Origin of the sequence: Coralloluteibacterium thermophilum (assembly GCF_042654365.1) — a bacterium.
In the GTDB taxonomy this organism is placed as follows: domain Bacteria; phylum Pseudomonadota; class Gammaproteobacteria; order Xanthomonadales; family Xanthomonadaceae; genus Coralloluteibacterium; species Coralloluteibacterium thermophilum.
Map to the genome: position 1 here is coordinate 55,908 of NZ_JBHSGG010000014.1, position 52,219 is coordinate 108,126.

Below are 52,219 nucleotides of genomic sequence, written 5' to 3' on the forward strand. Positions count from 1 at the left end.
CGTGCTGGCCCTCATCGCCGCCAACGTCTACGTGATCTTCTTCAACTTCTCGTGGGGTCCGGTGATGTGGGTGATGCTCGGCGAGATGTTCCCCAACCAGATCCGCGGCTCGGGCCTCGCCGTCGCGGGCCTGTTCCAGTGGGGCGCGAACTTCATGATCACCTGGACCTTCCCGATGCTCCTCGCGGGCGTGGGCCTGGCCGGTGCGTACGGCCTGTACACGCTGGCGGCCGCGATCTCGATCGTGTTCGTCCTGCGCTACGTGCACGAGACCCGCGGGCGCGAGCTCGAGGAGATGCAGGGCTGAAGACAGCCCCGGCTCGCGCCGCTGCGTCGCGGCGGCGCGACCTGTCCTTCCCTTCGACGGCGGGACGAACAGGAACGGCGGCCATCGGCCGCCGTTTCCGTTTCATGCACGCGGCGGCCGAAGGCCGCCCCTGAGACCGGTCAGCGCAGCCAGCCGGAGAGTTCCTCGCGCGTCAGACGACCGTCGCGGTTGCGGTCGACGACGTGGAACTCGCTCTGCAGCGGGTGTCCCGACGGTACGTCGTTGCGGGTGATGTAGCCGCGCCCGGTGCGGTCGAGCGCATCGAAGTCGATGCGGTAATCGGCCGCGTTCGGAATGCCGGGCTGGCCGCTGCGGATGGTGATCTGCTGGCCGGCCGGGCCCGTGCGCTGCACGACGCGCTCGCCGTACTGCGGACCGGGGCCGGAGACGCCGACGCCCGGGCGCTCCTGCGCGGGCGCGGTCACGGCCGGGCCGGGCTGCGGACCCTGGGGCTGGGCAGGGGGACGCGGTGCGGCCGGCGGCGCCGGTGGCGGCGGCGGTTGCTGCCCCGGCTGGCCCGGTGGCGGCGGCAGGGGGGGCGGCGGGGGCAGGGCGACCTCGGGCTGGCGTGGCGGGACGCCCTGGCCGAAGGCCGGCGCGGCCAGCGCACCGGCGACCAGGATCGCGATCAGGTTCGAACGCATCATCGGACCTCCTCTTCTCGTCGTGATTGCAGTGCAGTGTGGCTCAGCGCGGCCCGACGTGGCCATGGTCGCCCAGGGCCTTCGGACCTTCGCCCGCCAGGGCGCGCGCGAAACCGATCGCGCGGCCGACGAACGTGCTTGGCGAATCCCAGTACTCCGCGCTCTCGACGCGGACGCGCAGCACCGCGAGATCCGGGTCGTCGCGTCCCTCCGGGAAGAAGGCCTTGGCGGCAGGCGTCCACAGCGCGTCGATGCGTGCGCGGTCGCGCTCGATGCTGGCGCGACCGCGTACCGAGACGTAGCGCTGCCTGGACGGATCGGCGTAGGCGACGTTCACCTCCGGGTGCGCCAGCAGTTCTTCGACCTTGCCGCTGTCCGCGGCGGTGAAGAAGTACAGGTCGCCCTGGGCGTCCATCTCCAGCGTCTGCAGAGGGCGGCTCACCAGGCCGCCGTCGCGTGCACGTGTGGTGAGCATCGCGACCTCGATGCCCTCGATCAGTTCGCTCAGCGTGCCGAACTCGCGGGTGTCCTCGGCCTCGTTCTTCATCCGCTCGTCCTCATGGCATGCGGTCGGAAACCTTCCCACCGAGGCTATCAATCCATCGTGAAACGGCCTGCGTGGCAGAATCCGGCGGATGTCAGCACTCCACGAACAGCCGCTCGCCGCGGCCGACGGCCACCGCTGGCGCCAGCGACTGCATCGCCCGGAGGCGCCCCGCGCCGCGCTGCTGTGGCTGCCCGCGATGGGCGTCGCCGCGCGCAACTACGACCCGCTCGCGCAGGCGCTCGCCGCCGGCGGCATCGCCGTCGCCCTGCACGAGTGGCGCGGCATCGGCAGCAGCAGCCTGCGCGCGCACCGCGGTTGCGACTGGGGCTATCGCGCGCTGCTCGAGGACGACCTGCCCCCGGCGATGGCGGCGCTTCGCCGCGCGTTCGCCGGCCTGCCGGTGCTGATCGGCGGGCACAGCCTCGGCGGGCAGTTCTCGATGCTGTACGCCGCCCGGCGTCCCGGTGCCGTGGACGGGATCGCCCTAGTCGGCAGCGGCACGCCGGAACCGAGCGGCTTCGCCGGTGCCGCCGGCCTGGGCATGCCGTTCGCCCTGCGCCTGATTCCGTTGATCGCCGCGGTGCGCGGGCACTTTCCCGGTCGCAGGTTCCGCTTCGCCGGCAACGAGGCGCGCGGGATCATGCGGGACTGGGCGCGCAGCGGGCGAGAGCGCCGCTATCGCGCGCAGGGGCTGGACTTCGACTTCGACGCGGCCATGGGCGGGCTCGAACTGCCGGTCCTCGGGCTGCTGCTGGCCGAGGATGCGTTCGCGCCGCGTGCCTCGCTGGACAACCTGCTCGGCCGGGCGCCGCGGGCGGCGACGCAGGTCGAGACGCTCGATGCGGCCGCGCTCGGCACGCGGGCCGACCATTTCGCATGGATGCGGCAGCCGGAGGCCGTTGCGGCGCGGATGCTGGCGTGGCAGCGGGCGCTCCGGTCGGGCCCGGCAGCGGATACGAAAACGGCCGGCATGCGCCGGCCGTGATCGCCCACCGCGCGCTGGCTCAGCGCAGGACCGTGATGCGGTTGCCGGCGACGCGGACGTAGGCGCCCTCGCGCAGGCCGTTCGGCAGGCCGTTCTGGTTGATCACGATGCGGCGACCGTCGTCCATCCGGACGTAGATGTCGTAGGTCTGCTCGTTCATCTTGTTCTCGATCGCGTTGCCCGCGACAGCGCCACCCACGGCGCCGGCGACGGTCGCGGTGTTGCGGCGGCCGGAGCTGTCGGTGGTGTTCTTGGCGATCTGGTTGCCGGCCACGGCGCCGATCACGCCGCCGAGCACCGCGCCGGTGCGGCTGTTGTCGCGCGCGCCGTAGACCACTTCGATGCGCTCGACCTGGCCGCAGTCGTAGCAGGCCTGCTGCGGCGCGCCGTAGCCGCCCTGGTAGCCACCGCCGTAGCTGCCGCCCCCGGTCGCGCAGGCGGCCAGACCGAGGGAGAGGGCGGAGGCGGTCAACAGCATTCGGATCTTCATGGTGGGCTCCTGGATATGGGGGTCTCCCCGGTGATGCCGAAAGCTAGTTCCACATTCATGAACGGCGCGCGAGCAGGATGAAGCCGCGTTCCCGACCGTTCACTCACCGGAAGATCTGGTGACAACTGCGGCATTGCGCATTGACGTCGCCGACCACGGGACGCACGGCGCTGCAGTCGTCGGAGCCGATGCCCCGGGCCGCGGCAAGCACGTCGCGGAAGGCGCGGCTCTCGCGTTCGAAGGAGGCGTCGTCGCCGGTGGGCAGGAACATGGGTTCGAGGTGCGCGGCGACCGCCTGCATGGCTTCGATGTGCGGCAGGACCGTGGCCGCGGCGCAGCGGCCCGCCTCGAGATCCGCGCGCAGCGCCGCCGAATGGTGCGCGAGCACGGCCATCGCGCCGCGCTGCACGTTGGGGCCGGCGCCCGACTGCCATGCGCTGATCGCCATCACCGTGCCGAAGATGCCGATGAACAGGCCGAGCAGGATGAGGAACAGATGACGCATGACGGAGCTCCGTGAAAGGCGGCGGGGCGGAACCCTAGCACGGCTACAATGTCCGGATGGATGCAGCACAGCTTCGCGCCGAGCGCTTCGCCGGCATCGACCGCCTGTACGGCCGCGGCAGCGTCGAACGTCTGGCCGGGGCCTCGGTCTGCATCGTCGGCCTGGGCGGCGTGGGATCGTGGGCGGTGGAGGCGCTGGCGCGCAGCGGCGTCGGCGCGCTCACCCTGATCGACGCCGACGACGTGTGCCTGTCCAACACCAACCGGCAGCTGCATGCCCTGGACGGACAGTACGGGCGCGGCAAGGCCGAGGTGCTGGCCGAGCGCTGCCGCGCGATCAACCCGGCCATCCGGGTCGAGGCGGTGCAGCGCTTCCTGACCGTCGAGAGCCTCGACGCCCTGCTGGGGCCGGGGTTCGGCGTGGTCATCGACGCCTGCGACAGCCTGCGGGTCAAGGTCGCGACCGTCGCGTGGTGCCGCCGCCGCAAGCAGCCGCTGGTGGTGGTCGGTTCCGCCGGCGGACGCACCGACCCGACCCTGGTGCGCGCCCGCGATCTCAGCCGGACCGAACACGACGCCATGCTGGCGCTGGTGCGCAAGCGCCTGCGGGCGGCGCACGGCTTCCCGCGCAACCCCGACCGCTTCTTCGGCGCGACCGCCATCTATTCGCTCGAGAACGTGCGCTACCCGCAGCCGGACGGCAGCGTCTGCGGCGTGCGGCCGACGAACGCGCCCGACAGCGCGCTCGGCCTCGACTGCGGCGGCGGACTGGGCGCGGCGACCCACGTCACCGGCGCCTTTGCCTTCGCGGCCGTCGCGCGCACCCTCGCCCTGCTGCTCAGGCCGGCGCCGGCGGAAGCGCGAACAGCCTGACTGCGTTCGCCGTCGTGGCCGCCGCGACCGCCTCGGGGGCTTCCCGGCGGAGCGCGGCGACGCAGTGCAGGACGGTCTCCAGTCGCGCCGGCACGTTGCGACGGCCACGCCAGTCCGCGTCCGGCTGATCGGGCGCGTCGGTCTCCAGCAGCAGGAAGTCCAGCGGCATGTCCGCCACCAGCCTGCGCAGGCGTTGCGCGCGGGGATAGGTGACGGGGCCGCCGATGCCGATCAGGAAGCCCAGGTCGAACAGCTGTCGGGCCTGCTCGGGGCTTCCTGCATAGCTGTGGACCACGCCGCGCAGGCCGCCGATGCGTCGGATGCGCTGGATGACGCTTTCCACCGCGCGGCGCGCGTGGACGACGACGGGCAGGTCGTTCGCCCGCGCCAGTTCGAGCTGCGCGTCGAAGCAGCGCAGTTGCGCGTCGCGGTCGAGCGTCTCGACGTAATGGTCGAGCCCGCATTCGCCGAGGGCGACGGGGCGCTCGCGCGCCAGCCGGTCGGCCAGCGCGTCCAGGTGCTCCGGCCGGTGGTGCTCGAGGTACATGGGGTGCAGGCCGTAGGCCGGATACAGCCCGGGATGCCGGTCGCAGACCGCGCGCAGGCGCGGCCACGCGGCGGCGTGGGTGGCGCAGACCACGTGGCGGCGGACCCCGGCGGCCCGGGCGGCGGCGAGGACCGCGTCGCGATCGGCGTCGAAGGCGTCCACGTCGAGGTGGCTGTGGGTGTCGATCAGGTCGGGAGGCATGGCGGAGGCTCGCGGGCCGGTCGCGGGAACGCGCTGCGGGAGCGGCGGACGGCCGTCGTCGCGCGCGCCGTGGATGATCCCATCCCGGCGGGTGCCCGTGCGGACGGCGCCGCGGCAGTGCCGTCCGGTGGGCGTTCTGCCGGACGGGTTCCTGGTCTCACGCGGGCTTCACGTTCATCATCCGCTCACCCCCGGACAGCCCGGGCGGGTGCCTGTTCAGTTTCGCGGTGCTCGAATCCGGGCCGTGACCACCCACACACGAGGAGCAGGACCATGGACAACAAGATTCTGATCGGAGGCGTCGCGGCACTGCTGCTCGGCGGCGCCGCCGTGGCCGCCTACCAGTTCGGCGACCGCGGCCCGCAGTTCGCCGAGGTGGTACGGGTCGAGCCCGTGCACGAGACCGAGGTCATCGAGACCCCGCGCGAGGTCTGCGAGGACCGTGTGGTCTCGCAGCGCCAGCCGGTGCGCGACCCGAACCGCGTGGGCGGCACGGTCGCCGGAGCGGTGGTCGGCGGCCTCGTCGGCAACCAGATCGGCGGCGGCAGCGGGCGCAAGATCGCCACGGCCGCCGGCGCGGTGGGCGGCGCCTTCGCGGGCCGCAAGGTCCAGGAGAACATGCAGCAGAACAACGTCACCCAGACGGTGCAGACCTCCTGCCGCACGGTGACCGACACCTCGACCCGCGAGCAGCTGGTGGGCTACGACGTCACCTACCGCTGGGACGGCGACCTGCGCACCGTGCGCATGGACCGCGATCCCGGCGCCGCGCTGCCGGTGGTCGACGGCGTCGTCGTCACCCACGCGGAGGGCGCGTCGACCGTCAGTCGGCAGTAAGCCGCCGCCGGATGCGCGCAGGAAGGCCGGTCGATCGACCGGCCTTCCTTTTTTTGTGCATGCCGCCGTGCCAGCCGCTGCGGCGCGCCACTAGAATCCGGCGACCCCGCCGCCGCACGGAGCCTGCATGGCCCTCGATCCCGCCGACCTCTACGACATCCGTTCCGAGCTGAGCGAGGAGGAGCGGGCGGTCCAGGAGAGCGTCGCCCGTTTCACCGACGAGCGCGTGCTGCCGATCATCGGCGACTGCTTCGACCAGGCGCGCTTCCCGCACGAGCTCGTCCCCGAGATCGCAGGGCTGGGCCTGCTGGGGGCGACGCTTCCCGAGGAGTACGGCGGCGCCGGGCTCAACAGCGTCGCCTACGGGCTGATCTGCCAGGAGCTGGAGCGGGGCGATTCCGGCCTGCGCAGCTTCGTCTCGGTCCAGAGTTCGCTCTGCATGTATCCGATCTTCGCCTACGGCAGCGAAGAGCAGCGTCGCGCGTGGTTGCCGCGCATGGCGAAGGGCGAGGTCATCGGCTGTTTCGGCCTCACGGAGGCGCACGGCGGCTCCGATCCGGCCAGCATGAAGACCCGCGCGCGCCGCGACGGCGGCGACTGGGTGATCGACGGCGCCAAGATGTGGATCACCAACGGCAACCTCGCGCACGTCGCCATCGTCTGGGCGCAGACCGAGGAAGGCGTGCAGGGCTTCGTCGTGCCCACCGACACGCCCGGCTTCGGCGCGCAGGAGATCCACCGCAAGATGAGCCTGCGCGCCTCGGTCACCTCCGCCCTGTTCCTCGATGGCGTGCGCGTGCCCGAGGCCGCGCGGCTGCCCGGCGCGCAGGGCCTCAAGGGGCCGCTCGGCTGCCTGACGCAGGCCCGCTACGGCATCACCTGGGGCCCGATCGGCGCCGCCATCGCCTGCTACCGCGAAGCGCTGGCCTATGCCGGCGAACGCATGCTGTTCGGGCGGCCGCTGGCTGCGACCCAGGCCGCGCAGATCCGCCTGGCGGAGATGGCGCGCCGCATCACCCTGGCGCAGCTGCTGTCGCTGCGGCTCGGACGGCTCAAGGACGCGGGGGCCATGCAGCCTGCCCAGGTCTCGCTGGCGAAGTGGAACAACTGCCGCATGGCCATCGACATCGCGCGCGACTGCCGCGACCTCCTCGGCGGCGCCGGGATCACCACCGAGCACGCCGCCATCCGCCACGGCCTCAACCTCGAATCCGTCATCACCTACGAAGGCACCGAGACGGTGCACCAGCTGGTGATCGGGCGCGAGGTCACCGGCATCAACGCGTTCTAGCCCGCCATGCGCATCGCTCCCGGTCCCACGCTCGAAACCCCGCGCCTGATCCTGCGCCCCACCGCGCTCGAGGACTTCGAGTCCTGGGCGGCCTTCATGGCCGATCCGGAGCGCATGACCCACCTCGGCGGCGCCAAGTCGCGGCCGGAAGCCTGGCGCGCCCTCATCGCCATGGCTGGTGCGTGGCAGTTGCAGGGCTTCGCCATGTTCTCGGTGATCGAGAAGGCAACCGGGACGTGGGTCGGCCGCGTCGGCCCCTAGTGCCCGGAAGGCTGGCCGGGGACGGAAGTGGGCTGGAGCATCGTCGGCGCCGCAGGCGGCAAGGGCTACGCCACGGAGGCGGCCACCGCCGCCATCGACTGGTGCTTCGACGTCCTCGGCTGGACCGAGGTCATCCACACCATCGCGCCCGACAACCACCCGTCCAAGGGCGTGGCGCGGAGGCTGGGCTCCGCGTGGCTGCGCAACGGGCGGCTGCCTCCGCCGCACGAGATCGACTGCGAGATCTGGGGGCAGTCGCGCGAGGCCTGGAAGGCGCGGCGCTGACCGGCAGCGCGTCGACGCCGCGGATGCGGGAACGGCGCCGTTGGGCGCCGTTCCTGTTCCGGGCTGCTGGCGACCGGGCCTACTCGACCGCGACGATGTTGATCTCGACGCGGCGGTTGGGCGCCAGGCAGTCCACCAGGGGCGCACCGCGCAGGTCGGGGCAGTCGGCGATCGGGTCGGCCTTGCCGCGGCCCTCGGCCCGGATCACGTTCGGGGGAACGCCGCGCTCGACCAGGAAGGCGCGCACGGCCTCGGCGCGCTGGCGCGACAGTTCCTGGTTGTAGCTGTCCGAGCCGATGCGGTCGGTGTAGCCGATCACCTGGACCGACTCGATGCGCTGCGCGCCGCTGAGGCGCTCCGCGAGCTGCCCGAGCGAGCCCTCGCCGTGGCCCGCATTGGAGATGTCGGCGCGTCCGAACGGAAACAGCGCGTCGGCGGAGAGGCGGACGCTGCTGACCTGTGCCTGCGGGGGCGGCGGGGCGGGTTCGGGTGGAAGTTCCCTGCGCTGCGTCGCGCAGCCGGCGAGCAGCAGCAGGCCGAGTGCGCTCAACATGCCGAGTGACTTATCCATGCGGACTCCGTTGATGTGGATTCTGGCGCCACGAGAGACGAGGGCGACGCCGCGTCCTCCGGGCGCGCGGCGGGCGCGTCTTCCCGTGGCAGCGGAGAGTAGCAGCCGGAACCGGAGGCGACATCGGCAGGCGTCGCAGTCCTGCGTCAGCGGGCCGCCCCGGCCGACCGCGGCGGCGCGGCGGCGGGTGGCGGCCGGTAGCCGAACACGCCCGAAAGCAGTGCCGCTGCCCCGCTGTAGTCGGCCGCGGCGGCGGGATCGAACCCGACGATGCCCAGCTCCGCCAGCGCGGCGTGGTCGGCGGCGTCGTCCTGCAGGACCAGCAGGGCGTCCGACACCGCGACCCGCACCGATTCCGGAACCCCGGGCGCGGCGGAGAAGGCCGCGCCCGGATGGTCGCGGCTGCGATGGATCACGACGAGGTTGGGATACTCCTGCGCGACCCGGGTGGGGACCATGGCCGCCTCCGCCTCGCCGGCGAACACCATTTCGATCCCCTCGCGCCACGTGGTCGCCAGCGACTGGATGTCCGGCTGCGCGACCGGGTTGCGGTAGAGGCCGCTCAGCAGCACGTAGCCCAGGCTGGGCGAGGGCATGCCGACCACGCGCGCGCCGTGCAGGCCCTGCAGACCGCCGCTGCGTCCCGGCGCGGCCACCAGCGAATAGCCGCCGGGGCCGGCCGCACGGACCAGGGGGACGAAGCCGTGGTGCTGGATGCGGTAGTCGGCCAGGTGCGCCTCCTCGAAGGCGAAATCGGCCGCGTCGCCCGCGCGCAGGTCGCGCCAGTAGACGTGGTAGTTGGGCCAGGTCCGGAGGCTGAAGCGATGGCCGGTGGTGCGATCGAGGTAGTCGAGGAGAGGCCGGTAGACCTCGGCGGCCTGTTCCTCGGGATAGCTGGGCTCGACGGCGATCGTGTAGGTCTCCGCCCGGGCGCCGGCGGATGCCAGCAGGCCCAGCAGCAGGAGCGAGGCGAAGCGGTGCGCGTACGGCGATTCCATGGCGGCTCCCCGAAGCGCCCTCGACGGGCGTCCGGGATGGTAGCGCCGCCTCCCGGCCGGTGTCAGCGCGCCAGGCCGGGCAGGAAGGGCAGGGCGGCGCAGGGGCGGCCACCGCACCGCAGGGCCGCCGCGGCGTGGTCCAGCGCGACCACCGCCAGCGCCTCGTCGCCGGCCACGCTCACGAGCTGGCCCACGGCCGCGTCCTCCGCCAGCACCTCGGCTCCGGGCACGCCGTCCTCGACCTGCAGCCGCACGGGGCCACGCTTGGCCTGGCCCAGGTAGTGCGTGCGCGACACGATCTCCTGGCCGGGATAGCAGCCCTTCCTGAGGCTCACCGCCTGCAGGCGGTCCAGGCCGAGCATCTGCGGCGTCCAGCTCTCGGACTGGTCCGGCCCCAGGCGCGGCAGCCCGTGGGCGATGTCCGCACGCTGCCAGGCCGCGACGAAGGCCGGGTCCGCTCCGGTGCGGGCGCCGGCCCCGATGCGCAGCCCGCGCGCGAATCCGTCGCCGCCGAGGTCGAGCCAGTCGCCGTCGTCCGCCGCGGCGATCGCGCTGCGCCCGTCGGCGGTCGGGAAATCGCCGCCGACGCGGCCCTCGACGACAAGGTCGGTGCCGACCTCGAGCCGGACCTTGCTGCGGAACACGAAGCGCTGCAGGCGCTCGCGCAGCGCCCCGGCCGGATGGTCGGGGAGCAGCAGGCGGATCGTCGTGGCGTCGATGCGCAGCAGCGCGAACAGAGCGATCACGCGGCCCTTGGGCGTGAGCCAGGCGCTCCAGTGCCAGTGGCCGTCGCGCAGCGCCGCGACGTCGCTGGTGAACTGCGCCTGCGCGAAGGGGACCGCGTCGGCGCCGGCGATCGTCAGGACGTCGAAGGGCAGGGCGCCAGCGGCCGGGACGGCCTCATTCGGGTTGAAAGGCATGACCAGCGCGAACTAACATTCAAAGGTTCTGTTCATCTTGTTGCGAATGATAAGCGAAACGCCAAACCCCGCAGGCGACGCGCCGGAGAACCAGGGCGACGACGTCGGCGGAACCGAGCGCGAGAAGGCGGCGCCGGTCGAGATCGGCGGTCGGGGCGGCCCGGATCCCACGCGCTACGGCGACTGGGAGAAGAACGGCCGCTGCGTCGACTTCTGACCGACACGGCCCCGTCGCTTGTTCCGCAGCACCATCGCTTCCGCCTCTCCCTTTCTCCGAGCCATAGCCAGACCGCCCATGGCGAATATCCAGCGTCCACTTTCCCCGCATCTGCAGATCTACCGCTGGCAGATCACGATGGTCATGTCCATCCTCAACCGCGCCACGGGCATCGCCCTCGTCGTCGGCGCGGCCTGGGTGGTGTGGTGGCTGCTCGCCGCCGCCGGCTTCGTCCCGTACGCGCCGCTGGCCGCCTTCTCCGGCTCCATCGTCGGGCTCGTGGCGCTGTTCGGCTTCACGCTCTGCCTGACCTACCACCTCTTCAACGGCCTGCGCCACCTCGCGTGGGACGCCGGCATCTGGATGGACATCCCGCAGGTCTACGCGACCGGCTGGATCACCTGGGCGCTGACGGTGGCGACCACCGCCGGCATCTGGATCGCGGTGTGGATGACGGGAGGCCTGGCATGAACATCAATCCCGAAGCGCGCACCCTGCGCGATCCGCTCGGCCGCGCGCGCGGCCTGGGTTCGGCGAAGGAGGGCGTGGGCCACTGGTGGATCCAGCGCGTGACCTCCGTGGCGCTGACCCTGCTGACCCCGTGGTTCGTCTGGCTGCTGGTGAGCCTCGCCGGCGCCGACGAGGCCACCGCCCGGGCGACCCTGGGCCAGCCGCTGCACGGCACCCTGATGCTGGCCTTCGTGGTCGCGCTGTTCTGGCACACCAAGCTCGGTCTCCAGGTGGTCGTCGAGGACTACGTGCACACGCGCTGGCTGGAGCTCGTCGCCCAGTTGCTGATCAACTTCCTGTGCGTCCTGGCCACGCTCGCCTGCGTGCTGGCGATCGGCCGGATGGTGTTCACCGCATGATTCCCGGGGCGCGCCTCGCGCCCGCCGCGGATTCCGTTTCCACCCGCGCCCGCGCGACCGCCGGGCGCCGCGCCCGCCCCGCGGGCCCCAAGGCCTCACCATGACCAAGACCGCTTATCCCATCACCGAACACAAGTACGACATGCTGGTGGTCGGTGCCGGCGGCGCAGGACTGCGCGCCACGTTCGGCCTGGCCCAGAAGGGCCTGAAGACCGCGTGCATCACCAAGGTGTTCCCGACCCGCTCGCACACGGTGGCGGCGCAGGGCGGCATCTCGGCCGCGCTCGGCAACATGGGCGAGGACGACTGGCGCTTCCATTTCTACGACACCATCAAGGGCTCGGACTGGCTGGGCGACCAGGACGCCATCGAGTACATGTGCCGCGAGGCGATCCCGGCGATCATCGAGCTCGAGCACCAGGGCGTGCCCTTCTCGCGCACCGAGGACGGCAAGATCTACCAGCGTCCGTTCGGCGGCATGACCACGCACTACGGCAAGGGCACCGCGCAGCGCACCTGCGCCGCGGCCGACCGCACCGGCCACGCGATCCTGCACACGCTCTACCAGCAGTCCCTCGCGCACGACGCCAAGTTCTTCGTCGAGTACTTCGCGCTCGACCTGATCATGGACGACGAGGGCGCCTGCCGCGGCGTGCTCGCGCTCGACATGACCCAGGGCACGCTGCACCTGTTCCGCGCCCACGGCACCGTGCTTGCGACCGGCGGCTACGGTCGCGCCTACTTCTCGGCGACCTCGGCCCACACCTGCACCGGCGACGGCGGCGGCATGGCGCTGCGCGCGGGCCTGGCGATGCAGGACATGGAGTTCGTGCAGTTCCACCCGACCGGCATCTACGGCGCGGGCTGCCTCATCACCGAGGGCGTGCGGGGCGAGGGCGGCATCCTGCGCAACAGCAAGGGCGAGCGCTTCATGGAGCGCTACGCGCCCAACGCCAAGGACCTCGCCTCGCGCGACGTCGTCTCGCGCTCCATGACCATCGAGATCCGCGAGGGCCGCGGCGTCGGCGAGCACGGCGACCACATCCACCTCGACCTGACCCACCTCGATCCGAAGGACATCCACGAGAAGCTGCCGGGCATCGCGGAATCCGCCCGCATCTTCGCCGGCGTCGACGTGGAGAAGGAGCCGATCCCGGTCATCCCGACCGTGCACTACAACATGGGCGGCATTCCGACCAACTACCACGGCGAGGTGGTGCAGCTGCGCAACGGCGACCCCGACGCGGTGGTGCCGGGGCTCTATGCCATCGGCGAGGCCGCGTGCGTCTCGGTCCACGGCGCCAACCGCCTCGGCTCGAACTCCCTGCTGGACCTCGTGGTGTTCGGCCGTGCGGTCGCCAACCGCTGCGCCGAGACGATCAAGAGCGGCCAGCCGCACAGGAGCCTGCCCGCCGACGCCTGCGACGCGGCCCTGGCGAACCTCGACCGCCTGCGCTACGCCAAGGGGTCGCTGCCGACGGCGCAGATCCGCGCCAACATGCAGAAGATCATGCAGGAGGACGCCGCGGTGTTCCGCACCCAGGAGACCCTGGAGCAGGGCGTCAAGCGCATCCGCGAGGCGCACGCCTCGTTCGAGGACGTCGGCGTCACCGACCGCTCGCTGGTCTTCAACACGGACCTGATCGAGACCCTGGAGCTGCAGAACCTGCTGTCCCAGGCGGTGGTCACCATGGTCTCGGCGGAGAACCGCAAGGAGTCGCGCGGCGCGCACGCGCGCGAGGACTTCAAGGACCGCGACGACGTCAACTGGCACAAGCACACCATCTGCGCGATCGACGCCAAGGGCAACACCCGCATCGACTACCGTCCGGTGCACATGACCACGCTCACCGGCGAGGTCGATCCGGTGCCGCCGAAGGCCCGCGTCTACTGATCCGGATGCAGGCCCGCACCCTCCTCACGACCCTGCGCGCGACGCGCGCCTCGACCGCCCAGCGGTCGGCCTGAGCCAACGAGAACAGCCATGGCAGAGTTCAGCCTTCCCAAGAATTCCCGCATCGGCAAGGGCAAGCACTTCGCCTCGCCGGGCGCGAAGAAGCCGCGCGTCTTCAAGGTCTACCGGTGGAATCCGGAGGACGGCCAGAACCCGCGCGTGGACACCTACGAGGTCGACACCGCGGCCTGCGGGCCGATGGTTCTGGACGCGCTGCTCAAGATCAAGAACGAGATCGACCCGACGCTCGCGTTCCGCAGGTCCTGCCGCGAGGGCATCTGCGGCTCCTGCGCGATGAACATCGACGGCGTGAACACGCTGGCCTGCACCCGTGCGATCGAGGACTGCAGCAAGTCCGAAGTGCCGATCTACCCGCTTCCGCACATGGAAGTGATCAAGGACCTGGTGCCGGACCTGACCCACTTCTTCGCGCAGTACGCCTCGATCAAGCCCTGGCTGCGCACACAGAGCGCGACGCCAGCCAGCGGCGAGCGCCTGCAGTCGAAGGAGGACCGCGCCAAGCTGGACGGCCTGTACGAGTGCATCCTGTGCGCCTGCTGCAGCACGTCCTGCCCGAGCTACTGGTGGAACGGCGAGCGCTACCTCGGCCCGGCGATCCTGCTGCAGGCCTATCGCTGGATCGCCGACTCGCGCGACGAGGACACCGGCCAGCGCCTGGACGAGCTGGAGGATCCCTTCAAGCTCTACCGCTGCCACACCATCATGAACTGCGCGCGGACCTGCCCGAAGGGCCTGAATCCGGCCAAGGCGATCTCCGAGATCAAGAAGCTCATGCTGCAGCGCCGGGTCTGACCCGGCCGCGATGTCCGAGGGCATCGCGGCCCTGGCCGCTCCCGTCTTCGTGATGGCCGGCCTGACCTTCCTGGTCTGGCTGCGCCTCTACGCCGTGCGGCTGTCGGCCATGCGCCGCCTGCGGATTCCGCCGCAGGCGGTGGCCTCGTCCGCCGGGGCGGCGGCCCACCTCGCCGACACCCGCGCCTCCGACAACTTCCGCAACCTGCTCGAGCTGCCGGTGCTGTTCTACGCGGCGCTCGGGCTGGCTGCGCTGGCGGGGCAGGGCGACCGCACGGTGCTCGTCCTCGCCTGGCTGTTCGTCGCCACCCGCGTGCTGCACAGCGCGATCCACTGCACCGTCAACCGCGTCGTCCCGCGCTTCCTCGCCTACCAGGCCGGAGCATGGACGCTGTGGGCCTTGTGGGCCGTTCTCGCGCTACGCTTCTACCGATGACCGAGACTTCCGACCTCACGCTCAAGCGGCTGCGCTGGCGGTGCCGGCGCGGCATGCGCGAGCTCGACCGCCTGCTCGAACGCTGGCTGGACCAGGCCTGGGCGGGCGCCGACGCGGCGCGCCGCGCGGACTTCGAGCGCCTGCTCGAGACCGAGGACGACCGGCTGTGGCGCTGGTTCATGGGCAAGGAGCGCCCCGATGACGATGCACTCGCGCGCCTCGTCGCCGACATCGCCGCCCGCACGGATTGAGTGGCGGCCCTCGCGGCTGCTGGCCGGGCTGCTCGTCGCGCTCGGCACGGCTGCCGCGGCGGCGCCCTGGTTCGCGCAGGTGCCGACGGCCGCCGCTGCGGCGCTGTCCGTCGCGGTCGCGGCGGGCGTCTGCCTGCAGGTCCGCCGTGAGGCGCGGCGGCCGCGCCGCCTGCTGGTCTGGGCGGCGGGCGAAGGACATGCGCTGCTGCTGGAGCGGGGCGTCGAGGTGCGCTGCGAGGTGGTCGAGGTGCGTTTCCGCGGGCGCCTGGCGGTGGTCGCGCTGCGACGCGACGCGCGCATCGAGCGCCTGGTGTGGTGGCCCGACACCCTCGACGCCGCGCAGCGGCGTGCGCTGCGCATCGCGGCGGCGGCGCGTCCTCCGGAGCCGTCGGTGCTGCCGCTGATCGGCGGCTGATCGGGCGTGCGCGCGGCTGCGCCTGCCGTGGAAGCGAGCGGGTAGACTTGCCGGCCACCGCCGCGCGGGCATGCTGCGCGGCCGCTTCCGAGGCCCATCCCCCGCATGTTCCGACCGCTCTCGCTCAACATCGGGCTGCGCTACACGCGCGCCAAGCGCCGCACAGGGTTCATCTCCTTCATTTCCGCGGTCTCGGTGCTGGGCATCGCGGTCGGGGTGATCGCGCTGATCACCACCATCTCGGTGATGAGCGGCTTCACCCAGGAGTTCCGCGACCGCCTGCTGAGCATGGTCGCGCACGCCACCATCAGCGGCGGCGGGAACGCCATGCAGGACTGGGGGCGCGCCATCGAGATCGCGCACCGCGACCCGCGCGTCCAGGGCGCCGCGCCCTATGTCGACCTGACCGGCCTGATCAGCGGCCGCCGCGCGGAGGGCGCGATGATCCGCGGCATCGACCCTGCGCGCGAGCCCGAGGTGTCGGTGGTGGGGGAGAAGATGCGCGCCGGCTCGCTCGCGGATCTCGACGGTGCCCCGTTCCGCATCGTCCTCGGCCGTGAGCTGGCCCTGTGGCTCAACGTCGACGTGGGCGACAGCGTGCGGGTGATGATCCCGCAGGGCAGCGCCACGCCGGTCGGCTTCGTCGAGCGCTCGCGCGCCTTCGAGGTGGTCGGGATCTTCGAGATCGGCATGCAGGAGTACGACCGCAGCATGGCGCTGATCAGCCTCGACAGCGCGCAGCGCCTGGCGCGGATGGGCAACGACGTCACCGGCGTGCGCCTGAAGCTGGACGACATCTTCGGCGCCTGGCGGGTGGCGCGCGACCTGGCCGACCAGTTGCCGGGCATCTATTCGGTCAGCGACTGGACGCGCGACCACGCCAACATGTTCCGCGCGTTCCGGCTCGAGAAGACGGTGATGTTCATCATCCTCTCGCTGATCGTCGGCGTGGCCGCGTTCAACCTGGTCTCGTCGCTGGTGATGCTGGTCACCGACAAGCAGCCGGACATCGCGATCATGCGCACCCTGGGCATGACGCCCGGCACGGTGCTGCGCATCTTCATGGTGCAGGGCATGCTGATCGGCGTGTTCGGCGTGGCCCTGGGCATCGTGGGCGGCGTCCTGCTCACCAGCAACCTGAGCCGCATCGTGCATCTCGTCGAGACCAGCTTCGGCATCGAGGTCATGCCCGCCGACGTGTACTACATCACCGGGGTGCCCACGGTGCTGGACTGGGGCGAGGTGGCCACCATCGGCGGCATCGCCTTCGTCATGTGCCTGCTGGCCACCATCTATCCCGCCTGGCGCGCCTCGCGCACCGATCCGGCCAGCGCGCTGCGCTACGAGTGAGGCCCGAGCCCATGTCCGCCATCGAAACAGAAACCGCCCCGGACGCGCTGCGCGCGGAGGGCCTCGGCAAGATCTACGTCGAGGGCCGGATGCGCACGCCGGTGTTCGACCGCCTGGACCTGCAGGTGCGCCCCGGCGAGACGGTCGCCATCGTGGGCGCCTCCGGTGCCGGCAAGAGCACGCTGCTGCACCTGCTGGGCGGGCTCGACACCCCGTCCGCGGGCGAGGTCTACGTCGCCGGGCAGCGCATGTCGGCGCTCTCGGACGCCGCGCGCGGTGCGCTGCGCAACCGCGCGCTGGGCTTCGTCTACCAGTTCCACCATCTGCTGCCCGAGTTCACCGCGCTGGAGAACGTGATGCTTCCGCGCCTGATCGCCGGCGCCTCGGTGGACGAGGCGGCAGGCGCGGCGCGCGCCCTGCTGGAGGAGGTGGGCCTCGGCGCGCGCCTCGACCACAAGCCGGGCGAACTCTCCGGCGGCGAACGCCAACGTGCGGCGGTCGCGCGCGCCCTGGTCAACCGCCCGGCCTGCGTGCTCGGCGACGAGCCCACCGGCAACCTGGACGAGCGCACCGCGGCGACGGTGTTCGACCTCATGCTCCAGCTCAACCGCGAGCACGGGACGGCGCTGGTGCTCGTGACCCACGACCGCAGGCTGGCGCGCCGCCTCGACCGCGTCCTGGAACTCACCCGCGGCGCCCTGCACGAGCTCGCGCCCGAGGCGGTATAGCGCGTACGCGCAGGGAAGCGGCCGCTTCGCGCCGACCCCGCGTCGCGCGCATTTCCCCGGCGCGGCGCGGGTCGTTTCGCACGCGCGCGGGCGTGACATGGCGCAGGCTGCGGACGCCGCCCGGAGCGGCAAGGAACAGCCGCAGACGGGGAAGGACGCCCCATGACCACTGCACGCGCCGGTGTCTTCGCGCCGGCCACCGCGCTCGCATTGCTCGCCGGGACGGCGGTCGCGATGCGTGCGACCGTACTGCCGCCGGGCTGGGCGCTCGGCATCGTGGCCGCGGCCGGGCTCCTGCTGTGGTGGCGCGGGCGGCGGCGCTGGCCAGGCGCCTTCCTGTTCGGATTCGGCTGGGCGCTCCTGCACGGGCAGTGGGCGCTCGATGCGCGCCTGCCGCACGGCCTCGAAGGGCAGGACCTGCGCGTACAGGTCCGGGTCGTCGGCTTCGCCGACCGGACCCCCAACGGCGCGCGCTTCGATGCCCGCATCGAGGCGGTCCTGGCCGATGGCGGCATCGCCGAGGATGCCGGGAAGGAACTGGTGGGGCGGCGGGTGCGCCTCGGCTGGTACGGGCAGCCGCCCGCGTTCGAGCCCGGTGCGCGCTGGCGCCTGACCGTACGCCTGAAGCGGCCGCGGGGCGGGCTCAATCCCGGCGGTTTCGACTTCGAACGCCGCGCGCTGGAGCGGCGTCTGGCCGCGACCGGCTACGTCCGCGACACCGCGAGCGCGGAGCCGGCCACGGGCGGAGGCGGCATCGACCTGCTGCGGCTGCGGCTCTCCGAGCGGATCCAGCAGGCGGTACCGCGCGCGGGCGCACGTTTCGTGCGTGCGCTGGCGCTGGCCGACACCCGGGGGCTGAGCCAGCAGGACTGGGAGGTGCTGCGGGCCACCGGGCTCACCCATCTGATCGCCATCTCGGGTTTCCACGTCGGCGTGGTCGCGGGCTTCGGGGTGCTGCTGGTGCGCGTCCTGTACTGGCTGGCGCCGACGCTGGGGCGGCGCCTGCCGCGGCCGCAGGCGGCCGCCCTGGGCGCGCTCGCCGTCGCCTGCGGCTATGCGGCGCTGGCCGGCTTCGGCCTGCCGACGGTGCGCACGGTGCTGATGATCGCGGCCGCCCTGGCCGCGGTGCTCCTGCGGCGCGCGAGCGGGCCCGCGCGCTCGATCACCCTGGCCCTGCTGGTCGTGCTGCTCGCCGATCCGCTGGCCGTGCTCGCGCCCGGTTTCTGGCTGAGTTTCACGGGCGTCGCATGGCTCATGTGGTGTCTGCCGCGCGAGCGCGGCACGCACGGCTGGGCACGGGATCTGCTGCGCGCCCAGGGGGTGGCGACGCTGGCCCTGCTGCCGCTGACGGTGTGGTTCTTCAACCAGGCCTCGGTGGCGGGCCCGCTGGTGAATCTGGTGGGCATCCCCCTCGTGAGCCTGGTGGTGGTCCCGCTTTCGCTGGCGGGTGCCGCGCTCGTCGCGGCCTGGCCCTGGGCGGGCGCGCCCCTGCTGGTTCTGGCCGCGGGGGCGATGGACCTGTTCTGGTCCTGGCTCGAAGGCGTGGCCGCCACGCCGGGCGCGCTGCTGTGGTTTCCGGAGCCGGCCGTGGCCGCGTTGCTGCTGGCGGTCGCCGGCACGTTCTGGCTGCTGTTGCCGCGGGGGATTCCCGGCAAGTGGCTGGCGCCGCTGCTCATGCTGCCCCTGCTGTGGCCGGCACAGCCCCGGCTGGCCGACGGCGAGGTGGAGGTGGCCCTGATCGACGTCGGCCAGGGCCTCGCGGTGCTGGTGCGAACCCGCACGCATGCGCTCCTGGTGGACGCGGGGCCGGCGTGGCCGGGCGGGCTGGACATGGGCGAGGCGGCGGTGCTGCCGACGCTGCGCGCGCTCGGTGTGCGGCGCCTGGACGCGCTGGTGGTGAGCCATGCCGACAGCGACCACGCCGGCGGCCTCGGCGCGGTGCGGCGCGCGTTTCCGCCCGGGACGCTGCTGGCGCCGGAGGGGGCGGGCATCGAGGGCGCCGACGTCTGCGCCGGGGCGCGCTGGCAGCGGGACGGCGTGGACTTCCGGATGCTGCATCCGCCGCCGCATTTCCCCTACCTCGGCAACGAGAGCAGTTGCGTCCTGCGCGTGGAGGGGAAGGGCGGGGTCGTACTGCTGCCGGGCGACATCGGGCGGCCGGTCGAGGGCCGCCTGGTCCGCGAGCAGGCGGACGCACTGGCGGCGCGCGTGCTGGTGGTCCCGCACCACGGAAGCCGGCACTCCTCGACCCAGGGCTTCGTCGATGCGGTGGCGCCCGAGCTTGCCCTGGTCGGGGCGGGGCATCGCAACGCCTTCGGGATGCCGCGGCCGGAGGTCGTCGCACGCTATCTCGACGGCGGCGCGACCCTGCTCAGCACGGCCGAGCACGGCATGCTGCGGGTCCGCATGCCGGCGTCCGGCGACCTGGAGGTGGAGCGCCGTCGCGGCAGCCATCGCCGGTTCTGGCACGAGCCGGGCGGGTAGGCGCGCGCGCCCGACCGCGACGGCCGCGGCTGGGGGAGGCGAGGCCTCCGGGCTATGCTATCGGCCATCGTTCCCAAACGTTCCGCGAGGCGCGCGTGCTCGAACTCCTGATGGCCGGTGGCTGGCCGATGATCCCGCTGGTCCTGCTCTCGGTGGCGGCGCTCGCCATCGTCCTCGAGCGCTTCTGGAGCCTGCGCCGCGGCGCCGTGCTGCCGCCCGGGCTCGGCGAGGAGGTGCGCGCCTGGGCGGCGCGCAAGCAGCTCGACCCGGCGCACATCGACATCCTGCGCAACAACTCGCCGCTGGGCGAGGTGCTGGCGGCCGGCCTCGACATGCGCCAGCGCCCGCGCGAGCTGATCCGCGAGCGCATCGAGGACGTCGGGCGGCACGTCGTGCACCGGCTCGAGCGCTATCTCAACGCGCTGGGCACCATCGCCCAGGCGGGGCCGCTGCTGGGCCTGCTCGGCACGGTACTCGGCATGATCGACATGTTCCTCGGCATCCTCGACCACGGCGTGGGCGACGTGAACCAGGTCGCCGGCGGCATCGGCAAGGCGCTCATCTGCGCCGCGGCGGGCATGATCGTGGCGATCCCGGCGCTCATGTTCCAGCGCTACTTCCGCGGCCGCGTGGACGGCTACGTGGTGGAGATGGAGAAGCAGGCCATCGCGCTGGTGGACGCGCTCGACCCGCACTCGACCGGGCTGCCGCCGGCCGCGGCGGCCGCAGCGGCAGCGGCGGCGCGACCCGCCGTTCCAGCCCCGGCACCGACCGCGGCGCGCGCGGGGTCCAAGCCGGCCTCCAAGCCGGCGCCGGCCGTCCCGGGCCGCGCACGATGAACCTCGGCCGCGCCCGCGCGCGCGAGGAGAACGAACTCAACCTCGTGCCGCTCATCGACGTGATCCTGGTGCTGATCATCTTCTTCGTGATCACCACCACCTTCACCTCGCGCTCGGCCCTGCAGGTGCAGTTGCCCGAGGCCTCGCTGTCGGACGACAGCGCGCAACGCGAGGCGCTGGTGCTGATGATCGACGCCGATGGCCGCATCTTCGTCGGCGACCAGGAAGTGCTGCGGCGCGATGCCGAGGCGGTCAAGGCCGCCATCGTCGCGGTGGCCGGCGACGACCGCGAGCGTCCGGTCACCCTGCGCGCCGACGGGCGGACCCCGCACCAGGCCGTGGTGATGGCCATGGATGCGCTGGGCCAGCTCGGCTTCGCGCGGCTGTCGGTGGCGACGCAGCAGGAGGCGCGCGAGTGACGGTACAGATCCAGGCCAGGGCCTGGCCGATCTACCGCCGCCTGCTCGGCGTCGCCTGGACGTACTGGCCGCTGCTGACGGTGGCGGTCGTGGGCATGGTGATCGAGGCCGCCGCCGCGGGCGCCTTCACCGCGCTCATGCAGCCGATGATCGACGAGACCTTCGTCGCGCGGAACCCGGACGTGGGCCTGCTGCTGCCGGCCGCGGTGGTCGGCATCTTCGTGCTGCGCGGCATCGCCACCTTCGTGACCGACTACGGCATGTCGCGCTCGGGCCGCAGCGTGGTGCGCGACCTGCGCGAGGCGATGCTCGCCAAGTTCCTGCGCCTGCCCAGCGCGCATTTCGACGTGGAGGCGGTGCCGGCCCTGGTCTCCCGGCTCAACTACGACACCGAGCAGGTGGCGCACGCCAGCGCGGAGTCGCTCAAGGTGCTGATCACCGACACCCTGACGATCCTGGCGCTGCTGGGCGTCATGTTCTACCACAGCCCGCGGGTCACCCTGGTCATGCTGGTGGTGGCGCCGCTGATCGGCCTGATCGTCAACTACGTGGGCCGGCGCTACCGGCGGATCAACCGCAGCATCCAGGACGGCGTCGCCAGCCTGGCCCAGGCGGCGGAGCAGACCATCGCCGCGCAGCAGGAGGTGAAGGTCTACGGCGCGCAGGACGAGGAGCTCTCGCGCTACTCGAAGCTGGCCAACCGCATCCTCACGCTCAACGTGAAGGTGGAGACGACCAAGGCCGGCGCCTCGTCGGTCGTGCAGCTGCTGGCCGCGGTGGCGCTGGCCATCATCCTGCTGGTCGCGGGGCGGGAAGCGCTGCAGGGTCGCCTCACCGCGGGCGAGTTCACGGCGCTGATGATCGCGATGATGGCCCTGCTGCCCTCGCTCAAGCGCATCACCACCGTGCAGAGCCAGATCGGCCGCGGCGTGGCCGCCGCCGACAAGATCTTCTCGCTGCTGGATGCGCCGGAGGAGCAGGACGAGGGCGCGCGGCCGCTGGCGCGGGCGCGCGGCGACCTCGCCTTCCGCGAGGTCAGCGTGCGCTATCCCGACCAGCTCGCGCCGGCGCTCGATCGGGTCAGCTTCGTCGCACGGCCGGGCACCGTGACCGCCATCGTGGGGCGCTCGGGCAGCGGCAAGTCCACCCTCGTGCGGCTGATCCCGCGCTTCTACGAGCCGGCCATGGGCGAGGTGCTGCTCGACGGCGCGCCGCTGGGCGAGTACCGCCTGGCGGACCTGCGCCGGCAGATCGCCCTGGTCGGCCAGCAGGTCAAGCTGTTCGACGACACCATCGCCGCCAACATCGCCTACGGCACTCCCGACGCGACGCCCGAGCGCATCCGCGCCGCCGCGGAGGCGGCCAACGCGCTGGAGTTCATCGAGCGCCTGCCCGAGGGCATGGCGACCCGCATCGGCGAGAACGGCAGCCTGCTGTCGGGCGGCCAGCGCCAGCGTCTGGCGATCGCGCGGGCGATCCTCAAGGATGCGCCGATCCTGATCCTCGACGAGGCCACGGCCGCGCTCGACAACGAGTCCGAGCGCCTGGTGCAGGACGCGCTGCAGAAGCTCATTCCAGACCGCACCACCCTGGTCATCGCGCATCGGCTCAGCACCATCGAGCACGCCGACCAGGTGCTGGTGCTCGACGGCGGCAGGCTGGTGGAGCAGGGCACGCACGCCTCGCTGCTTGAACAGGGCGGCATGTACGCCCATCTGCACCGCATGCAGTTCAGGGAGACGTCCGCGCGGTGAGCCGCAACCTGCAGTCGATCTGGTACGGCGACGCGTCGCCCGGGCGCGGCCTGCGCACGGTGGAGGCGGTGTACGCGCAGGCCACCGCCCTGCGCCGCTGGCTCTACCGGCACGACTGGATCCGCCGCCAGCGGCTGGGCGTGCCGGTGATCGTGGTCGGCAACCTCATCGCGGGCGGGGCGGGCAAGACGCCGCTGACCGTTGCCCTGGTGGAATGGCTGCGCGCGCGCGGCTGGCATCCCGGCGTGGTCACCCGCGGCTACGGCCGCAAGGGCAAGGCGGCGCTGACCGTGCAGGCCGGGACCACGCCCGCCGAGGCCGGCGACGAGCCGGTGCTGATCGCGCGGCGCACCGGCGTGCCGGTGCGCGTGGATGCCGATCGTTTCGAGGGCGGGCAGGCGCTGGTGGCGGCGGGCTGCGACATCGTGGTCGCCGACGACGGCCTGCAGCACTACGGGCTCGCACGCGACATCGAGATCGAGGTGGTCGACGGCATCCGCCGCTACGGCAACGGGCGCCTGCTGCCGGCCGGGCCGCTGCGCGAGCCGCCGGAGCGTGGCGCCGCCTGCGATTTCCGCGTGGTCAACGGCGGCACCGCGCGCGACGGCGAGTGGCCCATGGCCCTGCGCCTGGGCGAGGTGGTGCCGCTGGCCGGAGGCCGGCGCCGCCCGCTGGCCGAGTTCTCCGGCAGGCGCGTGCACGCGGTCGCGGGCATCGGCCACCCGCGGCGTTTCTTCGCGGCCCTGGAGGCGGCGGGGCTGCGCCCGGTGCCGCACGCCTTTCCCGACCACCACGCCTTCGTGCCGGAGGACCTCGACTTCCCCGAGGATCTTCCGCTGCTGATGACCGAGAAGGACGCCGTGAAGTGCGCGGCGTTCGCGCAGCCGCATCACTGGATGGTGCCGGCCTCGGCGGTGTTGCCGGCCGCGTTCTGGGACGCGCTCGGGGCCCGCCTCGACAACCTGGAGACGCCCGCCGCATGAGTCAGCCCTTCATCGTCGCGATTCCCGCCCGCCATGGCGCCTCGCGCCTGCCCGGGAAGCCGCTGCGCCTCATCGGCGGCGAGCCGATGGTGCTGCACGTGGCGCGGCGCGCATTGGCTGCCGGCGCCGAGCAGGTGGTGGTGGCCACCGACGACGCGCGTATCGTCGAGGCGCTGCGCGAGGCCCCGGTGACCGTCTGCATGACCCGACCGGACCACGCCTCCGGAACCGACCGCCTCGCCGAGTGCGCGGCGCAGCTCGGCTGGAGCGACGACACCGTGGTGGTGAACCTGCAGGGCGACGAGCCCTTCGCGCCGCCCGAGGGCATCCGCGCCGTCGCCGACCTGCTGCTGGATGCGGGCACCGAGATGGCGACGCTCGCCGCGCCCTTCGACGACACCGAGACCCTGTTCGACCCGAACGCGGTCAAGGTCGTCGCCAGCGCGCAGGGGCACGCGCTGTACTTCAGCCGGGCGCCGGTGCCCTGGCATCGCGACCGTTTCGCCCAGGACCGCCTGTCGCCGCTGGAGCAGGGTTGGCTGCGCCACATCGGGATCTACGCCTACCGGGTCGGTTTCCTGCGCCGCTTCACCGCGCTGCCGCCGGCGCGCCTGGAGCGCATCGAGGCGCTGGAGCAACTGCGGGCGCTGGAGGCCGGCTACGCGATCGCGGTCGCCGCGACCCCGGTGCCGTTCCCGCCCGGCGTGGACACCGAGGACGATCTCGCACGCGCCGAGGCGCGCTTCGCGGAGGAGGCGCGCTGATGCGGGTGCTGTTCGTGTGTCTCGGCAACATCTGCCGCTCTCCGCTGGCCGAGGGCGTGGTGCGCGCGCGGCTGGCGAAGGCGGGCATCGACCACATCGAGCTGGACTCCGCGGGGTGCGGCGACTGGCACGTCGGGCAGCCCCCGGACCGCCGCACGATGGCGGTGGCGAAGGCGCGCGGCATCGACCTGTCCGCGCTGCGGGCGCGGCAGGTGCGGGTCGAGGACTTCCACGACTTCGACCTCATCCTCTGCGCCGACCGCAGCAACCTCGCCCACCTGCGGCGGATGGCGCCGCCGGACGCGCGGGCGACGGTGGCGCTGCTGCGCGACTGGGCCGAGGGCGGCGACGCGGGCCTGGAGGTGCCGGACCCCTACAGCGGGGGACAGGAAGGCTTCGAGTCGGTGCACGACATGCTGGAGGCCGCGGCCGAGGCCATCGTCGCGCGGCTCACGAGCCGGCCAGCGGGCGGCGGATAGAATCCCCCGATGCCCCCAGCCTTTCCGGTGCCGCCGCCGGCGCGCCGTCCACACCGGCGCCGCGCAGGCGCCCGTGCAGCATGAACGAACCCAGTCCCGCAGCCCCCTTCGACGGCAAGGCCTTCGTCCGCCAGCTCACCACGGCGCCGGGCGTCTACCGCATGTACGCGGCGGACGGGAGCGTGCTCTACGTCGGCAAGGCGGCTTCGCTGAAGAAGCGCGTCGCCAACTACTTCACCAAGGCGCTGCCCCACCGGACGGCGACGATGGTGGCGCAGATCGCGCGCATGGAGGTCACCGCCACGCGCACGCCGGGCGAGGCGCTGCTGCTGGAGAACCAGCTGATCAAGACGTTGAAGCCGCGCTTCAACGTCATGCTGCGCGACGACAAGAGCTACCCCTTCATCCTGCTGACCCGGGAGACCTTCCCGCGGGTGGCCTTCCATCGCGGCGGGCGCGCGGTGAAGGGGCGCTACTTCGGCCCGTATCCCAGCGCCGGCGCCGTGCGCGAGACGCTCAACGTCATGCACCGCCTGTTCCGCCTGCGCAACTGCGAGGACAGCGTCTTCCGCAACCGCTCGCGGCCCTGCCTGCAGTACCAGATCGGGCGCTGCTCCGGCCCCTGCGTGGGACTGGTGGAGCAGGAGGACTACGCCCAGGACGTGCACCGCGCCGAGCTGTTCCTCGAAGGTCGCGGGCGCGAGCTGGGCGACGAGCTCACCGCGGCGATGGAGGCCGCCGCCGCGCGCCTGGACTTCGAGGCCGCCGCCCGCCTGCGCGACCAGCTCGCCACCGTGCGCCGCATCACCGCGCGCCAGTACGTGGACGGCGTCGAGGTCGAGATGGACGTGCTCGCCATCGCCATGCGCGAGGGCCGCGCCTGCGTGCTGCTGCTGGCCTTCCGCAACGGCATGAACCAGGGCACGCGCAGCTTCTTCCCGAAGCTGTCGGGCATGGAGTCCGAGCCGGACGAGGTGCTGGCGGCGTTCGTGGCCCAGTACTACGGCGAGCAGCGGGCGCCGCGCGAGATCGTGCTCGACCGCGCGATCCCGGACCAGGCGCTCATCGAGGCCGCGCTCACCGAGCAGGCGGGGCGGCGGGTCGAGCTCAAGGCCTCGGTGCGCGGCGACCGCGCGCGCTACCTGGACCTCGCGCGGCAGAACGCCGAGCTCGCGCTCGCGAGCGACCTCGCCAGCAACGCCACCCAGCGCATGCGCATGGAGGCCCTGCAGCGCCTGCTGGAGCTGGAGGCGATGCCGCGGCGCATGGAGTGCTTCGACATCAGCCACACGATGGGCGAGGCCACGGTCGCCTCCTGCGTGGTATTCGACGCGGAAGGGCCGGTGCGCAGCCAGTACCGGCGCTTCAACATCGCAGGCATCACCGGGGGCGACGACTACGCGGCCATGCGCCAGGCGCTGGAGCGCCGCTTCCGGCGCGCGCAGGACGAGGGCGTGGTGCCGGACATCCTGTTCATCGACGGCGGCGCCGGCCAGCTCGCGCAGGCGCGTGCGGTGCTCGACGGGCTGGGGATCGAGGGCGTGGAGATCGTGGGCGTCGCCAAGGGCGAGGCCCGGCGCGCCGGCTACGAGGTGCTGATCCGCGACGACGGCCGCGTGCTCCGGCCCGGCCCCGATTCGCCGGCCCTGCAGATGATCCAGCAGATCCGCGACGAGGCGCACCGTTTCGCCATCACCGGGCACCGCGGGCGCCGGCAGAAGACCCGCGAGACGAGCCGTCTCGAGGACATTCCGGGCATCGGACCGCGCCGACGCGCTAACCTGTTGAAGCATTTCGGGGGGCTCACCGGGCTCCGCAACGCAGGTGCCGAGGAGATCGCCGAGGTCGAGGGCGTCAACGCCAGCCTCGCCCGGCGCATCTACGCGGCCCTGCACGGGCTCGAACACTCTACGGACGCCGACGCGTGAAGCTCACGATTCCCAACATCCTCACCCTGTTCCGGATCGTGCTGATCCCGGTGCTCGTCATCGGCTTCTACCTGCCGTACATGTGGTCGAACTTCCTCGCCGCGTTCATCTTCGCGGTGTGCGCGATCACCGACTGGGCCGACGGCTGGATCGCCCGCCGCTACGGCATGTACTCGGCGTTCGGCGCCTTCCTGGATCCGGTGGCCGACAAGCTGGCGGTGGCCGTGGCGCTGTTCATCGTGGTGCAGTCGCATCCCACGGTGTGGCTCGCGCTGCTGTCGGCGGTCATCGTCGGCCGCGAGATCACCATCTCGGCGCTGCGCGAGTGGATGGCCGAGGTGGGCCAGCGCCGCCAGGTCAAGGTGGCGACGGTGGGCAAGGTGAAGACCGTGGTGCAGATGCTGGCCATCGTCTTCCTGGTCTACCGCGACGACGTCTTCGGCCTGCCGATCTTCACCATCGGCGAGTGGCTGCTGGCGGTCGCCGCGGCGCTCACGCTGTGGTCGGGCCTGGCCTATCTCCGCGCAGCCTGGCCGGCCTTCCGCGGCGAGGGTAGGCAGCCGGGCCCGGCGGCGTCGGCCGGGGCGGGGAGCGATCCGGCGGCGGGCGCGGGAGGTGCCGAGAACAGTTGACGCGGCCTCGGCGTATGTGAATAATTTGCGGCTCCGCGGGAATAGCTCAGTTGGTAGAGCACGACCTTGCCAAGGTCGGGGTCGCGAGTTCGAGTCTCGTTTCCCGCTCCAGTTGCATGAACGAGACCTCGGCATGCCGAGGTCTCGTTTTTAGAGGGCAGAGTCACGCAACACGGCCTGATGGCAGAGTGGTCATGCAGCGGACTGCAAATCCGCGTACGCCGGTTCGATTCCGACTCAGGCCTCCAGAAAATACGATGCGGGAATAGCTCAGTTGGTAGAGCACGACCTTGCCAAGGTCGGGGTCGCGAGTTCGAGTCTCGTTTCCCGCTCCAGATCGACGAAAACCCCGGCCGCGTGCCGGGGTTTTTCGTTTCCGGCCTCCGGCTTCCGCGTGGCAGACTCGGCGCTTCTCGGAAGCGCTGAGGAGGCGCGCATGCGGGCGACGATCGCGATGGCGACTGCGGCGGTGCTGGCCGGGTGCACCACGGCGCCGGCGTTGCGGCAGCAGCCGGTGGCGATGCAGCTGGAGACCACGGCCGCGCCCCGGGCCTATGCGCGCTGCGTGGAGCGCGCCTGGGACGCGCTCCCGGGTGCGTCCGCCGATCTTTCGCGCGAGGGCGGCGGCGCCTACAGCGTGGTCCTGCGCCAGCACGGCCAGGACAGCGTGCTGCTCCTGGCAGAACCGGCGGGCGAGGGCACGCGGGTGGCGCTGCGCTACCGGCCGGTGACCGCTGGCGGGCACGGCGCGGCCACCCGTGCGGCGGACGACTGCCGCGCCAATCCCAGCGGGCTGTCGGTGGGCCGCGACGGCTGAGCGCGGGCTCCGGTCGGTGCGCGCCACGCGCAGCGCCGGTATGCGGCGCCTCCCGATCGGCGCGTCGCGATCCGCAGCGTGCATGACACGCTCTAGTGGAAGTCGCGCGACACCGGGCCGATCTGCGGAAGCAGGCTGCCCAGGTCGACGAGGCGATGCGCGAGCAGGTGGCTGGTGCCTTCGCGGCGTTCCAGCACGCCGTCGACCGCCAGCAGCACCGCGCCCAGCAGTTCCGCGCGCTGGCGTTCGGCCAGGTCGCGGCGCACCACCACGTTGACCACGCCGGCCTCGTCCTCGAGCGACAGGAAGGTGATGCCGCTGGCGGTGTCCGGGCGCTGGCGCAGGATCACCAGTCCGGCGTGCCGCACGCGGCTGCCGTGGCGCATGCGCAGCAGGCGGTCGCTGCGCTGCGCCCGGCGCGCGGCGAGCTGGCCGCGGACCAGGCGCACCGGGTGCGTGCCGAGGGTGAGGCCCAGCCGTGCGTAGTCGGCATGGGTGTCCTCGGCGACCGTGGGCGGGCGCAGCGCGACGGCCTCCTCGGCGGTGGCGACGCCCAGCAGCAGGTCGCGCCGCGCCGCGCTGCCGGCGATGGCCCACTGCGCCCGGTGGCGGTGGCCGGCCAGCATGCGCAGGGCGCCGGCGTCGGCCAGCGCGTCGCGCGCACGCGCGCCCAGCGCGGCCCGCGCCACGAGATCGTCGACGCTGCGGAACGGCGCCTGCGCGCGCGCGGCGACGATGCGCTGCGCGCTGGCCGCATCCATGCCGCCGATCAGGCGCAGCCCGAGGCGCAGGGCATGGGTGTCGCCGTAGCGGCGCTCGGTGCCGCCGGCCCGCGCCTGTCCTGCGGGTAGCGGCTCCAGGCTCGAATCCCAGTCGCTGGCGGTCACGTCCGGCGGCCGCACCACGACGCCGTGGCGGCGCGCGTCGGCCACGAGCTGCGCCGGCGCGTAGAAGCCCATCGGCTGTGCGTTGAGCAGGGCGCAGGCGAAGGCCGCCGGCGCATGGCACTTCAGCCACGACGAGATGTAGGCGATCAGCGCGAAGCTCGCGGCGTGCGACTCGGGAAAGCCGTAGCTGCCGAAGCCCTTGATCTGCTCGAAGATCTGGCGCGCGTAGTCCGGGGTGTAGCCGTTGCGGGTGAGGCCCTCGAAGATGCGCCCCTCCCACTTCTCCAGGCCGCCGTTGCGCTTCCAGGCGGCCATCGAGCGGCGCAGGCCGTCGGCCTCCTCCGGCAGGAAGCCGGCGGCGACCATCAGGAGCTGCATCACCTGCTCCTGGAACAGCGGCACGCCGAGGGTGCGCTGCAGGACGCCCTGGATCTCGGGCTTGGGATACACGATGGGTTCGAGCCCGGCGCGGCGGCGCAGGTAGGGATGCACCATGTCGCCCTGGATCGGCCCAGGGCGGACGATGGCGACCTGCACCACCAGGTCGTAGTAGGTCGCGGGCTTCAGGCGCGGCAGCATGCTCATCTGCGCGCGCGACTCGATCTGGAACACGCCGATGGTGTCGGCGCGCTGGATCATGCGGTAGGTGGCGGCATCGCCCTCGGGAATCCCGGCCATGTCCAGGCGCTCGCCGTGATGGCGTTCGATGAGCTGGAAGGCCTTGCGCATGCAGGTGAGCATGCCGAGCGCCAGGCAGTCGACCTTGAGCAGGCCGAGCGCCTCGAGGTCGTCCTTGTCCCACTGGATCACGGTGCGGTCCGGCATGGCCGCGTTCTCCACCGGCACCAGGTTCCACAGCGGCTCGCCGGAGATCACGAAACCGCCGACGTGCTGGGAGAGATGGCGCGGGTGCTTCTCGAGCTGGCGCACCAGGGCGTGCAGCAGGCGGATCCCGCGGCTGTCGGGGTCGAAGCCCGCCTCGCGCAGGCGCAGCGCCATCGGCGCATCGCCGTGCGCCCACGAGTAGGCGTTCGCGAGACGGTCGATGCTGTCCTCGCCGAAGCCCAGCGCGCGCGCCACGTCGCGGGCCGCGCTCCTGCTGCGGTAGCTGATGACGGTGGCGGCGAGCGCCGCGCGTTCGCGCCCGTACTTGCCGAAGACGTACTGGAGGACCTCCTCGCGCCGCTCGTGCTCGAAGTCCACGTCGATGTCGGGCTCCTCGTCGCGTGCCCTGGAGAGGAAGCGCTCGAACAGCATCTCGAAGCGCTCGGGCCCCACCGAGGTGATCCCGAGGCAGTAGCAGACCAGCGAATTGGCGGCCGAGCCGCGGCCCTGGCACAGGATGCCCTGCTCGCGCGCCCACCGGACCACGTCGTGGACGGTGAGGAAGAAGGCCTCGTAGCCCTTCTCGGCGATCAGCGCGAGCTCCTTCTCGATCGTCGTGCGGTACGTCGCGGCCACGCCGTCGGGCCAGCGTCCGCGCGCACCGGCCTCGACCAGGGCGCGCAGGTGCTGCGACGGCGTCAGCCCTTCGGGGACCAGCTCCTGCGGGAAGGCGTACTTCAGCTCGCGCGGGGAGAACCGGCACAGCGCGGCCACGCGCAGGCTTTCGGACAGGGTCTCCGGCGGGTAGAGCACGGCCAGTTCGGCACGGGTGCGGAGATGGCGTTCGCCGTTCGGGAACAGCGCCTGCCCGCAGTCCGCCACCGGGCGACGCAGGCGGATGGCGGTCATCACGTCCTGCAAGCGGCGGCGGCTGCGGCGATGCATGTGCACGTCCCCGGCGGCCACCAGCGGCGTGCCGTGCGCGGCGGCGAGCCTGCGCAGGCAGGCCAGGCGCAGGGCGTCGTCGTGGCCGCGGTGCAGTTCCAGTGCGATCCAGGTGCGCCCGGGGAGGCGCCCGGCGAGCCAGCCCAGCTCGGCCTCGGCCTGCTGCGCCTCGAAGGCGCGGGGAAACGTGGGCACCCACAGCGCCAGCAGGCCCTCGAGGGACTGCGCGTCGAGGTCGGCGCGGGTGAGCAGGTAGTCGCCCTTGCCGGCGCTGCGCCGCGCCGTGGTGATCAGCCGGCAGAGCTGGGCGTAGCCGGCGCGGTCGGCGCACAGCAGGACCAGCTTCAGGCCGTCGTCGAGGATGAACTCGCTGCCGACGATCAGGCGCGGCCCGCCGTCCTCGCTGGCCTGCAGGGCGCGCACCAGGCCGGCGACGGAGCACTCGTCGGTGATGGCCAGGGCGGCATAGCCCAGGTCGCGCGCGCGCTCGAACAGCTCCTCGGCATGCGACGCGCCGCGCTGGAAGCTGAAGTTGGACAGGCAGTGCAGCTCCGCGTAGGGCGGTGGCTCCGGCCTGCGCCGCTGCGTGCCGCGGGGAGGCAGGAGAGTGGGCGCGACGAGGCGCAGGCGCGACCCGGAGCCGGCCTCCGGGGGCGGGGACGCGGCATCGGTAGACGTCTCCGGTGCCGGCTGCGTGCCCGGAGCCTGCGCGGCGGGGCCGGGTGGGGGCGGAAGCGGGCCGTTCATCCGAACCACCCGTGCACCATCCAGCCCTCGCCGCCCGCCTCGCGGAACAGCCAGGCGCGCTGGCCGGTCTCCAGCTCCGCCGCCACGTAGTCACGGCGCACGGCCTGTCCGTCCCACCAGCCGCTCTCGATGCGCTCGCTGCCGCCGAGCACCCGCACGATGCGCGCCTGCAGCGGGACCGGTGCGGGCAGCAGCCAGAGCGGGCGGGAAGGCGGAGTGAGTGAAGGGGAGGGAGGAACGAGGGAAGCACCCGTCTCCCTCCCCTCCGAGGCGGGAGGGGGCGCTTTTCCGGTGGAAAGTGAGACATGAGGCGTGAGCAACGAGGAGGACGCGCAACTGCTCATCCTCGTTCCTCCACTCCTCCTCGCCCGCTCCCCGCGCTGCGCGCGCTCACCCCCATCCCGGCCTTCCCCCGCAGGCGGGGGAAGGGGTAGAGACGCGCTGTCCCGGAAGGTCAATGCCTGCCCGTCTCTCCCGGCAGTCGCTTCGCAGCGTTCCGTACCGGCGCAGACCACTCCCTCTCCCGCGACAGCGGGGGAGGGCTGGGGAGGGGGCGCTTTTCCGGTGGAAAGTGAGACATGAGGCGTGAGCAACGAGGAGGACGCGCAACTGCTCATCCTCGTTCCTCCACTCCTCCTCGCCCGCTCCCCGCGCTGCGCGCGCTCACCCCCATCCCGGCCTTCCCCCGCAGGCGGGGGAAGGGGTAGAGACGCGCTGTCCCGGAAGGTCAATGCCTGCCCGTCTCTCCCGGCAGTCGCTTCGCAGCGTTCCGTACCGGCGCAGACCACTCCCTCTCCCGCGACAGCGGGGGAGGGCTGGGGAGGGGGCGCTTTTCCGGTGGAAAGTGAGACATGAGGCGTGAGCAACGAGGAGGACGCGCAACTGCTCATCCTCGTTCCTCCACTCCTCCTCGCCCGCTCCCCGCGCTGCGCGCGCTCACCCCCATCCCGGCCTTCCCCCGCAGGCGGGGGAAGGGGTAGAGACGCGCTGTCCCGGAAGGTCAATGCCTGCCCGTCTCTCCCGGCAGTCGCTTCGCAGCGTTCCGTACCGGCGCAGACCACTCCCTCTCCCGCGACAGCGGGGGAGGGCTGGGGAGGGGGCGCTTTTCCGGTGGAAAGTGAGACATGAGGCGTGAGCAACGAGGAGGACGCGCAACTGCTCATCCTCGTTCCTCCACTCCTCCTCGCCCGCTCCCCGCGCTGCGCGCGCTCACCCCCATCCCGGCCTTCCCCCGCAGGCGGGGGAAGGGGTAGAGACGCGCTGTCCCGGAAGGTCGATGCCTGCCCGTCTCTCCCGGCAGTCGCTTCGTAGCGTTCCGTACCGGCGCAGACCACTCCCTCTCCCGCGACAGCGGGGGAGGGCTGGGGAGGGGGCGCTTTTCCGGTGGAAAGTGAGACATGAGGCGTGAGCAACGAGGAGGACGCGCAACTGCTCATCCTCGTTCCTCCACTCCTCCTCGCCCGCTCCCCGCGCTGCGCGCGCTCACCCCCATCCCGGTCTTCTCCCGCAGGCGGGGGAAGGGGCAGGGGCGCGCTGTCCCGGAAGGTCGATGCCTGCCCGTCCCCTTCGGCAGTCGCTTCGCAGCGTTCCGTGCCGGCGCGGACCGCTCTCTCTCCCGCGGCAGCGGGGGAGGGCTGGGGAGGGAGCGCTTTTGCAGCGGGGGAGAGCTGGGGAGAGAGCGCTTTCCTGGCCAGGAGTGAGCCATGAGGCGCGGGAAGCGAGGAGGAAGCGCTGCCGCCGCTCGGCCTCGCTTTCCCATGCCTCGCCTGCTCCCCGCGCTGCGCGCGCTCACCCCCATCCCGGCCTTCCCCCGCAGGCGGGGGAAGGGGCGGAGGCGCGCTGGCAGGGGAGAACGCTGCCTGTCCGTGCCCTCCGGCAGTCGCTTCGCCGCGTTCCGTACCGGCGCAGACCGCTCCCTCCCCCGCGACAGCGGGGGAGGGCTGGGGAGGGGGCGCTTTCCCGGCCAGGAGTGAGCCATGAGGCGCGGGAAGCGAGGAGGAGGTGCAGCCGCCACTCGGCCTCGTTTTCCCGTGCCTCGCCCGCTCCCCGCGCTGTGCGCGCTCACCCCCATCCCGGCCTTCCCCCGCAGGCGGGGGAAGGGGCGGAGGCGCGCAGGCCGGGGAGAACGCTGCCTGTCCGTCTCCCCCGGCAGTCGCTTCGCCGCGTTCCGTACCGGCGCGGACCGCTCCCTCCCCCGCGACAGCGGGGGAGGGCTGGGGAGGGGGCGCTTCCGTGGCGGGAAGCGGGACAGGAGGGGCGAGCAACGAGGAGGCGGTGTTCCCGCCCGGCCTCCTTTTTTCACTCCTCCTCACTCGTTCCTGGCCCTTTGCGCGCGCTCCTCTCCGCTCACTCCTCGGCACGGCGATGCGCCACGCCCGTTCGGGGCGATGGTCCCCGACGACTTCGAGCTGGCGCACGCTGTCGTCGCCGAGGCGGGCGCGCAGGTGCTCGACCAGGGCGTCGTGGTCGAGGGCGCCGCGGCTGCCGGCCTCGAACAGATCGCGCACCTCGGGCACGAAGGCGGGCAGGTCCTCGGCCACCAGGGCCAGGCCATGGGCGGGTGCGGGCAGCGAATGCCGCTCCAGGCGGCCGCGTGCGGCATCGAACAGGGCCTGCGCCGCCCGCATGGGCTTGCGCAGGCCGATGGCGAGTTCCGAGGCCGGCACGCCCTCGTGCACGAAGCGCAGCACGAAGCGCGACACACCGCCGTCGCGGGCCGAGAGGAAGGCAGCCAGCGCATTCGCCAGGTGCCGCAGCGGGAACAGCAGGGCTTCGCTGGACACGATGCCGTACTCGAACTCCAGTGCGCGCTCGAAGCGGTCCGGCGGCCGGTACAGCGTGCGGATGTCGTCGCTGCGTCCGCACAGGCGGTCCAGGTGCGTCCCGACCGGCCTGCCGGCCCGGCGCAGCAGGTCCGCCCGCGGCAGCGCGAGCACGTCGCCCAGGCGGCGCAGGCCGGCACGGAGGAGCAGGGCGGTCGCCTCGGGAGGCAAGCCCGCGGCCTCCAGCGGCAGGGCGCGCAGCGCCGCCTGGAGCCCATCCCGGCTGCCGACGTGCCGGCCGTCGCCGACGCCCGCGAAGGCGCGTGCCGCGGCCGGGGTCGGCGCCACCGCGATGCGATGCGCATGCCCGAGCCGGGTCAGGCCCGTGCGCAGGCCCTGGTCGATGGCCGTCCAGCCGCCGAACAGGCGCAGGCTGGCGCCCACCTCCAGCAGCACCGCGTCGGGCGGGGCGAGCGCCACCTGGCCGCTGAAGGCGTAGGCCATCGCCGCGATGGTGGCGAGGCAGGCGTCCTCGGCCGCGGGTGCGCGCGGACGGATGGCGATGTCGGCCGCCAGTGCGCGGGCAGTGGCACTGCTCAGGCCGGCATGGATGCCGAGTGCCTCGGCGGCGCGCTCCACGCCCGCCAGCCGGCGGTGCCGGTGTGCCGGGTCGTAGACCGCGCGCGGGCCGGTCGCGGCGCGGTCGGCGAAGGCCGCCTCGACCGCCAGCGCGGGCAGGTGGATGCAGGCCCAGAGCATGGCGGCCTCAATGGCGCACCGCATGCAGCGGCTGTGCGGGAGCGACCGCGCCCCGGCACTTGAGCACCCGGATCTCGAGCGCGTCGCCGTGGGCGGCCAGGGCCAGGCGCAGGGCGGCGGGACTCGGGTTGCGCGCATGCCGCAGGGGGCGCAGCGCCACGCCGAACGCGCTGCCGTCGGACGCGGCGACCTGCAGCCGGCGCATGACGCGATCGTCTCCGCCGCCGATCCAGCCCAGGACCGCGCCGAAGCAGCCTGCGCGCAGGCACTGTTCGCTGGCCCAGGCGGCACGCTGCGGCGGCGCCTCGACCCAGGTCAGGCGTTCCAGAGGCAGGCCGGCCTCGGCCAGGGCCGGGGCATAGGGAATCCAGGGCGGCGCCACGAAGGCGATGCGCTCGCGGCGGGCGATGTGGCGCAACGCCGGCAGCAGCAGTCCCATCTCGCCGATGCCGCCGACCGGCAGCAGAAGCTCGGTGAGGGCGGCGCGCGGGAAGCCGCCCCAGGGCAGGGCCCGGTCCAGCACCGCTATTCCGCTGGCGACCGCCTCGGCCGTACGGGCCAGCGGCCGCCCGGCCCGGTACAGGCGTCCATCGCCGAGCGCATCGGAGAGGGAAACGGCGGCGCTCATGCTCGGGAAGCAGGAGTGAGGGAGGAGGGCCGAGGAACGGGGAGAAAGACGGGAGCCGGCATTGCGGCCACGCCCGATGCCCTGCCCCGCGCAACGGAGGAACGGTGGGAAGAACCGCTTTCGTTGCGAGGCGTGGAGCCATGAAGCGCGGGAAGCGGGAGGGGAACGCTGCCGCGCCCCCTCGCCCATGCCTCGCGCTTCGCGCGCTCACCCCCATCCCGGCCTTCCCCCGCAGGCGGGGGAAGGGGCAGGGGCGCGCAGGTCGGGGAGGACGCTGCCTGTCCGTTCCTCCCGGCAGTCGCATCGCCACGCTCCGTACCGGCGCAGACCACTCCCTCCCCCGCGACAGCGGGGGAGGGCTGGGGAGGGGGCGCTTTTCCGGTCAGGAGTGAGCCATGAGGCGCGGGAAGCGAGGAGGAGGTACTGCCGCCGCTCGGCCTCGCTTTCCCGCGCTTCGCGCGCTCACCCCCATCCCGGCCTTCCCCCGCAGGCGGGGGAAGGGGCAGGGGCGCGCAGGCCCGGGAGGACGCTGCCTGTCCGTTCCTCCCGGCAGTGGTTTCGCCGCGTTCCGTATCGGCGCGGACCGCTCCCTCCCCCGCGACAGCGGGTGAGGGCTGGGGAGGGGGCGCTTTTCCGGCCAGGAGTGAGCCATGAAGCGCGGGAAGCGAGGAGGAGGTGCAGCCGCCGCTCGGCCTCGCTTTCCCGCGCTTCGCGCGCTCACCCCCATCCCCCCCTTCCCCCGCAGGCGGGGGAAGGGGCAGGGGCGCGCGGGCCCGGGAGGACGCTGCCTGTCCGCGCCTCCCGGCAGTGGTTTCGCCGCGTTCCGTACCGGCGCAGACCGCTCCCTCCCCCGCGACAGCGGGGGAGGGCTGGGGTTGGGGCGCTTCTGTGGCGGGAAGCGGGGCATGAGGAGTGGGAAACGAGGGGGACGTGCAGGCGCTCATCCCCGTTTCTCCACGCTTCCTCGCCCGTCCCTCGCGCTTTGCGCGGGAAGCGGGGGCGGACGTCATGGACAGCTCAGGCGCGACGGATGGCACCGACATACAGCCCTTCGATCGCGAAATCCGAGACGTCGCGGCCGATCTCGATCGGCGCGAAGGCGGGGTTCTCCGACAGCAGGCGGATGCGGGAGGCGCCCAGTTCCAGGCGCTTGACGGTGATCTCGCCCTCGATGCGTGCGACCACGATGCGGCCGTTGTCGGCCACCGGCGTGCGGTGCACGGCAATGAGGTCTCCGTCGAGGATGCCGGCGCCGGTCATGCTCTCGCCCTCGACCCGCAGCAGGAAGTCGGGGCGGGGCCGGAACAGGGCGGGGTCGATCGAGAAGCGCGCCTCGATGTTGCCTTCGGAGAGGATGGGGCTGCCCGCCGCGACCCGCCCGACGAGGGGAAGCGCGCGTCCGGCAGGGAGGGGGCGCAGGGCGGGCCGCGGCGCGGCCGCGGCCGCATCCTCGGCGGTGCCCGCGAGCAGGCGGATGCCGCGCGCCTTGCCCGGCGCCAGAGCGACCCAGCCCTTGGCCTCCAGCGCCTGCAGGTGCTTGCGGGCCGCATTGGGCAGGATGCCGAAGGCCTGCGCCAGCTCGGCCAGCGTCGGCGGGCGCCCCTCCGCGGCCAGGACGCGGGCGATGTGGTCGAGGATGGCCTGCTGGCGGTCGGTGGGGGTGTCCATGGTGTCCATTTATACACCATGGCGTTTGAGCCGTCGTCACATTTTCCCCGCTCGGCCTCCGTCTAGATTCGCGCAGTCTTCGTCACGCCACAGGATGAGAGCGGCCATGGATGCGACGCCTTTCCAGAAGTCCCTTGCCGACGGTCGGCACGCCCTTCTGCAGAACATGGTCGGGGAGTGGGTCGGCCGGACGCGGGTGTGGTTCGAGCCCTCGACCGAGCCGGCCCTGACCCTCCTCCAGCGCGGCCACGTCCGCCCGATGCTGGGCGGCCGCTTCCTCTTCCACGAGTACGCCGCGGACGACGGCAGCAGGATCCACGAGGGGATCGCGCTCTACGGCTGGCACCTGGAACGCGCCCGCTTCGAGGTGGCCTGGGGCGACGACTTCCATACGGGCACGGGGCTGATGCTCTGCGCGGGCGCACGGGAGGCGCCCGGCTTCCACGGGCTGGGCAGCTATCCCGCCGTCAAGGGTCCGGACTGGGGGTGGCGCATCGAGCTCGCGCAGGACGCCATCGACACCCTGCGCATCGCCATGTTCAACATCCCGCCCGACGGTCCCGAGGCGCTGGCGGTGGAGACGCTGTACCGGCGCGCGGGTACTGGCTGACCGCCTACCAGCGGTCGAGGAGGGCCGGGGAGACGCCCATGCGGCGGCAACTGCGCGTGGCCACGCCCTCGCGCAGCGCGCCCCGGATCGCCGGCGCCACCAGCGCCAGGCTGCGCGCGGCCGCCGCATCCTGCATCCGCTTCAGGCGCCCACGGCGCAGCAGGGTGCAGGCCCAGTCCGGCAGCAGTGCGGCACCCGCGCCGAGGAAGACCGGGCGGATGGCGTGTCCGAACATCACCGGCAGTGCGGCGCGGTCGAGCACTCCGAGCACGGTGGCCGAGCGCTCGTCGTAGCGGAGCTGGGGCCGGACCCGCCCGAAGTAGGCCTCCACCGCCGCACGCGAGCGCGGCACGTCGGCCGCACCCAGTGCTTCGGCGATCCGTGCGGTCTCGTCGTAGTAGCGGTCCTGTATCGCCAGCGGCACCGGCCGCCGGTAGCGGCGATAGCCCTGGAGGAAGCTCCACATCTCGGTGCAGTGCACCCAGGTCAGCAGCTCGGGATCGTCGGCGCGGTAGGGCGTGCCGTCCGCGGTGACGCCCTGCACGCGGGTGTGGATGCGCCGCACGCGCGCGATCAACGCCTCGGCCTCGGCTGTGGGGGCGAAGCTGGTGCCGCCGACGAAGATGGTGGTGCGGCGCAGGCGGCCGAGCAGGTCGTTGCGGAAGTCGGAGTGGTCCCAGACCCCGGCGAGCGCACGCGGGTGCAGGGTCTGCAGCATCAGCGCGCACAGGCCGCCGGCCATCATCGCCGGGAAGTCGGCGTGGATGCGCCAGGTCGCACTGTCGGGCCCGAACAGGCCCGGATCGCCCTTGGGGGCGTCGTAGTCGATACCCGTGGTGCGCACGTCGGACACCACGCCGACCACCAGCCGACGGATCTGCGCATGCAGCGGCGCGAGCAGGTCGTGCCGTTGGAGCGGAGAGGGGGGCATGGGGTGAGGATAGAGAAAACGGGCAGGGGGCGAGTGAAGCGGGCCCTGCCATCGCCTCCAGCCCCGGGCCCCCGACCCGGACTAGTGCCCCTTCCGCTGCGCCGCCTCGAACGCCGCCAGCTGTTCCGGCGTCGCCGGGGCCTGGTGCCTGGCCTTCCACTGCGCGAAGGGCTCGCCGTAGACGATCTCGCGCGCGGCGTCCTTGTCCAGGGCGATGCCGCGTTCGGCGGCGGCCTCGCGGTACCAGTCGGCCAGGCAGTTGCGGCAGAAGCCGGCCAGGATCATCAGGTCGATGTTCTGCACGTCGGGCCGGTCCTGGTTCAGATGCTTCAGCAGGCGGCGGAACGCGGCGGCCTCGAGTTCGGTGCGGGTGGCGTCGTCCATCCGGTCAGCGGTCCTCGTACTTGGCGGGTGCGGGATTGAGGTGTCCGCAGGCGTCGCAGGTGCGCAGTTCGCGCGAGCGGTAGAAGCGCTCGAACACCGGCGGGAAGTCGGTCTCGATGTTTCCCAGCGGGAAATAGTGCTCGAAGAGCATGTGGTTGCAGCGTTCGCAGAACCACATCAGCCCGTCCCGCTCGCCGGGCAGGCGCCTGCGTTCGATCACCAGGCCGACTCCGCCGGCCGGGCGCTGCGGCGAATGCGGCACCTTCGGCGGCAGGTAGAACAGTTCGCCGGCGCGGATGGGGATGTCGCGCACGCGGCCCTCGTCCTGCACGCGCAGCGTCATCTCGCCTTCGACCTGGTAGAAGAACTCCGGGCCCTCGTCGTAGTGGTAGTCGGTCCGCGCGTTCGGACCGCCGACGACCATCACGATGAAGTCGCCGTCGACGATGCACTTGTTGCCCACCGGCGGCTTCAGCAGGTCGCGGTGCGCGTCGATCCAGTGCGCGAGGTCGATGGGCGGCATCAGCATCGGTGCGCTCCCTCAGGCCAGCGCCGGCCCGAACGGCGGCAGGCGTTCGATCGCCTCGCGGTAGCGTCGCGGCAGTTCCTCCAGCGAGGTGACGCCCTCGCTGAGCGTGCGCACGCGGCCGTCGTGCAGGCTGTAGACCCAGCCGTGCACCGAGAGCGCCTGGCCGCGCGCCCACGCGTCGGTGACGACGGTGGTCTGGCAGACGTTGGCGACCTGCTCGATCACGTTGAGCTCGCACAGCCGGTCGTGGCGGAAGGTCGCCATCTCGATGCGCGACAGGTCCTCGGCGTGCTTGTTGGCGACGTCGGCCACGTGGCGCAGCCAGTTGTCGGCGAGTCCGACGCGCGTCTTGTTCATGGCCGCATGGACGCCGCTGCAGCAGTAGTGCCCGACGACGAGGATGTGCTTGACCTTGAGCAGGTCGACCGCGAACTGGATCGCCGACAGGCAGTTGAGGTCGGTGTGCACCACCACGTTGGCGACGTTGCGGTGGACGAAGACCTCGCCCGGGGCCATGCCGATGATCTGGTTCGCCGGCACCCGCGAGTCCGAGCAGCCGATCCACAGGTACTCGGGTGCCTGCTGCCCGGACAGGCGCTCGAAGAAACCGGGGTCTTCGGCCACCACGCGTTCGGCCCAGGCGCGGTTCTTCTCGAGGAGGTGGGACAGGGTCTTGGTCATGCCGGGGCGTCGTGCGGAGAAGCGGTCGCGCATTCTCGCATCGAGGACGTCGTGCCGTCGTCGTGCGGCGCTCAGGGCGCTCAGGGCGCGGGGCACGGGGCACGGGCGCAGGGTGCTGGGCGCTGAGCACGGGGCGTAGGGTACGGGCACGGGGCAGAGGGCAGAGGCGCGGGGCAGAGGGCAGAGGGCAGAGGGCGCGGGGCGGCAACGATGCTGGAGCCCCAAGCCCCAAGCCCCAAGCCCCAAGCCCTGATAAGCCCCAGCAAGCTCCTCACCTCTGGCACCCACGACACCAGTACAGCCGCCGTCCCGCCAGCTCGATGCGTTCCACGGTCCCGCCGCAGTCGGCGGGACAGGGCTCGCCGGCGCGGCCGAACACCTGCATCTCGAAGGCATCGGGGGTCTCGGTGACGTAGTCGGCGCGCATGCCGCCGGTCGGTGCGATGCCGCGGGCGCGGTAGCTGCGGCGCGGGACCGCGAGGAGGGCCCGGGCGAGGCGCTGGCGCTCGGCGGGATCGAGGTCCTTCGGGCGTCGCGCGGGCGCGATGCGCGCCTCGAACAGCACTTCGGAACGCAGGTAGTTGCCCATGCCGGCGAGGAAGGACTGGTCGAGCAGCAGGGCGGGCAGGCCGCGGCCACGGAAACGGGTGCCGTCGAGGCGGGCCGCGACCGCCTCGGCGGTCAGCGCGGGATCGAGCACGTCCGGTCCGATGCGGCTCAGGAAGGGGTGCCTGCGCAGGCCCTCCTCGTCGAGCAGGGCGATGTCGGAGGCGGAATACAGCAGGATCGCATGCGCCTCGGTCTCCAGCGCCACGCGCAGCGCACGTGTGGTCGCCGGCCGCTCGCCCGCCGCCACGACCTGCCAGACGCCGTAGAGCTGGTTGTGGCTGTAGAGCGTCAGCCCGTTGGAGAAGCGGGTCAGCAGGGCCTTGCCGCGTGGCGCGATCGAGACCACCTCCTCGCCGACGAGCGCTGCCGCGTGCCGCCTGAGCGCGGGCGGCTGGAAGAACACGTCGGTCAGCGGTCTGCCGACCACCGCTTCCGCGAGGCGGTCGGCGGCGCGGCGGATCTCGGGGCCTTCGGGCATGGCGTGAGGAGGGTGCCGGGGGCGCCGATGATCGCCCGTCCGGCGACGCGGTGCATGTCGGGCGCTCAGATCGCGCGGATGCGCCCGCCGTCGACCGGCAGGCTCGTGCCGGTGATGTAGGCGGCTGCCGGCGACGCGAGAAAGGCGACCGCCGCAGCGATCTCGCCGGGAAGGCCGAACCGTCCCATCGGGATCTCCGCCTCCATCTCCGTGCGCATCGCTTCCACCGGCACGCCGCGCGCCTCGGCGCGGGTGGCGGCGATCTGCGCGATGCGCGGCGTGTCCGTCGAGCCGGGGAGCACGTTGTTGACGGTGATGCCGAGCGGAGCCAGCTCGTTGGCGAGCGTCTTGGCCCAGCTCGCCATGGCGCCGCGGGTGACGTTCGACACGCCCAGGTTGGCGATCGGCTCGCGCACCGTGGTGGAGACGATGTTGACGATGCGGCCGTAGCCTGCGCGGCGCATGCCGGGGACCACCGCCCCGACGAGCGTCTGCGCCGCGAGGACGTGCTGGCGATAGGCGAGGAGGAGGGCCTCCTCGCCGGCGTCCTGCAGCAGGCCGGGCGGGGGACCGCCGCCGTTGTTGACCAGCACGTGGACGGGATGGCCCGCGACCAGCGCCTCCGCCTTGGCGCGCAGCGTCGCGGTGTCGCCGGCATCCACCGCGATCAGGGCGTGGCGCTGCGCGTCGTGGACGACCGGCAGGGCGTCGCGCACCTGCGCCAGCACCCCGGCGCGTCGCGCCAGCAGGGTGACGTCGGCGCCGAGCAGGGCGAGTTCGTGCGCCGCGGCGCGGCCGATGCCCTGCGAGGCGCCGCAGACCAGGGCGTGCTTGCCGGTGAGGTCGAGATCCATGCTCACTCCGTGGACAGGCGCGCGCATGAGCTCGGCGACGGCGGGCGCGCGCACCGCCAGGTCGTCCGCCACCGCGGCGCGGTTGGCGCGCGGATGGTTCTGGTTGAGCTTGAACTTGATCTCGATGCGCTCGGCCCGGAAGCGGAAGCCGACGATGCCGCGCAGCTGGCTGCGATGGTCGGCGCGCTCCGGCTCGAAGCGCCAGTCGGCGCCGACCGAGGCCTCGAAACGCTCGGCGAGCGCGGCGACGTGGGCGGCCAGCCACGCCTCGTCCTCGACGCGTTCGAGGCTGCCGTGGAGATGCGCGACCGCGTAGTTCCAGGTCGGCACGCGCGCTGCGGCCTCCTTGTCCGGATAGGCGCCCGGCGACACGTAGGCGTGCGGGCCGTGCACGATCACGAGTGCCGCCCCCGCGTGTGCCGACTGCGGGTTCGGGCGCGCCCAGTGTCCGTCGATGACGACATCGGTGCCGCTGCGCGCGTAGAGCACCGGCAGGTGGCTGACCAGGGGCGCACCGTCCGCCACCGTCACCAGGGTCACGAACGGGTCGCGCTCGACCAGACGGTCGAGCGCGGTGGGGTCGGTCTCGTGGAAGGCGCGCGGGAGGTACATGCGGCACGGCAAGGTGGCGGCGGCGGGCGCGGCGAGCATACGCCTGCCGGGGCAGGCGTGGCCGGATGCACGCGACTCAGCCGTTGTCGCGGACGGTATAGGGCGTGTTGCTGATGAAGGGGTTCAGCCAGTGTGGGCGCCATTGCGGAACGCCCATCTCGAACCGTTTCTCGCGCTTGTGGAAGTCGACCCAGGCGATGCCGATCCACTGCGCATCCTCGTGCGTGCGCATGTCCAGCGACTGGCTCGGGTAGAGCGGGGTGCGGTAGACGCGACCGTCGCCCAAGTCCGTGATGCGCAGATAGGCGCGCCCGCCGAAGGGGACGAGCAGGCTGCGCACCGGGACGTTCTCGATCCGGTAATGACGCGACGGGCTGGCGGTGGCGCTGCTCGCCGGCGCGTCACGGATCGCCAGCACCTGCTGTACGAGGGCCAGCGTGACGAGGGCCGGCGCGAACACCAGCGCCCGGGGCCGCCGCCTGCGTCGGCCGATGGCGGTCGCATCCGGCCGATCCGGGGTCTTCAGGCGCGGCCGCCCAGCGACTGCACCATCTGCGCGCGCAGGGCCGCCTCGTCCTCGCCCTGCGGCGGCGCGATCTCGCTGGGCGAGAAGCCCATCTCCGCGGCGTCGTCGGCATCGAGGCCGTCGAAGGCGCGGAAGTCGGCGTCGAGCAGGGCGGCGCGCGCGCTGTCGAGGCTGTCGTAGGTCAGCGTGTTGCCGTCGCAGTCGAAGACCTCGGCGATGCCGGACTCGCGCAGGCGCAGCCGGGCCCACACCAGGTTGCGGCCCAGCGCCGCCACCCACCACTGGTACTGGTCGCTCATGCGGGCGTCCTCAGAACAGGCCGATGAAGTACAGCGAGAACGCCAGCGCCAGGCCGAACAGCGACACCCAGAGGCCCGCCTGGGCCGGGGCTGCGAGGCCGCTCAGCCCGCGGTCGCCGATCCGCCGGAAGCGGCCGAGCAGGAACCAGGCCACCGCGGTGCCGGTCAGCGGGCCGCTGCCGAGCGTCGCGCGCTCGGCGGGCTGGCGGTCGCGCAGGTGCACGTAGACCAGCGGCCAGAACAGGAGGAAGCACAACGCACCGCTGATCGCGATCGCGAGGCCCGAGAGCATGATGAACTCACGCATGGCAGGCTCCGTTGGAGGGAAGGGTGCGGATGCCGGAACGCCGCATCAGAACGTGGCGTGGCCCGGCGTGCGCGGGTAGGCGATGGCGTCGCGGATGTTGTTGAGGCCGCAGACGTAGACCACCAGGCGTTCGAAGCCGAGCCCGAAGCCGGCGTGCGGCACCGTGCCGTAGCGGCGGAAGTCGCGGTACCAGCCGTAGTGCTCCGGGTCGAGCCCGAACTGCGCCATGCGCGCGTCGAGCATGTCCAGGCGCTCCTCGCGCTGCGAGCCGCCGATGATCTCGCCGATGCCGGGCGCCAGCACGTCCATCGCGGCGACGGTCTTCCCGTCGTCGTTCAGGCGCATGTAGAAGGCCTTGATCTGCTCGGGATAGTTGGTGACCACCACCGGCCGGCCGACGTGCTGCTCGGTCAGCCAGCGCTCGTGCTCGGTCTGCAGGTCGAGGCCCCACTCGACGGGGAACTCGAACCGGTGCCCGGACTTCTGCAGCAGGCCGATGGCGTCGGTGTAGTCGATCTGCTCGAACGGCGCCGCGATGAACTCCTCGAGGCGGGTGATGGCGTTCTTCTCCACGCGTTCGGCGATGAAGGCCAGGTCGTCCTGGCGCTCCTCGAGCACGGCGCGGAACAGGTACTTCAGGAAGTCCTCGGCCAGCTTCGCGTTGGCGGCGAGGTCGTTGAACGCGACCTCCGGCTCGATCATCCAGAACTCCGCCAGGTGGCGGGTGGTGTTGGAGTTCTCGGCGCGGAAGGTGGGGCCGAAGGTGTACACCTTCGACAGCGCCAGGGCGTAGGCCTCCGCGTTGAGCTGGCCGGAGACGGTGAGGAAGGTCTCCTTGCCGAAGAAGTCGCGGGAGAAGTCGATGCCGCCGCCCTCGCCGCGGGGCAGGTTCGCCAGGTCCAGCGTGGAGACGCGGAACATCTGCCCCGCGCCCTCGGCGTCCGAGGTGGTGATGATCGGCGTGGAGATCCAGTAGAAGCCCTGCTCGTGGAAGAAGCGGTGCACCGCCTGCGCCAGGCAGTGGCGGATGCGGGTGACCGCACCGAACAGGTTGGTGCGCGGGCGCAGGTGCGCCACCTCGCGCAGGAACTCCAGCGAGTGCGGCTTGGGCTGGATGGGGTAGGTCTCGGGATCCTCGACCCAGCCTACGACCTCCACCGACTCCGCCTGGATCTCGAAGGCCTGCCCCTGCCCCTGGGAGGGGGCGAGGGTGCCGGTGGCGACCACCGCGCAGCCGGCGGTGAGGCGCTTCACCTCGGTCTCGTAGTTGTCGAGCGCGGCCGGCGCGACCACCTGGATGGGGTGGAAGCCGGAGCCGTCGCTCACGTTGACGAACGAGAGCCCGGCCTTGGAGTCGCGGCGGGTGCGGACCCAGCCCCGGACCGTGACCCGGCTGCCGGCGGCGATACGCCCCGACAGCGCCTCTTGGACGCTCGTTACCGACATGCTTGCGATTCCCGGGGCGACGCCCCATCTGGAAGGAAGGACAACAACGTGAACGCGACAGCGAACGCACGATGATAGCGGGCGTGCCGCGGCCGTAGAATAGCGGCTTCCGCCGAGCGCGCCGCGCGACCCAGCAGCAGCCGGAACCGATACGCATGAGCATCCTCCTCACGCCCACCGCCCACGCCCGCGTCCGCCGCTTCATGGAGGCCGACGCCTCCGCCCTCGGCCTGCGCTTCGGGGTGAAGCGCACCGGCTGCTCGGGCTGGGGCTACGTGGTCGACATGGCGCGCGAGCGCCGCCCCGACGACACCGTGTTCGAGCAGGACGGGGTGGCCATCCACGTCGATGCCGCCAGCCTCCCGCTCGTCGACGGCACCGAGATCGACTTCGCGAAGAAGGGGCTGGGCGAGGAGTTCGTCTTCCGCAACCCCAACATGGCCGCCGAATGCGGCTGCGGGGAGAGCTTCACCACGGACGCCGAGCGGGCGTAGCGGGGGGAGTGAGTCAAGAGGAGTGAGGGGCGAGCGGGCAGTCGCGCTTCCTCCCGTTCCTCTTCCCCACATGCGGGGATAACCGGGTGATGGGCAGCGCGCCGGGCCGCACCGGACGCGAAAGCGGGCAGGTGCCCGTCTCCGGACGCTCAGGCGCGAGATTGCCGCCCGGCACCGCACCTGCCATACTGCCCGGCTCCCGTACGTCCGTACGGGTGACCTTGCCCCACCGCATCCGGCCTCCGGACCGTCGGGGGGCTGTTCCGCCACCGCCAGGTGGCGACATCCACGAGGAAACACCATGCGTCACTACGAAGTCGTGTTCCTGGTCCATCCGGACCAGAGCGAGCAGGTCCCGGCCATGATCGAGCGCTACAAGACGCTGATCGAGGCCGACGGCGGCAAGATCCACCGTCTCGAGGACTGGGGCCGCCGCCAGCTGGCCTATCCGATCGAGAACCTGGTCAAGGCCCACTACGTCCTGCTCAACATCGAAGTCGGCCAGAAGGCCCTCGACGAGCTGGTCGACGGGTTCCGCTTCAACGATGCGGTGCTGCGCCACATCGTCATCAAGCGCGACGAGGCCGACACCGAGCCGTCGTTCATCATGAAGAGCAAGGACGAGAAGAACGAGCGCGGCGATCGCGGCGACCGTCCGGAGCGCGGCGAGCGTCGCCGTCGCGACGACGAGACCCCGGCCGGCGAGTCCGCCGAGTCGTCCGACAACGCCTGATCGAGAGGATCGCACCCATGTCCAAGTTCTTCCGCCGCCGCAAGTTCTGCAAGTTCACCGCCGAGGGCATCAAGGAGATCGACTACAAGGATCTCAACACCCTCCGCCAGTACCTGACCGAGACCGGCAAGATCGTCCCGAGCCGCATCACGGGCACCAAGTCCAAGTACCAGCGCCAGCTCTCGACCGCCGTCAAGCGCGCGCGCTACCTGGCCCTGATCCCGTACACGGACAACCACAACGCCTGATCCCGGTCGTCCCGGGGGAGGTCGCGCAGCGCGCGCCTTCCTGTCATTCGGACAGCCACAGCGCTGCGGCCGCGCCTCGCGCGCGCCGCTAACGAATCGGAGCAACACCCATGCAACTGATCCTCCTGCAGAACGTGCAGAACCTCGGCAAGCTCGGCGACAAGGTCGACGTGCGTCCGGGCTACGGCCGCAACTTCCTGGTCCCGCAGGGCAAGGCCGTACCGGCCACCGAGGCCAACATCGCCGAGTTCGAGGCGCGCCGCGCCGAGTACGAGGCCAAGGCCCGCGAGCAGCTGGAAGGCGCCCAGGCGCGTCTGGCCAAGCTCGAGGGCGCGTCGGTCACCATCACGGCCAACGCCTCCACCGAGGGCAAGCTGTTCGGCTCGGTCGGCCCGCGCGACATCGCCGAGGCCTTCACCGCCGCCGGCATGCCGCTGGAGAAGTCCGAGGTGGTGATGGGCGAAGGCCCGATCCGCCGCACCGGCGAGTACGAGGTCGCGGTGTACCTGCACGCCGACGTCGAGACCACCGTCAAGGTCGTCGTCGAGGGCGAGGCCGCCTGAGCGCGCCCGACCTGCTGTCGCACGACGGGCGCCCTCGGGCGCCCGTCGTCGTTTGGGCGCGTCGCGGCGGCTGAGACGCCCGCGCGCCACCTTGCGCACCGGTTATCCACAGCTTCACCACAGATCTGTCTGCAACGGGTCGGCGCGGTGCGCCGCTAGCATGCCCGTTCGCGCAGGGCCCGCAGCCTGCGGGCCGCATCCGAGAGACCCGATCCGCCATGGCCCCACGTTCCGGAGCACGTCCCGACTTCCACGCCGACGCCAAGGTCGAAGCCCTGCGGGTTCCGCCGCAATCGATCGAGGCGGAGCAGGCGGTGCTCGGCGGCCTGATGCTGGCGCCGGACTCGCTCGACACCGTCGGCGACGCGCTGTCGGAAGAGGACTTCTACCGGCGCGACCATCGCCTGATCTACCGCGGCATCCGCGAGCTCTCCAACCGCGGGCAGCCCTTCGACGCGGTGACGCTGGGCGAGTGGTTCGAGTCCAACGGCGTGGCCGAGCAGGTCGGCGGCGGCGCCTACCTGATCGAGCTCGCCAGCACCACGCCCTCGGCGGCCAACATCAAGGCCTACGCCGAGATCGTCCGCGAGAAGGCCGTGCTGCGGCAGTTGATCGAGGCCGGCACCGAGATCGTCAACGACGGCTTCCAGCCGGAGGGGCGCACCACCAGCGAGGTGCTGTCCAACGCCGAGCAAAAGGTGTTCAAGATCGCCGAGCAGGGCGCGCGCGGGCGCCGGGCCTACGTGCCGCTGCGCGATGCGATGAAGGAAGCGTTCCAGATGCTGCAGGAACGCTACGAGAACCAGGGCAACGTCACCGGCCTGCCGACCGGCTTCAACGACTTCGACGAGATGACCGCGGGCCTGCAGCCCTCGGACCTCATCATCCTCGCAGCGCGTCCGGCGATGGGCAAGACCACCTTCGCGCTCAACATGGCCGAGTACGCGGCCATGAAGAGCAAGAAGACCGCCGTGGTGTTCTCGATGGAAATGTCGGCCTCGCAGCTCGCCTTCCGCCTGATCTCCTCGATGGGCCGCGTCAACGCAGGGCGCCTGCGCACCGGCCAGCTGGAGGACGAGGACTGGTCGCGCGTGAACTCGGCGATCAAGATGCTCTCCGAGGTCAAGATCTTCATCGACGACACGCCGGCGCTCTCGCCCAACGAGGTGCGTTCGCGCTGTCGCCGCATCAAGCGCGAGCACGACCTGGGGATCGTGGTCATCGACTACCTGCAGCTGATGCAGGTGCCGGGCAACAACGAGAACCGCGCGACCGAGATCTCCGAGATCTCGCGTTCGCTCAAGGCCCTGGCCAAGGAGCTGCACGTGCCGGTGATCGCGCTGTCGCAGCTCAACCGCGGCCTGGAGTCGCGGACCGACAAGCGTCCGGTGATGAGCGACCTGCGCGAATCCGGCGCGATCGAGCAGGATGCGGACATCATCATCTTCATCTACCGCGACGACTACTACCACAAGGAGTCGCCGGACAAGGGCCTGGCCGAGATCATCATCGGCAAGCAGCGAAACGGCCCGACCGGTTCGGTGAAGCTCAAGTTCTTCGGCGAGTACACGCGCTTCGACAACCTCGCCATGGACAGCGTGGGCAGCTTCGAATAGCGGCCCCCGGCGCGCCGGACCGGGCGCCGCCGCCCGCGCCGTGCATCGCCATCCCGTGCCCGCGAATCGCCACATCTTCCCGCGCGGGCGCGGGTAGCCTTGTCCCGCTTCCCATTCTCCATTCCCGCCGTGAGCCGCCCCACCACCGCGACCATCCATCTCGACGCCCTCCGCCACAACCTGGCGCGCATGCGCGCGCGCGCGCCCGGGGCGCGGGTGATGGCCGTGGTCAAGGCGGACGGCTACGGGCATGGCCTGGAGCGGGTCGCGCGCGCGCTGGAGGGCGCCGACGGTTTCGGCGTCGCGGCGCTCGCCGATGCCGAGCGGCTGCGTGCGGCCGGGCTGTCGCAGCGCATCGTGCTGCTCTCCGGCTTCGACGAGCCCGCGGACCTGCCGGCGCTGCGCCGCCTGGGCGTGGAGACGGTGGTGCACCACGACGCGCAGCTGGCCATGCTCGAGGCCGACGCCGCGCAGGGCGGGGCGCCGGTGCGCTGCTGGGTGAAGGTCGATACCGGCATGCACCGCCTGGGCTTCGCCGCCGACCGTGTCGGCGAGGTGCATCGGCGTCTGCGCGCACTGCCCAACGTGGCCGGGGAGATCGGCCTGATGACCCACTTCTCCAGTTCCGACGAGTTCGACGGCCCGCGCACGCCCGCCCAGATCGCCGCCTTCGAGGCCGCGGTGGCCGGCCTGCCGGGGCCGCGCTCGCTGTGCAACTCCGCGGGGGTGCTGGGCTGGCCGCAGGCGCACGGCGACTGGATCCGTCCGGGCGGCGCGCTCTACGGCGTATCCGTCGTGGAGGGCGTGAGCGCGCCGGACTTCGACCTGGCGCCGGCGATGACGCTCTCCACCCGGCTGATCGCAGTCAACCGCGTCGCCCGCGGCGAGCGCGTCGGCTACGCCGCGAGCTGGACCTGTCCGGAGGACATGCCCGTCGGCGTGGCTGCGCTGGGCTACGGCGACGGCTACCCGCGGCAGGCGCCGCCCGGCACCCCGATGCTGGTGCGCGGGGTGCGGGTGCCGCTCATCGGCCGCGTGTCCATGGACCTCATCACCCTCGATCTGCGGGGCATTCCCGACGCGGCGGTCGGCGATCCGGTGGTCGCCTGGGGCCGCGGGCTTCCCGTCGAGGAGGTCGCCGCGCACGCCGGCACGATCGGCTACGAACTGGTGTGCTCGATCACGCGCCGGGTGCGCTTCGTCGAGGACTGACAGGCGCGCCGCCGCAGCCGCCGGCGGCGCTCAGCCCAGGCGGGCGTCCAGGCTGATGTCGGCCTTGAACAGCTTCGAGACCGGGCAGCCGTCCTTGGCGCCCTCGGCGATCTTCCGGAACTCCGCCTCGTCGATGCCCGGGATGCGCGCCTGCAGGCGCAGGGCGGAGGTCGTGATGCGGAAGCCTTCCCCTTCGCTCTCCAGCGAGATCGCGCATTCGGTGCGCAGCTCCTCCGCGGTGTGCCCGGCCTTCTCCAGTGCGAAGGCGAGGGCCATGGTGAAGCAGCCGGCATGCGCCGCCGCCAGCAGTTCCTCGGGATTGGTGCCGGGGGCGTCCTCGAAGCGCGACTTGGCGCCGTAGTCCGCGGCCAGCGCCTTCGACCCGGTCTCCAGCCTGCCGCCACCGCTCTTGCCCGCGCCGTGCCAGACGGCGGTCGCCTTGCGTGCCATGCCTTTCTCCTTCGGGGAATGGGGCGCCGAGGCTAGTGGACCCGCCGGGAAGACCGCGTCAGCGCCCGCGGGCACGGCGGCACGCAGCGACCGCCCCGCCGGCACGCGTTGACATTGTGGCCGCGAAACGGCGCTGCCTAGACTCGGTCCACGTCCCCCCGACGCCCCTGCCGCGGCGCTTCTCGCCGCGCCGCCGTCCGATCTCCTTCCCCCAGGGAGTTCCGCATGTCCCAGTCCCCCCTGCGTTTCCCGCGGCGTGCAGCGCTTGCCGCCGTCCTCGCGGCGGCGTCCGCCGCCCCCGTCCATGGCCAGACCCACGCGGCGCGCGTGGACGATTTCGGCGCGGTCCACGCCGAGCCCGAGGTCCTGCCCGGCCTCTACCTGGTGCGCATGCACGCCGCGCCCGCCGTCGCGCGCAGCAGGGTGCCGATGGCGCGTGCGGCGGAAGCCCGCCGACTGGCGGGCGAGCAGGATGCGGTCCTTGCGCGGGTCGGCCGCCAGACCGGGACCGACCTGCGCCCGCTGAGCGAGACCTTCCGCTTCGTGCACGCGGCGAACGCGGTGACGGTGCGCATGGACGCGCGTGCGGCCGCGGCGCTGCGGCGGGCGCCGGAGGTGGCGGCGGTCGAGCCGGTGGTGCTGCTGCCGCTCGATACCGATGCCGGCCCGGAGCTCATCGGCGCGCCGGAGACCTGGGGCGTGCGCTACGAGAAGAGCCCGCGCAGCCCGCAACTGGTCCCGGTCCCGATCCGCGGCGCCCGCCGCGTCGCGGACGCCCAGGGCGAGGGCACGGTGATCGGCGTGATCGACTCCGGCCTCAACTTCGGCAGCCCGTCCTTCGCCGAGGTCGACGGCGCCGGCTACCGTCACAGGAACCCGCTGGGCGAGGGCAACTACCTCGGCCTGTGCGGCCCCGATCCCATCGCGGCGTGGGCCCCGCGCTGCAACGGCAAGGTCATCGGCGCCTACGACTTCGTCGACGAGCTGATGCCGACGATCCGG

57 protein-coding genes, 3 tRNA genes and 2 pseudogenes (2 of these 62 only partly in view) are annotated in these 52,219 nt (G+C 72.3%); 38 read left to right on the forward strand and 24 right to left on the reverse strand.

The features are described from left to right. Positions 1–307, forward strand: the 3' portion of a protein-coding gene (locus ACFO3Q_RS05045) for a sugar porter family MFS transporter (protein WP_377003543.1). It extends 1,103 nt beyond the left edge of the window; the window shows 307 of its 1,410 coding nt (coding positions 1,104–1,410); its start codon lies beyond the left edge, outside the window; its stop codon occupies positions 305–307. 140 nt (positions 308–447) lie between these two features. Here ACFO3Q_RS05045 and ACFO3Q_RS05050 read toward each other — a convergent pair whose 3' ends face one another. Then, positions 448–975 (reverse strand): EF-hand domain-containing protein, encoded by a 528-nt coding sequence (locus ACFO3Q_RS05050; protein ID WP_377003544.1) that lies wholly within the window; start codon positions 973–975, stop codon positions 448–450. Positions 976–1,015: 40 nt separating this feature from the next. Further along, positions 1,016–1,519: a pyridoxamine 5'-phosphate oxidase family protein gene (locus tag ACFO3Q_RS05055; RefSeq protein WP_377003545.1), complete on the reverse strand. Its 504-nt coding sequence runs from the start codon at positions 1,517–1,519 to the stop codon at positions 1,016–1,018. A gap of 88 nt (positions 1,520–1,607) precedes the next feature. Here ACFO3Q_RS05055 and ACFO3Q_RS05060 point away from each other — a divergent pair, with 88 nt between their 5' ends. Continuing rightward, the gene (locus ACFO3Q_RS05060; protein ID WP_377003546.1) at positions 1,608–2,504 is read left to right on the forward strand and encodes an alpha/beta hydrolase family protein; all 897 of its coding nucleotides are present in this window, start codon (positions 1,608–1,610) and stop codon (positions 2,502–2,504) included. Positions 2,505–2,523: 19 nt separating this feature from the next. Here the strand turns inward: ACFO3Q_RS05060 and ACFO3Q_RS05065 are convergent, their stop codons facing one another. Then, entirely contained in the window at positions 2,524–2,994 is a 471-nt protein-coding gene (locus ACFO3Q_RS05065) for an outer membrane lipoprotein (RefSeq protein ID WP_377003547.1), read from the reverse strand. Between the two features lie 103 nt (positions 2,995–3,097). Continuing rightward, entirely contained in the window at positions 3,098–3,499 is a 402-nt protein-coding gene (locus ACFO3Q_RS05070) for a hypothetical protein (protein WP_377003548.1), read from the reverse strand. A gap of 56 nt (positions 3,500–3,555) precedes the next feature. On the opposite strand from ACFO3Q_RS05070, the gene ACFO3Q_RS05075 reads away from it, so the two are divergent. Further along, complete coding sequence (locus tag ACFO3Q_RS05075) at positions 3,556–4,371, forward strand: tRNA threonylcarbamoyladenosine dehydratase (protein ID WP_377003549.1); 816 nt, start codon at positions 3,556–3,558, stop codon at positions 4,369–4,371. On the opposite strand, the gene ACFO3Q_RS05080 is transcribed toward ACFO3Q_RS05075, so the two are convergent. Then, positions 4,337–5,119: a TatD family hydrolase gene (locus ACFO3Q_RS05080; protein ID WP_377003550.1), complete on the reverse strand. Its 783-nt coding sequence runs from the start codon at positions 5,117–5,119 to the stop codon at positions 4,337–4,339. The genes ACFO3Q_RS05075 and ACFO3Q_RS05080 overlap by 35 nt on opposite strands. Before the next feature lie 273 nt (positions 5,120–5,392). On the opposite strand from ACFO3Q_RS05080, the gene ACFO3Q_RS05085 reads away from it, so the two are divergent. From ACFO3Q_RS05085 to ACFO3Q_RS05095, 3 genes and pseudogenes are all read left to right on the forward strand, one after another. Continuing rightward, positions 5,393–5,956 (forward strand): glycine zipper 2TM domain-containing protein, encoded by a 564-nt coding sequence (locus ACFO3Q_RS05085; protein ID WP_377003551.1) that lies wholly within the window; start codon positions 5,393–5,395, stop codon positions 5,954–5,956. A 127-nt stretch (positions 5,957–6,083) separates the two neighbouring features. Continuing rightward, positions 6,084–7,247: an acyl-CoA dehydrogenase family protein gene (locus ACFO3Q_RS05090; protein ID WP_377003552.1), complete on the forward strand. Its 1,164-nt coding sequence runs from the start codon at positions 6,084–6,086 to the stop codon at positions 7,245–7,247. A 6-nt stretch (positions 7,248–7,253) separates the two neighbouring features. After that, positions 7,254–7,793 (forward strand): annotated as a pseudogene (locus ACFO3Q_RS05095) (GNAT family N-acetyltransferase). Between the two features lie 79 nt (positions 7,794–7,872). Here the strand turns inward: ACFO3Q_RS05095 and ACFO3Q_RS05100 are convergent. The 3 genes from ACFO3Q_RS05100 to ygfZ form a co-directional block, all read right to left on the reverse strand. Then, positions 7,873–8,364 (reverse strand): OmpA family protein, encoded by a 492-nt coding sequence (locus tag ACFO3Q_RS05100; protein WP_377003553.1) that lies wholly within the window; start codon positions 8,362–8,364, stop codon positions 7,873–7,875. 146 nt (positions 8,365–8,510) lie between these two features. After that, on the reverse strand, positions 8,511–9,362 hold the full coding sequence (locus ACFO3Q_RS05105; RefSeq protein ID WP_377003554.1) for a phosphate/phosphite/phosphonate ABC transporter substrate-binding protein: 852 nt from the start codon (positions 9,360–9,362) through the stop codon (positions 8,511–8,513). A gap of 62 nt (positions 9,363–9,424) precedes the next feature. After that, positions 9,425–10,282 (reverse strand): CAF17-like 4Fe-4S cluster assembly/insertion protein YgfZ, encoded by an 858-nt coding sequence (gene ygfZ, locus ACFO3Q_RS05110; protein ID WP_377003555.1) that lies wholly within the window; start codon positions 10,280–10,282, stop codon positions 9,425–9,427. 46 nt (positions 10,283–10,328) lie between these two features. Between ygfZ and ACFO3Q_RS05115 the strand changes: the two genes are divergently transcribed. The 23 genes from ACFO3Q_RS05115 to ACFO3Q_RS05225 all read left to right on the forward strand — a co-directional run bounded on the left by ACFO3Q_RS05115 (position 10,329) and on the right by ACFO3Q_RS05225 (position 28,414). Beyond that, the gene (locus tag ACFO3Q_RS05115) at positions 10,329–10,499 is read left to right on the forward strand and encodes a DUF1674 domain-containing protein (protein WP_377003556.1); all 171 of its coding nucleotides are present in this window, start codon (positions 10,329–10,331) and stop codon (positions 10,497–10,499) included. Positions 10,500–10,577: 78 nt separating this feature from the next. Continuing rightward, entirely contained in the window at positions 10,578–10,970 is a 393-nt protein-coding gene (gene sdhC / locus ACFO3Q_RS05120) for a succinate dehydrogenase, cytochrome b556 subunit (RefSeq protein ID WP_377003557.1), read from the forward strand. After that, a complete protein-coding gene (gene sdhD, locus ACFO3Q_RS05125; protein WP_377003558.1) occupies positions 10,967–11,368 on the forward strand; it encodes a succinate dehydrogenase, hydrophobic membrane anchor protein in 402 nt (133 codons plus the stop codon). Before sdhC ends, sdhD begins: the two co-directional genes overlap by 4 nt. A 100-nt stretch (positions 11,369–11,468) precedes the next feature. Then, positions 11,469–13,262 carry a succinate dehydrogenase flavoprotein subunit gene (sdhA, locus tag ACFO3Q_RS05130; protein ID WP_377003559.1) on the forward strand — a complete coding sequence of 598 codons (1,794 nt, stop codon included), beginning with the start codon at positions 11,469–11,471 and terminating at the stop codon, positions 13,260–13,262. 90 nt (positions 13,263–13,352) lie between these two features. Next, on the forward strand, positions 13,353–14,135 hold the full coding sequence (locus ACFO3Q_RS05135) for a succinate dehydrogenase iron-sulfur subunit (RefSeq protein WP_377003560.1): 783 nt from the start codon (positions 13,353–13,355) through the stop codon (positions 14,133–14,135). A gap of 10 nt (positions 14,136–14,145) precedes the next feature. Continuing rightward, positions 14,146–14,571: an MAPEG family protein gene (locus ACFO3Q_RS05140; protein WP_377003561.1), complete on the forward strand. Its 426-nt coding sequence runs from the start codon at positions 14,146–14,148 to the stop codon at positions 14,569–14,571. Continuing rightward, positions 14,568–14,822 (forward strand): FAD assembly factor SdhE, encoded by a 255-nt coding sequence (locus ACFO3Q_RS05145; RefSeq protein WP_377003562.1) that lies wholly within the window; start codon positions 14,568–14,570, stop codon positions 14,820–14,822. The genes ACFO3Q_RS05140 and ACFO3Q_RS05145 overlap by 4 nt, the downstream gene beginning before the upstream one ends. After that, on the forward strand, positions 14,770–15,237 hold the full coding sequence (locus ACFO3Q_RS05150; protein ID WP_377003563.1) for a hypothetical protein: 468 nt from the start codon (positions 14,770–14,772) through the stop codon (positions 15,235–15,237). The genes ACFO3Q_RS05145 and ACFO3Q_RS05150 overlap by 53 nt, the downstream gene beginning before the upstream one ends. A gap of 105 nt (positions 15,238–15,342) precedes the next feature. After that, on the forward strand, positions 15,343–16,587 hold the full coding sequence (locus ACFO3Q_RS05155; RefSeq protein WP_377003564.1) for a lipoprotein-releasing ABC transporter permease subunit: 1,245 nt from the start codon (positions 15,343–15,345) through the stop codon (positions 16,585–16,587). An 11-nt stretch (positions 16,588–16,598) separates the two neighbouring features. After that, the gene (gene lolD, locus ACFO3Q_RS05160) at positions 16,599–17,315 is read left to right on the forward strand and encodes a lipoprotein-releasing ABC transporter ATP-binding protein LolD (RefSeq protein ID WP_377003565.1); all 717 of its coding nucleotides are present in this window, start codon (positions 16,599–16,601) and stop codon (positions 17,313–17,315) included. Positions 17,316–17,477: 162 nt separating this feature from the next. Next, on the forward strand, positions 17,478–19,799 hold the full coding sequence (locus ACFO3Q_RS05165) for a DNA internalization-related competence protein ComEC/Rec2 (protein ID WP_377003566.1): 2,322 nt from the start codon (positions 17,478–17,480) through the stop codon (positions 19,797–19,799). Between the two features lie 95 nt (positions 19,800–19,894). Next, positions 19,895–20,638, forward strand: a complete 744-nt coding sequence (locus ACFO3Q_RS05170) for a MotA/TolQ/ExbB proton channel family protein (RefSeq protein ID WP_377003567.1) — start codon at positions 19,895–19,897, stop codon at positions 20,636–20,638. Continuing rightward, a complete protein-coding gene (locus tag ACFO3Q_RS05175) occupies positions 20,635–21,057 on the forward strand; it encodes an ExbD/TolR family protein (protein WP_377003568.1) in 423 nt (140 codons plus the stop codon). Before ACFO3Q_RS05170 ends, ACFO3Q_RS05175 begins: the two co-directional genes overlap by 4 nt. Next, positions 21,054–22,811 carry a lipid A export permease/ATP-binding protein MsbA gene (gene msbA / locus ACFO3Q_RS05180; protein ID WP_377003569.1) on the forward strand — a complete coding sequence of 586 codons (1,758 nt, stop codon included), beginning with the start codon at positions 21,054–21,056 and terminating at the stop codon, positions 22,809–22,811. The genes ACFO3Q_RS05175 and msbA overlap by 4 nt, the downstream gene beginning before the upstream one ends. Beyond that, on the forward strand, positions 22,808–23,794 hold the full coding sequence (gene lpxK, locus ACFO3Q_RS05185) for a tetraacyldisaccharide 4'-kinase (protein WP_377003570.1): 987 nt from the start codon (positions 22,808–22,810) through the stop codon (positions 23,792–23,794). The genes msbA and lpxK overlap by 4 nt, the downstream gene beginning before the upstream one ends. Further along, positions 23,791–24,558, forward strand: a complete 768-nt coding sequence (gene kdsB / locus ACFO3Q_RS05190) for a 3-deoxy-manno-octulosonate cytidylyltransferase (protein ID WP_377003571.1) — start codon at positions 23,791–23,793, stop codon at positions 24,556–24,558. Before lpxK ends, kdsB begins: the two co-directional genes overlap by 4 nt. Then, a complete protein-coding gene (locus tag ACFO3Q_RS05195) occupies positions 24,558–25,037 on the forward strand; it encodes a low molecular weight protein-tyrosine-phosphatase (RefSeq protein ID WP_377003572.1) in 480 nt (159 codons plus the stop codon). The genes kdsB and ACFO3Q_RS05195 overlap by 1 nt, the downstream gene beginning before the upstream one ends. An 80-nt stretch (positions 25,038–25,117) precedes the next feature. Beyond that, positions 25,118–26,965, forward strand: coding sequence for an excinuclease ABC subunit UvrC (gene uvrC / locus ACFO3Q_RS05200; RefSeq protein ID WP_377003573.1), 1,848 nt, complete (start codon positions 25,118–25,120; stop codon positions 26,963–26,965). Continuing rightward, entirely contained in the window at positions 26,962–27,597 is a 636-nt protein-coding gene (gene pgsA, locus ACFO3Q_RS05205; protein WP_377003574.1) for a CDP-diacylglycerol--glycerol-3-phosphate 3-phosphatidyltransferase, read from the forward strand. Before uvrC ends, pgsA begins: the two co-directional genes overlap by 4 nt. Positions 27,598–27,632: 35 nt before the next feature. Then, a tRNA-Gly gene (locus tag ACFO3Q_RS05210) sits at positions 27,633–27,708 on the forward strand. Between the two features lie 63 nt (positions 27,709–27,771). Then, positions 27,772–27,845 (forward strand) — tRNA-Cys (locus tag ACFO3Q_RS05215). Between the two features lie 11 nt (positions 27,846–27,856). Next, a tRNA-Gly gene (locus ACFO3Q_RS05220) sits at positions 27,857–27,932 on the forward strand. Positions 27,933–28,033: 101 nt separating this feature from the next. Then, positions 28,034–28,414, forward strand: a complete 381-nt coding sequence (locus ACFO3Q_RS05225; RefSeq protein WP_377003575.1) for a hypothetical protein — start codon at positions 28,034–28,036, stop codon at positions 28,412–28,414. Positions 28,415–28,506: 92 nt separating this feature from the next. Here the strand turns inward: ACFO3Q_RS05225 and ACFO3Q_RS05230 are convergent, their stop codons facing one another. Next, positions 28,507–31,818 (reverse strand): error-prone DNA polymerase, encoded by a 3,312-nt coding sequence (locus tag ACFO3Q_RS05230; protein ID WP_377003576.1) that lies wholly within the window; start codon positions 31,816–31,818, stop codon positions 28,507–28,509. Beyond that, on the reverse strand, positions 31,815–31,976 hold the full coding sequence (locus ACFO3Q_RS05235) for a hypothetical protein (protein ID WP_377003577.1): 162 nt from the start codon (positions 31,974–31,976) through the stop codon (positions 31,815–31,817). Before ACFO3Q_RS05235 ends, ACFO3Q_RS05230 begins: the two co-directional genes overlap by 4 nt. 2,229 nt (positions 31,977–34,205) lie before the next feature. Between ACFO3Q_RS05235 and ACFO3Q_RS05240 the strand changes: the two genes are divergently transcribed. Beyond that, positions 34,206–35,402, forward strand: a complete 1,197-nt coding sequence (locus ACFO3Q_RS05240; RefSeq protein WP_377003578.1) for a hypothetical protein — start codon at positions 34,206–34,208, stop codon at positions 35,400–35,402. On the opposite strand, the gene imuA is transcribed toward ACFO3Q_RS05240, so the two are convergent. Both imuA and lexA read right to left on the reverse strand, forming a co-directional pair. Then, complete coding sequence (imuA, locus tag ACFO3Q_RS05245; protein WP_377003579.1) at positions 35,347–35,967, reverse strand: translesion DNA synthesis-associated protein ImuA; 621 nt, start codon at positions 35,965–35,967, stop codon at positions 35,347–35,349. The two genes, ACFO3Q_RS05240 and imuA, sit on opposite strands and share 56 nt — an antisense overlap. A 1,017-nt stretch (positions 35,968–36,984) precedes the next feature. Beyond that, entirely contained in the window at positions 36,985–37,635 is a 651-nt protein-coding gene (gene lexA, locus ACFO3Q_RS05250; protein ID WP_377003580.1) for a transcriptional repressor LexA, read from the reverse strand. Between the two features lie 106 nt (positions 37,636–37,741). Between lexA and ACFO3Q_RS05255 the strand changes: the two genes are divergently transcribed. Beyond that, complete coding sequence (locus ACFO3Q_RS05255) at positions 37,742–38,245, forward strand: DUF1579 family protein (protein WP_377003581.1); 504 nt, start codon at positions 37,742–37,744, stop codon at positions 38,243–38,245. A gap of 4 nt (positions 38,246–38,249) precedes the next feature. Here ACFO3Q_RS05255 and ACFO3Q_RS05260 read toward each other — a convergent pair whose 3' ends face one another. The 11 genes and pseudogenes from ACFO3Q_RS05260 to asnS all read right to left on the reverse strand — a co-directional run bounded on the left by ACFO3Q_RS05260 (position 38,250) and on the right by asnS (position 45,901). Then, positions 38,250–39,176, reverse strand: coding sequence for an oxygenase MpaB family protein (locus ACFO3Q_RS05260; RefSeq protein WP_377003582.1), 927 nt, complete (start codon positions 39,174–39,176; stop codon positions 38,250–38,252). An 81-nt stretch (positions 39,177–39,257) separates the two neighbouring features. Next, positions 39,258–39,560 (reverse strand): DUF1244 domain-containing protein, encoded by a 303-nt coding sequence (locus tag ACFO3Q_RS05265; RefSeq protein WP_377003583.1) that lies wholly within the window; start codon positions 39,558–39,560, stop codon positions 39,258–39,260. 4 nt (positions 39,561–39,564) lie between these two features. Continuing rightward, positions 39,565–40,089 (reverse strand): 3-hydroxyanthranilate 3,4-dioxygenase, encoded by a 525-nt coding sequence (locus ACFO3Q_RS05270; protein ID WP_377003584.1) that lies wholly within the window; start codon positions 40,087–40,089, stop codon positions 39,565–39,567. 12 nt (positions 40,090–40,101) lie between these two features. Beyond that, positions 40,102–40,770, reverse strand: coding sequence for a carbonate dehydratase (can, locus tag ACFO3Q_RS05275; RefSeq protein WP_377003585.1), 669 nt, complete (start codon positions 40,768–40,770; stop codon positions 40,102–40,104). 271 nt (positions 40,771–41,041) lie between these two features. Further along, a complete protein-coding gene (nei, locus tag ACFO3Q_RS05280) occupies positions 41,042–41,857 on the reverse strand; it encodes an endonuclease VIII (protein WP_377003586.1) in 816 nt (271 codons plus the stop codon). Between the two features lie 65 nt (positions 41,858–41,922). Next, the gene (locus ACFO3Q_RS05285; RefSeq protein WP_377003642.1) at positions 41,923–42,738 is read right to left on the reverse strand and encodes an SDR family oxidoreductase; all 816 of its coding nucleotides are present in this window, start codon (positions 42,736–42,738) and stop codon (positions 41,923–41,925) included. Beyond that, positions 42,733–43,323 (reverse strand): annotated as a pseudogene (locus ACFO3Q_RS05290) (FMN-binding negative transcriptional regulator); the annotation flags it as partial. The pseudogene ACFO3Q_RS05290 and the gene ACFO3Q_RS05285, both read right to left, overlap by 6 nt. Before the next feature lie 76 nt (positions 43,324–43,399). Further along, positions 43,400–43,783, reverse strand: coding sequence for a hypothetical protein (locus ACFO3Q_RS05295; RefSeq protein ID WP_377003587.1), 384 nt, complete (start codon positions 43,781–43,783; stop codon positions 43,400–43,402). A gap of 62 nt (positions 43,784–43,845) precedes the next feature. Further along, entirely contained in the window at positions 43,846–44,148 is a 303-nt protein-coding gene (locus ACFO3Q_RS05300; protein ID WP_377003588.1) for a hypothetical protein, read from the reverse strand. A 10-nt stretch (positions 44,149–44,158) separates the two neighbouring features. Next, positions 44,159–44,455, reverse strand: coding sequence for a hypothetical protein (locus ACFO3Q_RS05305; protein ID WP_377003589.1), 297 nt, complete (start codon positions 44,453–44,455; stop codon positions 44,159–44,161). A 45-nt stretch (positions 44,456–44,500) separates the two neighbouring features. After that, positions 44,501–45,901: an asparagine--tRNA ligase gene (asnS, locus tag ACFO3Q_RS05310; protein ID WP_377003590.1), complete on the reverse strand. Its 1,401-nt coding sequence runs from the start codon at positions 45,899–45,901 to the stop codon at positions 44,501–44,503. A 155-nt stretch (positions 45,902–46,056) separates the two neighbouring features. Here asnS and ACFO3Q_RS05315 point away from each other — a divergent pair, with 155 nt between their 5' ends. From ACFO3Q_RS05315 to alr, 6 genes are all read left to right on the forward strand, one after another. Beyond that, positions 46,057–46,395 (forward strand): HesB/IscA family protein, encoded by a 339-nt coding sequence (locus ACFO3Q_RS05315; protein WP_377003591.1) that lies wholly within the window; start codon positions 46,057–46,059, stop codon positions 46,393–46,395. A 301-nt stretch (positions 46,396–46,696) separates the two neighbouring features. Next, positions 46,697–47,128, forward strand: coding sequence for a 30S ribosomal protein S6 (rpsF, locus tag ACFO3Q_RS05320; protein ID WP_377003592.1), 432 nt, complete (start codon positions 46,697–46,699; stop codon positions 47,126–47,128). 17 nt (positions 47,129–47,145) lie between these two features. Beyond that, positions 47,146–47,376, forward strand: coding sequence for a 30S ribosomal protein S18 (rpsR, locus tag ACFO3Q_RS05325; protein WP_377003593.1), 231 nt, complete (start codon positions 47,146–47,148; stop codon positions 47,374–47,376). Positions 47,377–47,486: 110 nt separating this feature from the next. Then, entirely contained in the window at positions 47,487–47,939 is a 453-nt protein-coding gene (gene rplI / locus ACFO3Q_RS05330; protein WP_377003594.1) for a 50S ribosomal protein L9, read from the forward strand. A 218-nt stretch (positions 47,940–48,157) separates the two neighbouring features. Further along, complete coding sequence (locus tag ACFO3Q_RS05335) at positions 48,158–49,555, forward strand: replicative DNA helicase (protein ID WP_377003595.1); 1,398 nt, start codon at positions 48,158–48,160, stop codon at positions 49,553–49,555. 129 nt (positions 49,556–49,684) lie between these two features. Further along, positions 49,685–50,767, forward strand: a complete 1,083-nt coding sequence (gene alr / locus ACFO3Q_RS05340; RefSeq protein WP_377003596.1) for an alanine racemase — start codon at positions 49,685–49,687, stop codon at positions 50,765–50,767. 30 nt (positions 50,768–50,797) lie between these two features. Here alr and ACFO3Q_RS05345 read toward each other — a convergent pair whose 3' ends face one another. After that, the gene (locus tag ACFO3Q_RS05345) at positions 50,798–51,217 is read right to left on the reverse strand and encodes an OsmC family protein (RefSeq protein WP_377003597.1); all 420 of its coding nucleotides are present in this window, start codon (positions 51,215–51,217) and stop codon (positions 50,798–50,800) included. 225 nt (positions 51,218–51,442) lie between these two features. On the opposite strand from ACFO3Q_RS05345, the gene ACFO3Q_RS05350 reads away from it, so the two are divergent. Then, positions 51,443–52,219: the 5' end (the start) of a S8 family serine peptidase gene (locus ACFO3Q_RS05350; RefSeq protein ID WP_377003598.1), read on the forward strand. Its footprint extends 2,487 nt past the window's final position; only the first 777 of its 3,264 coding nucleotides appear in the window; the start codon lies at positions 51,443–51,445; its stop codon lies beyond the right edge, outside the window.

Coding starts and splice junctions, on each gene's coding strand:
- ACFO3Q_RS05050 (WP_377003544.1), bottom strand. CDS start 975: ATGATGCGTTCGAACCTGATCGCGATCCTGGTCGCCGGTGCGCTGGCC.
- ACFO3Q_RS05055 (WP_377003545.1), bottom strand. CDS start 1,519: ATGAAGAACGAGGCCGAGGACACCCGCGAGTTCGGCACGCTGAGCGAA.
- ACFO3Q_RS05060 (WP_377003546.1), top strand. CDS start 1,608: ATGTCAGCACTCCACGAACAGCCGCTCGCCGCGGCCGACGGCCACCGC.
- ACFO3Q_RS05065 (WP_377003547.1), bottom strand. CDS start 2,994: ATGAAGATCCGAATGCTGTTGACCGCCTCCGCCCTCTCCCTCGGTCTG.
- ACFO3Q_RS05070 (WP_377003548.1), bottom strand. CDS start 3,499: ATGCGTCATCTGTTCCTCATCCTGCTCGGCCTGTTCATCGGCATCTTC.
- ACFO3Q_RS05075 (WP_377003549.1), top strand. CDS start 3,556: ATGGATGCAGCACAGCTTCGCGCCGAGCGCTTCGCCGGCATCGACCGC.
- ACFO3Q_RS05080 (WP_377003550.1), bottom strand. CDS start 5,119: ATGCCTCCCGACCTGATCGACACCCACAGCCACCTCGACGTGGACGCC.
- ACFO3Q_RS05085 (WP_377003551.1), top strand. CDS start 5,393: ATGGACAACAAGATTCTGATCGGAGGCGTCGCGGCACTGCTGCTCGGC.
- ACFO3Q_RS05090 (WP_377003552.1), top strand. CDS start 6,084: ATGGCCCTCGATCCCGCCGACCTCTACGACATCCGTTCCGAGCTGAGC.
- ACFO3Q_RS05100 (WP_377003553.1), bottom strand. CDS start 8,364: ATGGATAAGTCACTCGGCATGTTGAGCGCACTCGGCCTGCTGCTGCTC.
- ACFO3Q_RS05105 (WP_377003554.1), bottom strand. CDS start 9,362: ATGGAATCGCCGTACGCGCACCGCTTCGCCTCGCTCCTGCTGCTGGGC.
- ygfZ (WP_377003555.1), bottom strand. CDS start 10,282: ATGCCTTTCAACCCGAATGAGGCCGTCCCGGCCGCTGGCGCCCTGCCC.
- ACFO3Q_RS05115 (WP_377003556.1), top strand. CDS start 10,329: ATGATAAGCGAAACGCCAAACCCCGCAGGCGACGCGCCGGAGAACCAG.
- sdhC (WP_377003557.1), top strand. CDS start 10,578: ATGGCGAATATCCAGCGTCCACTTTCCCCGCATCTGCAGATCTACCGC.
- sdhD (WP_377003558.1), top strand. CDS start 10,967: ATGAACATCAATCCCGAAGCGCGCACCCTGCGCGATCCGCTCGGCCGC.
- sdhA (WP_377003559.1), top strand. CDS start 11,469: ATGACCAAGACCGCTTATCCCATCACCGAACACAAGTACGACATGCTG.
- ACFO3Q_RS05135 (WP_377003560.1), top strand. CDS start 13,353: ATGGCAGAGTTCAGCCTTCCCAAGAATTCCCGCATCGGCAAGGGCAAG.
- ACFO3Q_RS05140 (WP_377003561.1), top strand. CDS start 14,146: ATGTCCGAGGGCATCGCGGCCCTGGCCGCTCCCGTCTTCGTGATGGCC.
- ACFO3Q_RS05145 (WP_377003562.1), top strand. CDS start 14,568: ATGACCGAGACTTCCGACCTCACGCTCAAGCGGCTGCGCTGGCGGTGC.
- ACFO3Q_RS05150 (WP_377003563.1), top strand. CDS start 14,770: ATGACGATGCACTCGCGCGCCTCGTCGCCGACATCGCCGCCCGCACGG.
- ACFO3Q_RS05155 (WP_377003564.1), top strand. CDS start 15,343: ATGTTCCGACCGCTCTCGCTCAACATCGGGCTGCGCTACACGCGCGCC.
- lolD (WP_377003565.1), top strand. CDS start 16,599: ATGTCCGCCATCGAAACAGAAACCGCCCCGGACGCGCTGCGCGCGGAG.
- ACFO3Q_RS05165 (WP_377003566.1), top strand. CDS start 17,478: ATGACCACTGCACGCGCCGGTGTCTTCGCGCCGGCCACCGCGCTCGCA.
- ACFO3Q_RS05175 (WP_377003568.1), top strand. CDS start 20,635: ATGAACCTCGGCCGCGCCCGCGCGCGCGAGGAGAACGAACTCAACCTC.
- kdsB (WP_377003571.1), top strand. CDS start 23,791: ATGAGTCAGCCCTTCATCGTCGCGATTCCCGCCCGCCATGGCGCCTCG.
- ACFO3Q_RS05195 (WP_377003572.1), top strand. CDS start 24,558: ATGCGGGTGCTGTTCGTGTGTCTCGGCAACATCTGCCGCTCTCCGCTG.
- uvrC (WP_377003573.1), top strand. CDS start 25,118: ATGAACGAACCCAGTCCCGCAGCCCCCTTCGACGGCAAGGCCTTCGTC.
- ACFO3Q_RS05225 (WP_377003575.1), top strand. CDS start 28,034: ATGCGGGCGACGATCGCGATGGCGACTGCGGCGGTGCTGGCCGGGTGC.
- ACFO3Q_RS05230 (WP_377003576.1), bottom strand. CDS start 31,818: ATGAACGGCCCGCTTCCGCCCCCACCCGGCCCCGCCGCGCAGGCTCCG.
- ACFO3Q_RS05240 (WP_377003578.1), top strand. CDS start 34,206: ATGGTCCCCGACGACTTCGAGCTGGCGCACGCTGTCGTCGCCGAGGCG.
- imuA (WP_377003579.1), bottom strand. CDS start 35,967: ATGAGCGCCGCCGTTTCCCTCTCCGATGCGCTCGGCGATGGACGCCTG.
- lexA (WP_377003580.1), bottom strand. CDS start 37,635: ATGGACACCCCCACCGACCGCCAGCAGGCCATCCTCGACCACATCGCC.
- ACFO3Q_RS05255 (WP_377003581.1), top strand. CDS start 37,742: ATGGATGCGACGCCTTTCCAGAAGTCCCTTGCCGACGGTCGGCACGCC.
- ACFO3Q_RS05260 (WP_377003582.1), bottom strand. CDS start 39,176: ATGCCCCCCTCTCCGCTCCAACGGCACGACCTGCTCGCGCCGCTGCAT.
- ACFO3Q_RS05265 (WP_377003583.1), bottom strand. CDS start 39,560: ATGGACGACGCCACCCGCACCGAACTCGAGGCCGCCGCGTTCCGCCGC.
- ACFO3Q_RS05270 (WP_377003584.1), bottom strand. CDS start 40,089: ATGCTGATGCCGCCCATCGACCTCGCGCACTGGATCGACGCGCACCGC.
- can (WP_377003585.1), bottom strand. CDS start 40,770: ATGACCAAGACCCTGTCCCACCTCCTCGAGAAGAACCGCGCCTGGGCC.
- nei (WP_377003586.1), bottom strand. CDS start 41,857: ATGCCCGAAGGCCCCGAGATCCGCCGCGCCGCCGACCGCCTCGCGGAA.
- ACFO3Q_RS05285 (WP_377003642.1), bottom strand. CDS start 42,738: ATGCGCGCGCCTGTCCACGGAGTGAGCATGGATCTCGACCTCACCGGC.
- ACFO3Q_RS05300 (WP_377003588.1), bottom strand. CDS start 44,148: ATGAGCGACCAGTACCAGTGGTGGGTGGCGGCGCTGGGCCGCAACCTG.
- ACFO3Q_RS05305 (WP_377003589.1), bottom strand. CDS start 44,455: ATGCGTGAGTTCATCATGCTCTCGGGCCTCGCGATCGCGATCAGCGGT.
- asnS (WP_377003590.1), bottom strand. CDS start 45,901: ATGTCGGTAACGAGCGTCCAAGAGGCGCTGTCGGGGCGTATCGCCGCC.
- ACFO3Q_RS05315 (WP_377003591.1), top strand. CDS start 46,057: ATGAGCATCCTCCTCACGCCCACCGCCCACGCCCGCGTCCGCCGCTTC.
- rpsF (WP_377003592.1), top strand. CDS start 46,697: ATGCGTCACTACGAAGTCGTGTTCCTGGTCCATCCGGACCAGAGCGAG.
- rpsR (WP_377003593.1), top strand. CDS start 47,146: ATGTCCAAGTTCTTCCGCCGCCGCAAGTTCTGCAAGTTCACCGCCGAG.
- rplI (WP_377003594.1), top strand. CDS start 47,487: ATGCAACTGATCCTCCTGCAGAACGTGCAGAACCTCGGCAAGCTCGGC.
- ACFO3Q_RS05335 (WP_377003595.1), top strand. CDS start 48,158: ATGGCCCCACGTTCCGGAGCACGTCCCGACTTCCACGCCGACGCCAAG.
- ACFO3Q_RS05345 (WP_377003597.1), bottom strand. CDS start 51,217: ATGGCACGCAAGGCGACCGCCGTCTGGCACGGCGCGGGCAAGAGCGGT.